A 57671-nucleotide genomic window follows, 5' to 3' on the forward strand; every position below is an offset into this window, starting at 1 on the left:
GGGGAAAGAGTGAATTGGTCAATTGGAAGACTCCGAAAGGAAATTCGTCGACAGGCGTTCTCTATAAACCTGAAAATTTCGATCCGAACAAAAAATATCCGATGATTGTTTATTTCTACGAAAAACTATCGGATAATCTGAATCGTTACGTAGCACCGTCTCCGACTCCTTCAAGATTAAATATCTCTTATTTTGTAAGCAACGGATATCTCGTTTTCACACCCGATATTTCTTATATAGATGGTTTTCCGGGAGAATCCGCAATGGAATATATCAATTCCGGTGTTGAAAAACTGAAAGAAAATTCATGGGTGAATGGCTCAAAAATAGGAATTCAGGAACAAAGCTGGGGCGGTTATCAGGTTGCGTATCTCATTGCGCACACAGATATGTACGCCGCAGCATGGAGTGGTGCTCCTGTCGTAAACATGACTTCTGCGTATGGCGGAATAAGATGGTCTTCAGGAATGAACCGACAGTTTCAGTACGAAAAATCGCAAAGCAGGTTAGGGAAAAATCTTTGGGAAGCTCCTGAACTGTATATTAAAAATTCACCGCTTTTTACCATCGATCAAGTGAAAACTCCGGTGGTGATTATGAGTAACGATAGAGACGGAGCTGTTCCGTGGTATCAGGGAATTGAAATGTTTACTGCATTGCGCCGTTTAGGAAAACCGGCTTGGCTGTTGAATTATAATGGTGACGACCATAATCTTATAAAACGCCAGAACCGAAAAGATATTCAGATCCGCGAACAGCAGTTTTTCGATTATTATCTTAAAGATGCGAAAGCACCAGTCTGGATGACGAAAGGAATTCCTGCAACCCAAAAAGGAAAAGACTGGGGATTTGAATTAACCGATGAAAAACCTTAGTGTATAAACAACGAATCGGCGGAGCTGAAAGCTCCGCCGATTCGTTTTATCGCGTTATCAAAAAACTTATTTATTCTTAAGTTCCTCTTTAATTTTGTTTTCCAGTTCTTCTGCAAGTTCAGGATTGTCTTTTAAGACATCTTTTACTGCATCACGACCTTGTCCAAGCTTTGTTTCTTCGTAGCTGAACCAAGAACCGCTTTTCTTTACAATTCCCTGTTCTACAGCCTGATCCAGAATTTCTCCTGTTTTGGAAACCCCTTCACCGTACATTATGTCGAATTCTGCCTGTTTGAAAGGCGGAGCAACTTTGTTCTTAACAATTTTCACTTTCACACGGCTTCCGATCGCTTCATCACCCTGTTTTATTGGCGCACTTGCTTTTCTGATGTCAACTCTTACCGAAGCATAGAATTTCAAAGCGTTACCACCTGTTGTAGTTTCAGGATTTCCGAACATTACTCCGATTTTCTCTCTCAACTGGTTGATGAAAATAACCGTACATTTTGTTCTTGAAATGGTTGCTGTTAATTTTCTTAAAGCCTGAGACATTAATCTCGCATGAAGACCCATTTTAGAATCTCCCATTTCCCCTTCGATCTCTGCTTTTGGCGTAAGCGCAGCAACCGAGTCAATTACCACGATATCAATCGCTCCCGAACGGATCAGATTATCAGCAATTTCCAGTGCCTGTTCTCCGTTGTCCGGCTGAGAAATAATAAGGTTTTCAAGATCGATTCCCAATTTCGCCGCATAAGTTCTGTCGAAAGCGTGCTCTGCATCAATAAACGCTGCAATACCTCCTGCTTTCTGAGCTTCTGCAATGGCGTGAAGCGTTAAAGTTGTTTTACCTGAAGATTCAGGACCGTAGATCTCAATGATTCTTCCTCTCGGATAACCACCCACTCCAAGAGCGATGTCCAATCCCAAAGATCCTGAAGGAATCACCTCAATTGTACTGTCTACGGAATTTTCTCCCAAGGTCATTACCGTTCCCTTTCCGTATGTTTTATCTAGTTTGTCCAGCACCAAAGCCAGTGCTTTTTTCTTATCGTCTATGTTACTCATCTGATGTTTAAATAATTTATCAAAAATACAAAAATTTACGCTCAAAAACTAATCTTTCCTACCACTAAAAGTTGTTTTTATAGTTAAAAAAACATAAAATTCAGATGCATATCAAAAACTAAAACAGAATCTTTAAAACTTTTGTTTTATGCTTTATCAGGAGCTTTTTCGCGCTTTCCGCTGCAATCTTTTTTTTCAAAAAAGGATTTTCGCTGCAATCGCGGCTAGGGTAGAAATCATCAAATAAATTGCAGTCTTTGCAGTAGATTTTTAATGGAAATTAGAATTTTGGGTGATGCTGAGATAATCGCTCAAGACTTTCATCTGATCTTTATTCCCTTTTTTTATTCTGGCTTCACGGTTTACGAGTCGGTCAACGATTTTGGTAATCATTCTTTTCGTCACCGGAAAAGCCTTTCTGTTCGAAACTTCCGGAATTTTCAGTCTTTTGCACACTTCATCATCCAACAAAAACCATGTACAGCAGATGTGAAGGTAACGGAGATTTTTTCTCTGGAAATTGTATTTCAGGATCGTGTTTTCCAGCGATTCATTCAGAAGAGAATGAGCCAGCAAAACAGAATCTTCATCCGCAGAAGGCTGAACCGAAGTCCACAGATAAAAATATTGTGTTGCCTGTACTTTATCATTCGGTAAAAGATCTTCCGGAATTCCCAGAAGATAACCTACATATTTCCAAAGGTGGAAAAGCCCTTTTTCTTCCTCTTCAGAAAACGTGTTTCCCAGTTTGTGCAGACTGTGCATAAAAACAAGACTGAAACCAATATACGTTGCCATCATATCCCATGAATTAATGGGTTCTCCCCAATTTTCCGTGTTCCAGTCTTTATAAAATTTTTTAATGAAAACTCTTGCGTAAGAATGGATCAGGCGGGTTTTTATGGCAAACTCATATCCTTTTTTATGAACTTCCAAAGCATCATATCGGGTAACATTTACCCAAAAATCAAGCGTTTCAGAAAGTCTTTTTACAGCACCTTTCTTTAAGGCTTCCGTTGCAATAAGGGGTTTGTTGAGGTAAGCATAATCATAACCTCCGATCAGGCAGTAATCGCGAAGAGAGATCAGAGAATCCACATTGCTTCTCATGCAGAGTTCTGCACCGCTTTTAATCAGATCATAATCCAGCCAGTCAGGAATTTTCTGAGTCTGCAGTAAAAGCTGTTTTACACTTTCCGGAACATCATCATTTTCAGAAACGCCATTTCGGATGTAACCTTCAATTTCTCTTGAAGCTTCATGAAATTTTTGAGTGAGATAAACATCTTTTACAACCTGATCGCCGACTTCATCCACATCATAAAAATAAGATGAAAATCTTTCAAAATCTTTAAAACTGACCTCTGCTCCTGAAAAATCAAGAAGCTGTTTTCCGTTGCCTTTTGTCCAGAAATCTTTAAAATGCTGCGAATCTTTAAAGCGTGGCTGTAAAATTGTTTTCTCCATCGAAGGCTAAAGGTACAAGTTTTGCTCCGCAATTGCAGAGTGAGATTTATCAGGAAAATTCAATTCACAGTTTACAATTCTTCATTCACTATTCACTTTTGACATTATATCAATCCCCATTCGAACGCTTTTGTTAACAGTTCTTTGCTGTTTCTGGAGTTTGTTTTGGCTAAGATATTCTTTCTGTGAGTACGAACCGTATGTTCTGATAAAATCAGCATTTTTGAAATTTCCGGTCCGGAATATCCTTTGGCAATAAGGGAAAGAATTTCAGTTTCTCTTTTGGTTAAATTAATTTCCTGATCTTTTTTTGAAGAAGAATTTTCAATTTTAATCTGAATGAAATCGCTGCGGTGACCAATTCCTGTAATCAGTACAGTATGCGGATTCTGTTTTGTAATATGATGGATATTGGTATGGATATTAACAGACTGAACCAGATTTTTATCCTCATCTTCCCACGTAAGTACCGCCTGATGATGAAAAAGCTCGTAATTTCCTGAAGCGGTTTTCATTCTGAAACAATAGCTGGGTTTAAGAAAAAGCTGATGTTCTTTCCCTGTTTTCATCAATATTTCCACCACTTTCTGTTCGGCTTTCATAATGAATTCTATATCATCGGGGTGAACCAGATCAATCACGTCTTTTAAATTCTGTGGATATTCCTTCAAACCATGTATCTTGAGGATATCAGGATGATGATTGGAAATTGTACTGTTGGTGAGATTTAGCACATAATAATAAAATTCTCCAATGGCGAACATTTCTCCGATGATGCGTTCAACAGGAGGAATATTAGAAATGTGTTTTTCTTTTCTTTCTACATCAGAATAAGAGTTCCAAACTTCTACCAAAGGATGTTTTTTCTCCAGATTATCCATAAAAAAGATTTATAACTAAAAATAGTTAAAGTTTTCTTAAAAATACCGCAAAAGGGGGATTTTTTTACATCAGTAAAATTTTAAAATTTGTATAAGCCAATAATCATGAAAACTCATTCTAAATATTTTTCCGTTTTTTCGGATTATGTTTTCATATTTTCTATAAAAAAACAAAATTTACATAATATCATTAATATGTCAGAAATAGTTTAGAATTTTCTGTTAGCTGTTTGAAAATGATAAACTGGAATCCTCTGCAATTTTGCAGGGGATTCATTATTTTAATCGATTTATGTAAAACTACACAAACGGGTTATTTTTTCGTAATTCAGGATTTTGAAAATTTGTAATAAAATTATTACTTATGAAAAAAATTCAAATTACAGTACCAAAGCTACATTGTGTAAAGAAAAATGACTTTCTTAACAAAGATAGAATTTATCTTGTTATGATTATTACCACTACTAAAGCAGATGGATCCGGAAATCCAAAAGTTGTATTTTCAGGTCTTAGTGGTATTTCTGAATTCAGAAAAAATGATATAAAAGTATTTGATCTTGGAACGAGATGGGCATTTAATGTAAATGACGATGAAATTTTTAATATTTCATTTGGTGTATATGAACAGGATAGAGGAGATGTCTACAACCAATATTTAAGAGATATTACTGCAATTGTAGAGACAAACGGGATGAATTATAATGATATGATTACAGAATTATGGAATGCTGTAAAAGACAAAGTTGTAAATTTAAACTTGGTAAGTCTTCTGTTATTATTACCTGAAGTTGGATTGAAAATTCTGAAAGATTTTAGAAAAGATGATCTAATTGGTAAAAGGACAATAAGCTTTCAGGCAAATGATCCTAATATGTATTTTACTCCTGAATTTGATCTAAAGGACGCCGAATCATTTTATAAAATTCAAATCAAATTAAATGAAATTTAAACAAAAAAACCTTCCAAATCGGAAGGTTTTTATATTTCAAACTGATACTTTATTAGTTAGATAAAGAAGCAGCGTGGATCAGCATATCTACTAACTTGTTAGAATATCCCATTTCGTTGTCATACCAAGAAACAAGTTTTACGAAGTTTGGAGAAAGCATAATTCCTGCATCTTTATCGAAGATTGAAGTTCTCTTATCTCCTACGAAATCCTGAGAAACTACAGCATCTTCAGTGTATCCAAGAATACCTTTCAATTCACCTTCAGAAGCAGCTTTAATAGCAGCACAGATCTCATCGTAAGAAGTAGCTTTTTCTAATCTTACTGTAAGGTCAACTACAGAAACGTCAACAGTGGGTACTCTGAAAGACATCCCTGTTAATTTTCCGTTCAAAGAAGGGATTACTTTTCCTACCGCTTTTGCAGCACCTGTAGAAGAAGGGATGATGTTGTTTAAAGCAGCTCTACCACCTCTCCAGTCTTTCATTGAAGGACCGTCAACCGTTTTCTGAGTAGCCGTTGTAGCGTGTACCGTAGTCATTAAACCTTCTACGATTCCGAAGTTATCGTGGATCACTTTTGCTAACGGAGCCAGACAGTTGGTTGTACAAGAAGCGTTTGATAAGATTTTGATATCGTCTGTAAGTTCTGTGTGGTTTACACCCATTACAAACATTGGCGTATCATCTTTAGAAGGAGCAGAAAGAATTACTTTCTTTGCACCTGCAGCAATGTGTTTTGCAGCACTGTCTTTATCTAAAAATAAACCTGTAGATTCTACAACGTAATCTGCACCTACTTCGTTCCATTTCAAATTGCTTGGATCTTTCTCAGCAGTTACTCTGATTCTTTTTCCGTTTACTACAAGGTCATTACCTTCTACAGAAACCTCACCCGGAAAAATTCCGTGTACAGAATCATATTTAAGCATATAAGCCATGTATGTAGCATCGATAAGGTCGTTGATTCCTACTACTTCGATGTTATCTCTTTCAGTCATTGCTCTGAAAACAAGACGTCCAATTCTACCAAACCCGTTGATACCTACTTTAATTGTTGACATAATAGTTTGTTTTAAATTATATTAAATATTAGATTGCTAAAATTTCTGAAATCAGTAAAAGATCTTTATTGATTTCGTTGTGTTTTTTAATGGCTTCTTCAATAGGAGTGTATACCAAATCATTGGAACGCATTCCTGCCATTACGTTGGTTTGCCCTTCCATTAATCCTGTTACGGCTCCAAAGCCCAGTCTGCTTGCTAACACTCTGTCTGCACAGCTTGGAGAACCTCCTCTTTGCATGTGTCCCAATATTGCGACACGAATATCATAGTCCGGGAATTCCTTCTTTGTTTTTTCTGCAAGTTCATAAACATTGGCCAATTTCTCACCCTCTGCAACGACAACTATGCTTGAAGCTTTTCCTGTTTTTTCTGCACTTCTGAAATTGGCAAAAAGTTCATCGATGCTATCTTTTTTCTCGGGAATCAAAATATCCAGAGCACCGGTTGCCAATCCGCTGTTCAAAGCGATAAAACCTGCATCACGACCCATTACTTCCACAAAGAAAACCCTGTTGTGAGAAGTTGCCGTATCACGGATTTTATCAATCGCTTCCATTGCAGTATTCAAAGCCGTGTCATAACCAATGGTGTTATCCGTCCCGAAAATATCATTATCAATCGTTCCCGGAACACCAATTACACGGATGCCGAATTCTTCGTTGAAGATTTTTGCTCCTGTGAAAGTTCCGTCTCCCCCAATACAAACCAAACCGTCAATGCCATATTTTACACAATTGTCATAGGCTTTTTGACGACCTTCTTTGGTTCTAAATTCCTGGGATCTGGCAGATTTCAGAATAGTTCCGCCCTGGTTGATTATATTTTTTACGGAACGAGGTCCCATCTTAAGGAAATCATCGTGGATTAAGCCATTATAACCTTCTCTTACTCCGTAACATTCTATTTTATAATAATTTGCGGTTCTTACTACCGCCCTTAATGCTGCATTCATACCCGGAGAATCTCCTCCTGAAGTAAGAACTGCAATTTTTTTTACAGCACTCTCTTTCATCTAGTAAAAAATTTCGAACACAAATTTACAAAAACAAGTTCAGATAATCGTAGTAACTTAAGAAGAGTTTTGCATATAAATGATTAAACCTGAATAAAATTTATCGGTTTACAAAAAAATATCAATGTTTTTGAATGAAAATTATCGAGATGAAAATTAATTTAATGCTTTTCGGTAAGATATTTCCAATATCTCCTCGGAACGTGCTGAATATGAAGCCTCATATTTTTTCTCTCCACGATATTGGTTTTCGTGAAATACCTTTGCCAAAGCGTCTGGTAATTTTTTTCTTCATCGTGAAACTTTTGCTGATATCTGTTCAAGTCTATTTTTTCATCGGGATAGAAAAAATCGCAGGTTTCCAAGTCGTACAGAATTCCGTAATTTCTTCTCAAATCATAAATCATCCATTTCTGATCCTGATAACGGTCTTTGAAATGTTTCCGGATTAAAGGCAGAACATTGAAATCCGGATCTATTTTGGCAAAAAAAACACCATCCTGCATCTTTTCAAAACGGACAAAAGCCGTCATTCTGTGTCTTTCCCGACTGACGGATTTACAGATTTTTGAAATCTTCAGAATGTCATTATCGGCATAGTTTTTCAGAATATTTTCATCGGGATGTTTTACGGATTGCTTTACGGCAGACAAAATAAGCTGTTCCAATTCCGGATCTTCAGATAAATAAACTTTCAGAAGTTCGTGAATTCCGGCTTTTCCAATGTTTTTTTCTAATTTGTTTAAAACCCTTTCAGATTTATCATTTTGAGTAATAACCTCATGAATTTCCGCAAAGATATTTTCCTGATGAAACCTTTCTTTACTTACAATTTCCACGTCCTTATATTTATATTCAAAAACTTCGAATACAGCCGTTAAAAGTCCGTCAAAACTGCCATCGTAGAGTAGGGTAGTCATCTGAGTTGGAGGGGAGTGTTTTAGAGTTTTAGAGTTTGTAATCTTGTGTTATTATGTTGCTGTTATTTCAGTATTTATAATATTTTGCTACAGGAAAAATTTCGGAATATCTCTGCTTCCGTGCAAAACTCTCACAATTCTGATATGATGATCTAAAATCCTGTAAAAAATAACGTGATTGTCTTTTGGAAAGCTATATAAACCTTTTTTTATTTCATCTCGCTTTTTGCCTAAATGTGGATTTAAAAATAAATTTTGAAAAATTTCTTCAATTTCCAAAAGATATGTTTCTGCTTGATTAAATCCAAATTCATTCAAAGTATAATCAAAAATATCTTCCAGATCTTTATCTGTAATTTCCGATAAAATATAGGTTTTCTCAGACATTGCTGATTCTGTTCTTTTTAGCCTGAATAATATCCTTTACAGAACGAGAGCTTTCAACATCATTCCAGCCTTTTTCTATTTCAGCCTTTAAATCCTGAATCACACGGTGCCTATAAACTTCATGAAGCCGCAATGCATCACGCACAACTTCACTGGCATTCTGAAAATCACCGGATTCTATTTGCTTTGAAATATATTCTTCCTGCTTTTTTGTGAAACTGACATTCATAATAAATTTTTTCTTCGAAGTTATAAATTATATCCAAATTTAGCAAATATGGATATTGGAAATTGTTTTTCTCCGTTTTAAGATAAGATCAAAGGATTGAATTTAAAACAATGTCAACTGCTGCGAAAACTGATTATGAAATTTCGAAGAACTTCCGCCAATCAGCAATTTCTTAAGATTTTGATTCGTCAGATATTTTAAAAAAGCGTTTCCGGCGTTAAAATCAATGAAATATTTTGCGCGGTTTACTGCCGCTCCCAACTTTTTCAGATGATCCATATTCAAAACCTGAAAACGTCTTGCGCTCACAATTTTCTGTGCTGTTTTTACTCCAATTCCTGGAATTCTTAAAATCATCTGATAATCAGCAGTTTGAAGATTAACAGGAAACTGATCTAAATGTCGCAAAGCCCAGCTTAATTTGGGATCGACTTCAAGATCTAAAAATGGCATATTCGGATCCAGTATTTCTTCAGCTTTAAAACCATAAAAACGCATCAGCCAATCCGACTGATACAAACGGTTTTCACGAAGCATCGGAACTTCAGTCGTAAGAGCTGGTAATCTTTTATCTTCCAAAACCGGAACATAACCTGAATAATACACTCTTTTCAGGCTGAAATTTTTATAAAAATGATCGGCAACTTTAATGATCTGTAAATCATTTTCATTCGTAGCACCTACAATCATTTGCGTAGATTGTCCTGCAGGAGCAAATTTTGGTGTTTTCCGGAAAAGTTTTTTCTCATCTTTGTATTGCGCAATCCCGTTCTGGATATACTTCATCGGATTAAGCATATCCTGCCTGTTTTTTTCAGGAGCCAGCAATTTCAGTCCGCTTTCAGTTGGGATTTCGAGGTTTACAGATAAACGGTCGGCGTACAAAGCGGCTTCCTGCATGAGTTCATCACTTGCTCCCGGAATCGATTTTAAATGAATATAACCATTAAAGTTTTCTTCAAGACGCAGTTTTTTCGCGACACGAACCAGACGTTCCATGGTCGTATCCGCATTTTTAAAAATTCCTGAGCTTAAGAACAACCCTTCAATATAATTTCTGCGGTAAAAATTGATCGTTAAATCGACTACTTCCTCAACGGTAAAAGCAGCTCTTTTAATATCATTTGAACTTCTGGAAACACAATAAGCGCAATCGTAAATGCAATGATTGGTCAATAGAATTTTGAGAAGAGAAACACATCGTCCGTCTTCCGTATAGGTATGGCAGATTCCACTTGCGGAACTGTCTCCCAAAGCCCCTTTTTTATTCTTTCTCGAACCACCGCTTGATGAGCAGGAAACATCATATTTTGCTGCATCGGCAAGGATTTCAAGTTTTTCTTTCAGGCGGTCAAAATTCATTTTATTCTTCTTTTACCAATTTTTTATTAATACATAAGTTACAACAGCTTCTAACAAAATACTTTGAAAATATTTAGATCTCATAAGAAAGAAAATCAAAGATTTTAAAAACTAAAGTGTTCTTATTTTTTGAATTATTTAATTCTAATGGCACTTAAGTGTTTAAAAAAATAAACTTAATTAGATTTAAAATTTTATATTTTCCGTTCAAATTTAATTCCAAAATTGATAAATGTCAATCTTTTTTGATAGAAGTTATCAACAGTTTAAAGTGACAAATTTAGTATATTTACGCTCATTAAATTTATGTTATGAATCATAAACCCGTTGAAGGTTTTTCCAAATTAACAAAACAGGGGAAAATCGACTGGCTCGTAAACGAGTATCTTGAAGGAAACGAAGAATATCAAAATATATTAAACCAATACTGGAACGAAAATGCTGATTTGCAGAAGCTTCACGACGAATTTTCTGAAAACACCATTTCTAATTTCTATATGCCTTACGGAATTGCTCCGAATTTCCTCATCGACGGAAAACTGTTTGCGCTTCCGATGGCAGTGGAAGAAAGTTCTGTAGTGGCAGCAGCTTCAAAGGCAGCAAAATTCTGGATTGATAAAGGTGGTTTTAAAACAACGATCATCAACAACGAAAAACTGGGGCATACCCACTTTATTTTTAATGTTGAATCTCATAAGCTGCTTCATTTTTTTAATTTTAAACTGAAGAAGAAATTACTGGAAGCTACGGAAGACATCACGGCGAATATGAGAAAACGCGGTGGTGGAATTTTAGACATCAAATTGGTTGATAAAACGTCTGAAATGGCGAATTATTATCAGTTGAAAGCAAGTTTCGACACCGTAGATTCGATGGGAGCCAACTTTATCAATTCCTGTTTGGAACAGTTCGGAAAAACATTGAAGCAGGAAGTGGCTACAAGTGAAGATTTTTCTCAGGAAGAAAAGAATTCTTTACAGATCGTAATGAATATTCTGTCCAATTTTACTCCGGATTGTATCGTAAGAGCTGAAGTTTCCTGTAAAATCGAAGATCTGAAAGACGACAGTGGAATTTCCAACGAAGAATTTGCATGGAAATTCAAACAGGCGGTAACGATTGCTGAAATTGAGCCTTTCCGTGCGACCACTCATAATAAAGGAATTATGAATGGAGTAGATGCGGTTGTAATTGCAACAGGAAACGATTTCCGTGCAACAGAAGCCTGTGCTCACGCATATGCAGCGAGAAACGGAAGATATTCTTCTCTCACACATTGTACAACAGATAACGGAATTTTCAGATTCTGGATCGATCTTCCGATTTCGGTAGGGGTTGTTGGCGGTTTAACGAATCTTCATCCTTTGGTAAAATTCTCTTTAGCGCTTCTTGGAAAACCTTCTGCTCAGGAACTGATGAGTATTTTGGCGGTTTCCGGACTGGCTCAGAATTTTGGAGCGTTACGATCTTTGGTGACGACTGGAATTCAGAAAGGGCATATGAAAATGCATTTGCTGAATATTTTGAACCAATTGGGCGCAACAGAAGAAGAAAAACAACATTTTGTGACGTATTTCAAAGATAAAACGGTGAGTCATCACGAAGTGATCAATGAGTTTAACCGAATGAGAGGACAATAATGTTTGGAATTATTGTAGCTGCTTTTATGCTGGGTTTTGGAATTTTTCTGAAACTGACCAAAAATCCGGGGTTCGCTCAGAATAAAAAATTCGCATGGATTTTTATCGGAATCGGACTCATATCATTAATATTCAAGATTTTAAATTATAAATGAAAACAATAACATTAATTTTCGGTGCTGTTTACGGCATGCTTTCCGTTATTCTGGGAGCTTTCGGAGCACACGCTTTGAAGAAAATATTGTCTGTGGAAAGACTGGAAAGTTTTGAAACAGGTGTGAGATATCAAATGTATGCTGCTTTTTTTCTTTTAATTGCAGGCTATATTTTAAAATTTGAAACCAAAACAGAGAACTGGATTTCATGGTTTATGATTTTCGGAACGATGCTTTTCTCATTCAGTATTTATGGATTGAGTATGCAGGATTATTTCGGAATGAACCTGAAATTTCTCGGACCGATCACTCCGCTGGGAGGATTATTGATGATCCTGAGCTGGACACTGTTGATTTTCTATTTCGTGAAGATGAAAGGTTAAAAATAAAGAAACTTCAGTTTGAGATAAAATTTAATGAATCGCAGGGTTAGACAAGGGGTTTAATTCTTCATTTTTCAGATATTTAAGTTAAACGAAGGCGTAAAACTCATCAAAGAAATACCAAAAATTTGTATTTCATTACTAAACGAAGTGTCTTTGTTTTTCTTAAAATAATTCCCAAAAAATGAAATTTCTTTGTATTTCTTTGCGGCAAATTAATAAACACAATCAATCAAAAACATAGAAATCATTTTATCTTAAAATAAATTAAAAAAGGAATTCTGACCGCAGAATTCCTTTTTTATTACCTCAAAAAATTTTCATTCAGCCATTTCAGCTTATTGTAGCTTTTCAGGAATTTGGCTTTCAGTTCAATATTTTTTTCCCTCGCATCTAGTAATTTACTTTCTCTGGAATTGATCAGGAATAATGAACTTTCCCCATTGCTGAACCTCGTTTCTTCAGCATTCAGAAGCCTTTGGTAATTATTCAGATTCTTGGTGGAAATATCAATCTGGGTGAAATAATTATTCACTTCATTTTTATAAGTTTCAATTTTCGTACTCAGTTCACGGGTTTTAAGCTGAGAATCCTGCTGGTTTTGTGAAATCTTCAGTTTGGCAATTTCATAATCTGCTCTTGCCTGTCTCTGAAATATGGGAATCTCCAGTTTCAGTCCGTACTGAAAATTATTATCAAACAAAGGAAGAAAATCGGATTTGTAATTTTCTTTATTGAAAAAATTATACGTAAAATCCAGTTTCGGAAGGAAGCTTTGCCATTTCAGCCTTTTTTCACTTTCGAGGATATTCTGCTTCTGAAAATAATACTCCAGTGAAGCGTGATTCTGAAGCGGTTTCGATTCTAAATTTTGCACCAGAAATTCATAATCGGTGTATCCGGAATGCTCGTCAAGATTCGAAGATGGGAAAATAAGCTTTGAAATTTCATAAAACTCCTGATTTTCTTTCCAGAGATACATCTGAAGTTCCTGCGTACTTTTCACAAAACTTAAATAAGCGTCTCTTTCCTGAAGCTCAAAACTCTGCAATTGCGAAGAGGCTTCCACTGTATCTATTGCCGGTCTCTCCCCGAATTCATAAGTTTTTTTGGTAAGATTAAGTCTTTTTCGGTTAATTTCTACCGCAGATTTCTGCAATTTGTAGATTTCATAGTTTTTCACCCATTCCCAATACGTATTTTCAGCATCCAGAAGAAGTTCATTGGTAAGAACGGTCTGTTCGGCTTCTGTCATTTTTAATCCGAATTTTGCCTGTTCCAGCATGGCTCTTCTTTTATCATACAGAAGATTTTTTGCCAAAGGAATTGTAACTCCGAATTGGTATAAACCTCCTTTTGTTTCGCTGCTGTTCAGTTTTTCGCCATCCAGATAATTGTAACTTCCGGTAATGTCGATTCCGTACCACGTCGGAATGCCGAGTTCTACATTTCGCTGTTCGTAATATTTTGTACCATCAATATTTTTCTCACCCAGTTTTCCTGCAAGTACCGGATCAAAATTTCCTCTCGCCTTGGTAATTTCAGCATTGGCAATTTTATTCTGAAGCTGATATTTAAAAGCTAACGGATGATAATTTTTTACAATATTCAGAAATTCCTGATGCGAAAGTTTCAGAGAATCCTGTGCAAAAGAAAACTGAACACACAACAGAATGAGAAGCGCTGAAAATTTATTTTTTAATTTACTGTGACCAATAAAGGCTTCGATGAGCTCAGCCTGACAGCTTTTCAATAAATCAGTTAGTATCAGAAATGTCATCCTGAGCTTGTCGAAGGATCGGTTGACTAAACTTCCTTTACTATTATTGATTTCTGAATATTGCCTGTAACGATAAGTCAGATTATTTTTTAGACTTTTCATCTTTTGCAGATTTTTCGGTTTTTACTTCATAATAATCCGGCGGGAATCCGTTGATGTTTCGCCATAATTCGTACCAGATCGGAACGTCATTAAGAATCGCAATTCCCTGAACTCCGGTTCCCATTTTAATTTTCGGAGGCCATTGTTTTTCATTTTTATCCTGAATTACCAAGGCTTTGAACATTCCGTTGGCGCTGATGTTGTTTTCTACCGCAATTACTTTTCCTGCAAAAGTTCCGTAGCTGGAATTCGGCCAACCGGAAAAGACAATCGCCGGAAAACCATCAAAAATACACATCACGCGCTGTCCTTCTTTTACCAGAGGCAAATCGACAGGTTTAATATAAATTTCTACGGCATAATCTACTTTTTCCGGAACAATGATTCCGATGCTTTCACCATCTTTGAGAATTTCCCCGATTCCGGCTTTATTGATCTGTACAACCTGTCCGTCCTGAGAAGCGATCACGAAATACAAACCCTGTCTTGCTTTGTAATTGGCAACCTGATTTTCGAGTTTGGCAATATCACCATCGCTTCCCTCGATCTGTCCCATACTTTGGAAACGTTCTCCTTCCGTTTTGCTCAGTTTCTCATTATAATCCTGAATGGTAGCATTCTGTTCGATGTTTACATTCACAATTTCCTGTCGTGTTTGCGCCAGCTTATTTTCGGTTGCCGTTTTTTTGGCTAACGCATTTTGATAAGAAACACTTCTCTGCTGAAATTGGGTGAGCGAAACCAAACCTTCATCATACATTTTCTTCTGTCTTTCGTACTGGTCGGAACTCATTCTCAGCTCGTTTTTTGCTGCTTCCAGTTCGGCTTCTTCTCCGGCTAATTTATTATTGAGCTGACTGATTTTCACTTTAAGCTGACTCAATTTTAAATCTCTTGCGGAATTTAAAGCCTGCAACTGGCTATTGGTGGTTCCAACTTTGGCTTCGTAATAGTCTCTTACTCCTTTTTTGGCTTCTACCTGCATTTCGGTTCTTTTCACCAAAAGCGGATCCAGATAATCTTCTTTTACTTCGGAAAGCTGAAGAAGCGTATCGCCTTTTTTTACATAATCCCCGTTTTTTACATACCATTTGATAATTCTTCCGGGAATCGGCGAATTTAGTTGTTGTGGACGCTGTTCCTGATAAAGCGTACTCACATTTCCCATTACCTTGATATTCTGTGTCCACGGTAAAAACAGAGTGATAATTCCGCCAATCAGGATGAAAAGAAACCATCTTTTAACCCTTGATTTTCTGTGGATGTGGTATATTTTATTGACTGATTGCAGTTCCATCTCTTTTAGTTTTTGTTAAATAATTTTTTCACATTTCCGTCTTCCACCTGAAGATGCTGATCGGCTTCCAATATTAGATTTTTGTTTTCCGAAACGATGATAATGGTTGTTTTTTCTTTCAGTTTTAAAAGATACTCCATCATTTTTGTTTTGAATTCATCGTTCATTCCGTCTAAAGGATCTTCAAGGATTAAAAGTCTTCTTTCGCCTACCAAAGCTCTCAGAAGAAGAATTTTCTTTTTAGAGCTGAATGAAATTTCCGTATCGGTTTCGCTGATGTTGGTAAAGAATCCGTTGCTGAACTGGCTGGAGAAATCTTCGATGCCTATTTCTTCGGCAATTTCCAGAATCTGTTCTGCGGAGGTTTCATGCTGCCCGAGAATAATATTTTCGTAAACCGTTCCTTTGATGATCGTCATGTCTTCCAGGTACATCCCGATCTGGCTTCTTAGCGATACTTTATCAATATTTTTTAAAGGGATTTTATCAAATAAAATACTTCCGGAAGTCGGATCATAAAATCCGGTCATCATATTCAACAGTAAAGATTTTCCTGCGCCGAGCTGCCCTGAAATGACGGTTAAACTATTTTCCGGAATTTTAAAATTGATGTTTTCCAGAATCTTGTGATGATCGTTGAACGCAAAATTTACGTCTTTAAATTCAACTTCAAAACCGTCATTGTTCTGATCGAAAGTAATTTCGCCGAATTTCTCTTCCTGAAGAGTAGTTACTTTATTCAGTTTTGCCAAAGCTGCAATCACGTCATAGTAACTTTCCAGACTGATGATGAGCTTTTCCACAGCCGCCATAATGCTCAGAACAACGATTTCCGTTGCGATAAACGCTCCGATGTTAAGCTGCTGATTCACCAAAAGATAGGTTCCTATCACAAGCATCACCAAAGTAATGATGACTTTAAAGGCAATAATGGTTTTATACTGGAAAACCAGAACGCGGAAGTGTGAGGTTCGGTCGTCGAGATATTTTACCACTCTTTCATCGGTTCCTGAAAGATGTGCTCCTGTTTTTGAATTCAGCTTAAATGTTTTGATAGATGCGGCAATATCTTCAATCCAGGAAGCTACTTCGTATTTTTTGTCGCTTTCTTCGATGCTGGATTTAATTCCGCTTTCCATCGTGAATCTGAAAATAATGACCACACAGATCACCACCAAAGCTCCGAACACCAAAAACCACGGATGGTAAAAGGAAAGAAGCAGGATTCCGAATAAAATCTGGATGAGCGCGGTTGGAATTTCCAGTAAGATTTTAGAAATACCTTTCTGAAGATTCTGGGTATCGAAAAAACGATTAACCAGTTCGGGAAGATAATATTTTCGTGTCGCTGAAAGATTCACTTTCGGAAGTTTTTCGGCAAAAGCAAGGGAAAATTCAACAAAAATTTTCTGCTGAATCTTTTCTATGATCTGCATTACTTTCAGCCTGAAATAGCCGACAAGCCAGGTTCCCAGAACTACAAAAGCGATCAGAATATAAATAGAAGTTGCCATGGTTGCCCCCATTACAAAACTGACGATAGACTGTATTCCCAGCGGAACGCTTAACTGAACAAGACCATTCAGGATGGCGTAAAAATAAATGTTGGTAACATCTTTCTTTTCCTTGGTGACGTATTTGAAAAGGTTGTAACCGTGCTGTTTAGGAGAAGTTTCCATTTGTGTTTTATTATTTTATTAGGTTAAAGGTGATAAAACGCAGATAATCCAAAACATATTTTTTATGATCTATTCTGTCAATATGATTGTCGGTAAGTTTCGGAAGATGTTCGCTGAAAAACTGCTGATCGTGAGCGGTTTCCAGTAAGGTACTCGCAAGTGATTTCGGATAAGGAAAATCTGTTTTTGCTTCTGCAATGATTTCTCCGATAAATGCACAGAGACTTTTTAACGGGCTGAAAACCATTTCTTTATTGATTTCGTCCACTTCTTTTACCAGATAAGCTTTGCTGCTTTCTGCAATAACGATGTTGTGAAGTTTTGTAAGATCGTAATCTTCTATTTTATCATCGGTTTCATCGTTATGCGTTATGATTTCGAGGATCTTTTCCATTTTTTGCTGAGGTTCTTTAATTTCCTGAAGCCTCAGTTTGGAAATGAATTCAATATAAGACCAGTACCAGTTGAGAATATAGGTAAGAAGTTTATGTTTTGAAGAAAAATACCGGTAAACTGTTGCCTCTGTTGAGTTGATCTTTTGGGCTAATTTTTTGAAGGTAAAACTTTCAAAACCGGTCTCGTAGATCAGTTCTATTGAATTTTTGACAATGGCACGTCCGATCTCGCTGTTTTCGGGATCTTTAAGATATAAGTATTCGTTGACTTTAAATTTTACCTGAAATTCCATTTTTCATTTTTAGTATTACAAATTTACAACTATTGTTTTTTGAAGCAAAACCCATACCATAAATATTTACATTATTATTATTGATAGTAATACTATTATTTGGTATAGTTTTTGTTGTATTTATGAAAACATGAAAGACGGAAAAGCCGAACACCGTATTAAAAAGTAGGCAATTAAATAATTGAAAAAATGAAACGAATTTTTTTATTACTCTTTGCTTTTTTTGCACTCCCAACCTTTTCATTCGCACAGGTAACAAAACCGCAGAAAAATAAAAAAACAACGGCAAAAGTTGTGGATTCTGTGAAGTGGCGTGCAGAACATTATATTGTTAATCGTGATTCTGCTTATGCAGATCCAAGACTGGGTCTTAAAAAACTGCAAGGCGGAAACAAGAGATTTATTGAAGGAAAAAGTATAAAACCCCGACAAAACTATGAGACTATTAAAAAGCTGGAAAATGGTCAGGCTCCCTTTGCTATAATTGTAGGCTGTTCAGATAGCAGAGTACCCAATGAGATGATCTTCGATCAAGGTTTAGGGGATTTATTTATCATCAGAACGGCAGGTCAGGTTTCGGCTGCGGCATCTTACGGAAGTATGGAGTTTGCGGTATTGAAGCTAAAAACCAAATTAATCGTTGTATTGGGACACACAGAATGCGGTGCTGTTGCAGCCGCGGTGGAAAGACCGGAAAATGTTCCGGGACATATTGTTACTTTGATAAATGACATAAAACCTGCAGCCGTTAAAAGTTCTCATATGCATGGTGATCCGGTGAATAATGCAGTCCGCCAGAATGTAATAGATCAGGTAAATTCTTTACGGGATTTAGATCCTACTCTGCACAAAAAATATGTAGACGGAGAAATACTAATTGTGGGAGCTGTATATGATATCCATACAGGAAAAGTAGAGTTTTTACCGGAAACACTTGTGAATCTTCCCAAAGCTAAAAAATAAATAACTGAAAACATTGTATGCGGGCTGAATTTTTCTTTCATATTTAATTTTGATTCATATACTTTTACTTTTATCTACAGCCCGCATTTGTTTAACTAAAACTTATTAAAATGAAGATTTTAAAAAAACTGTCATTTGTTTTCCTGCTCATAGGAATAATGATTAATTCTCAGGAGAGGTATGAGTTTAAAAATATTAAAGAAGCCAATGAAAATCCTGAGAAAGTATTAAGGCTTAATCTTAATCTGGCAACAGAAAATATAGAAAATGTCGACTGGAAAAAATTTAAGAACCTGGAATATCTGAGTCTGAAAGATCTCCACCTTAAAAAAATTCCGGATGAGATCGGCTTTTTATCCAAGTTAAAAGTTTTGGATGTGAGTGGTAATGATTTCAGGGTGCTGCCTTCCAATTTTATTCAGCTCAAAAATCTTGAAGAATTGTTTCTGAATGACGAAAAAAATATTGATCTCTCTAAAAATATTGATCTGATCAGCAATATGAAAAATCTGAAAGTATTGCATATAGAAAACGACGGATTAAAGAAACTTCCTGCTAATTTTTGGAAACTGAACTATTTAGAATCAGTTTATCTGAACGATAATCAACTTAAGGATTTTAATCTTCCCAAAAGTAAAATGAAGAACCTTAAAAATATCTATCTCAATGATAACTTGTTTGTGCCAAGTGATATTGACAGGCTTAATTCTCAGTATGGAACACTTTTAAGATTTTAAAAACAAAAACGCCTTATATCAGAATGAAGATAAAAAATAATCATCTCGTACAATAATTATCTTTGTGATAAATTATAAACGATGTACAGATTTTTGCTAGTTGTTGTGGTTGCTCTATTCTCCGTAGTTGAGGCGCAGATTCCGAAAGTGAGCAGCGGAAAGATTGAAAGAATATCAGATTTTAAATCTCAGTTTGTAACACCGAGAAACATTGATGTATGGCTTCCTGAAGATTATTCAAAAACTAAAAAATATGCAGTTCTGTATATGCAGGACGGACAAATGCTTTACGATCCTGATCTCACTTGGAACAAACAATCCTGGAATGTGGAGGAAACTGTTGCGGAACTGATTAAATCTAAAAAAATACAGAATACCATTGTCGTAGGAATCTGGAACGACTCCAAGATGAGGCATTTTGATTATTTTCCGCAAAAACCTTTTGAAAGTTTATCCGCGGTGGAAAAAGATACCGTTAATCATCAATTGAAAAAAGCAGGAAGAGCCAATGAAAAGTTTTCTCCCAATTCAGACAATTATTTAAAGTTTTTGGTGAAGGAACTGAAGCCTTTGATTGACAAAAAATATTCAACCTTTAAAGACAGATCTCATACTTTTATTGCAGGAAGCAGCATGGGCGGATTGATCTCCATGTATGCCATTTGCGAATATCCTCAGGTTTTTGGCGGAGCAGCATGTCTTTCTACGCACTGGACCGGAACTTTTACCAATGAAAACAATCCTTTTCCGGAGTCTGTCTTACGCTATTTAGATAAAAATTTACCAGATTCTAAAACTCACAAAATCTATTTCGACTGCGGAGATCAGACTCTGGATGCGCTGTATCCTGAAATTCAGAAAAAAGCAGATGCAATTATCAGCAAACACGGATATTCTGAAAAGAACTGGAAAACGTTATACTTTCCCGGTGAAAATCACAGCGAGGAAGCATGGGCAAAAAGACTTTCGAAGCCTTTGGAGTTTCTTCTTGGAAGAGAATTTTAGATAAGCAGTATTTTCAATAATCAGTATTCTTGAATTTTGATTGTTAATAAAATCAATGCATCTTTGAGATTTAAATGAAATTAATAACACATGAGTTACAGAACATACAATATTATTATCAAAATTAACGAGGAAACTGAGAAAGAAGATCTGAAAAATAGGTTGACAGAACATTTTAAGTTTTACAATATCAGGGAATTTTTTACACCTTTTAGAGGAATTGTCTGTCAGGCGAATAACAAATTTAAGGAATATTCTTTTGAACAGTTTCCGGATCAGTTTTTCAGGAATCAGGATGAGGTTGAAGACTATTATTCTGAATCTGAAAATCATGCGGTGGAATTTTCTAAGAAGAATGGAGATCTGGAAGTTGTTTATATTGAAGTCGACTGTTTCGGAGGAAGATGTGCTTCAAATGGTTTTGTGATACAGAACGGTGTGAAAACCAAAAATGAAGATGTTTTTCATTCCGCACACATGAAACTGCTCCATGCGATTGATCCTCAATATGATTCTTGGCATTTTTATCCTTTCACAAGAACTTTTTTTACTGATAAAGGCGGCATCAACGGTGAAATCCTCAATTTTACTTTTCTGGCGCTTCTGATGGCTTTTAATATGGAAGTAGAACACAACCCGGACTTTGAATTTAACGCGGCAGAAAATGAAATGCAGATTCTTCTTAAGGATAAGTTTGAACTTTACCTGATGAATCTGGGAAGAGAAAGAATTAAAGTATTGGGAAGATTATTTGATAACAGGGCAGAAACGATTAATGAAGTAAAAAACCTTTTAAACGAAGCATTGCAGGGATTGGAGTATTATATAGAAATAGATAATTTTGAAAACGGAGAGAAAGATTCGGTTTCCAGTATTTCCAGAGAAAAGTTTCAAAGTGTTGCCAGAGTGAGTTACAGATCGCAGATTTTTAATGAAATAAAAATTGATTTTTCGCCTGATGTAAAAGAACCTGTTAAGAATGTCACAACAAAGAAAGAAGGTTTCTTCGGTAAATTTTTTAAAAATATTTTCGGAAAATAAGTACAGTTGCCTTTGGTTACAACATTTTAGGAAGGGCAAATTTACAATATAATTTTGGGGTAATTTAGATTTTATTAAACTGATAAAAAGCATCCTTACAGACATTGCTTTCTTTAAAATAAAAGTTGATAATTCATCTGTTTTTATTAAATTTGTCAACCTTTAACTATTAAAATAAAATAATAAAAATAATATGAATCTTCACGAGTATCAATCAAAAGAGATTTTATCAAAGTATGGAGTAGCTATCCAACGTGGTTTCGTTGCAAACAACGTAGATGAAGCTGTAGCTGCTGCTGAAAAACTAACTGCTGAAACAGGCGCACAGGGATGGGTTGTAAAAGCTCAGATCCACGCAGGTGGCCGTGGTAAAGGGGGTGGTGTAAAGTTCTCTCCAAACATGGATAAACTTAAAGAAAACGCTCAGAACATCATCGGAATGCAGTTGGTAACTCCACAAACTTCTGCTGAAGGTAAAAAAGTAAATTCTGTTTTGGTTGCAGAGGATGTATATTATCCGGGAGAAACGGAAACTAAAGAATTTTATGTTTCTATTCTTTTAGACAGAGCTGAAGGTAAAAATACGATCGTATATTCTACTGAAGGTGGGATGGATATTGAGCACGTTGCTGAAGTAACACCTCATTTGATCCACAAAGAAATCATTGATCCTGCTTTAGGTCTTCAGGGATTCCAGGCTAGAAAAATAGCTTTCAACTTAGGTCTTGAAGGGAATGCTTTCAAAGAATTCGTAAAATTCATTGGTTCTCTATACAATGCGTATACAGGAATTGATGCATCTCTTTTCGAAATCAACCCTGTGTTGAAAACTTCTGATAACAAAATTATCGCAGTAGATGCTAAAGTAACTTTGGATGACAACTCATTGTTCCGTCACAAAGATTTAGCTGAGCTTAGAGATACAAGAGAAGAAGATCCGATGGATGTAGAAGCTGGTGAAGCGGGTCTTAACTTCGTAAAACTAGACGGTAACGTTGCCTGTATGGTAAACGGAGCAGGTCTTGCAATGGCAACAATGGATATCATCAAATTATCAGGTGGTAACCCTGCAAACTTCCTTGACGTAGGTGGTACTGCAGATGCACAAAGAGTACAGACGGCTTTCGGAATCATCTTAAGAGATCCAAACGTAAAAGCTATCTTAATTAACATCTTCGGAGGTATCGTAAGATGCGACAGAGTTGCTCAGGGAGTTGTAGACGCTTACAAAGCAATGGGCAGCCTTCCTGTTCCATTGATCGTAAGATTACAGGGAACTAACGCGGTTGAAGCTAAAAAATTAATTGATGAGTCTGGTCTTCCGGTTCACTCTGCAATTACTTTGGAAGAAGCTGCAAACAAAGTAAAAGAAGTTTTAGCATAAGACTGAAATTTTTAAAATACATTAAAACCGTTTCATTTTTTGGAACGGTTTTTCTTTTTTCATCAAATTAAATATCTTTTGTAATTTGTAGCTGAAAAGATTTAAACAATAGCCATGAAAAATGTACACATTCCGAACCCATGTTCAGAAAACTGGGAAATGATGTCTCCGCAGGAAAAAGGACGATTCTGTTCTGTCTGCAATAAATGTGTAATTGATTTTACGCAGAAACAACCCAACGAAATTCTACAAATCATTGATGAAAAGCAAGATGTAGAAATCTGCGGAAGATTTTACGATCATCAGTTAAATACCGATAATAAATCTGAAAAGGTAAGAACTCGATTCTTTAAATATATTCCTGTTCACTTTCAAAATAGCAGAATTGTATTAACCGTTCTTTCCGTTATTTTATTTTTAACCGGTTGCTCAAAACCGAAGGAAGAATCTTTTGCAACCACAGGTCTTGTGATGATTGAAGAAGATTCTATCCCTGAAAATAAAAATTACGTCATAGGCAAGGCTAAAATAAATGAAAGCGATTCCTGTGTAAAAATCTCTGAAAAAGACAGTGTTATTACCAAAGATGCAGGTTCAAAAAAATAAACAATTTAATGTAAAGAAAGTGTGATAATTAAATAAGTTATTCATTATAAAATCATTATCTTTACAAGAAAGGTTTAAAATGAGATTGTATTTATTCTTTTTTCTCTTTTTATTTCTTACTTGTCAATCTCAAATTGCCAGCAATAAAGTAATGTCTCCAAGAAAAGAAATTCAGTTTGAAGACAAAAATCATTATCCATTTACTTTAATCCGTAAAGATTTTCTCCTTATCAATTCTCAGCAAAAGATGGATGAAATTTTTAAAATCATTCATCAAAAAAATAAAGGAAACAGATTTTCTCCAATTCCTGCTCTTACAGAAACCGAAACATATATTGTCGTAAAACCCCGGCTTAAAAACTCTAATGATGTTTCAATTGATACGATTACTTTCTCTAAAAATACACTCTATATAAAAGTCAAAGAATTCAACAATCCGGATTTTAATGAGAAAAGCAGAATTCCGCCCGATATTTTATTAAAACTCAATGAAAATTTGCTTATTAGAAAAGTAACCATTCAATACTAATATATAAAATTACTGTTATGAAAGCTAAAACCTTTATCGTCTCGTGCCTGTTGATTGTATCGGCACAGGTTTTTGGTCAGCAGAACTACTGGTCAAAACTAAAAGAAATAAAAATAGAACGGGAAAATCTCAATCCGAGATGGACAACTCCCAATAATTTTGCACTTTATCAGGCTGATCTTGAAAAAATTAAAGCTGATCTTAAAAAAGCACCCCAGCGTTTTTCGGGAGATGAAAGCCTTGTGATTAAATTTCCGGATTCTGATGGGAAAATAAGAGATTACATCGTTCAGGAAGCATCCGTAATGGAACCTGAACTGCAGGCAAAATTCCCGGAAATCCGTTCCTATACAGGTTGGCAAAAAAATCATCCCGAAAACTCGATCCGTTTCAGTGTGACACCTTCTACCGGAATCAGTGTCATGTATTTTGATAACTGGGAAGTAAGTTATCTCGACAGCTACACTAAGGACAATTCAGCATTTATTTTATACAAAAGAAAAGATCTTCCAAAAAATGACAGACTTTTTGAATGTCATATTGAAAACGAACTGGGTAACTTAAAAAATAACGGTACGGCGAATAAAGCGCCTCTGGTTTCGGACGGACAGTTCCGAACCTACAGACTGGCTCTTTCTGCGACAGGAGAATATACCACTTTTCATGGCGGAACACTTGCTCTGGCAATGGCTGCAATGGCAACGACAATGACCAGAGTAAACGGAATTTATGAAAAAACAATTTCCACAACCATGGTGATGATCGCAAACAATAATCTGTTGGTTTATACCAATGCCTCAACAGATCCATTTACCAATGGCACCCCAAACAGCATGATTAACGAAAACCAGACCAATACAACGGCGGTTATCGGATCTGCAAACTACGATATTGGTCACGTTTTTGGAACAAACAGTGGTGGTTTGGCAGGATTAGGAGTGGTGTGTGTTTCAGGCAGTAAAGCAAGAGGCGTTACAGGTTCCGGAGCTCCGGTGGGAGATCCTTTTGACATTGATTATGTTGCGCACGAAATAGGACATCAGTTTGGAGCAAATCATACCTTCAGAGCGGCAACCTCTTCATGTGCCGGTAACTTCAATAACGCAACAGCTTACGAACCGGGAAGCGGATCTACGATTATGGCTTATGCGGGAATTTGCGGAGCAACCAATAATGTGCAGAATAACAGTGATCCCTACTTTCATGCAGCAAGTGTAATTGAAATGTATGCTGTTTTGCAGAGAGGGACAGATTGTGCTGCCAAAATTAACAACAATAACGGAGTTCCTACCGCAGATGCAGGAGCCGATTACAATATTCCAAAAAGTACTGCTTTTGTTTTAACAGGAACGGGAACAGATCCGAATGGAGATGCTTTAACATATCTTTGGGAACAATATGATAATACAAGCAATACACAGCCTCCGGTTTCTACCGGAACAGTGGGACCGGTTTACCGTTCTTTAACTCCAACGGTTTCTCCGTCCAGATATTTTCCGGTGCTGAGTTCCGTTGTGGCGAATAATCTTATTCCGAAATGGGAAGTTACCCCAAGTGTTGCCCGAACTTTGAATTTTTCTCTTTTGGTAAATGATAATAAAGCAACCGGAAATCAGGCGGCAAGAGATGCAATGGTGGTAACGGTTACCAACGACGGACCTTTCACGGTAACTTCACAGGCAACAACAGGAACAAACTATAACGGAAATACCTCCGTTCCGGTTACATGGAATGTTGCAGGAACCAATACAGGAACCATCAACACTCAGAATGTATCTATTTTGCTGTCTAAAGACGGAGGATTAACGTTCCCTACTGTTTTGGCGGCAAGTGTTCCGAACAATGGTTCAGCTAATGTTACGCTGCCTAATGAAAATGTTTCTTCTGCAAGAATTATGGTGAAAGCGGTAGGAAATATTTACTATGCACTTAATACAACAAGTTTCTCAATTACTCAGGTTGTTCTCGCAACGGCAGAAGCCAATGTGAAAAACTTCTCGATTTATCCGAATCCTTCTCATGATGTAGTTAATATCAGACTTAAAAATTCTTCTCAGAAAGCAGAGTATACTCTTTACGATGCATCAGGAAGATTAATTAAAGAAGGCAGTTTCAAAGGTGAAACTCAGGTAAAAGTTAATGATCTGATGAATGGAAATTACCTGATCTCTCTGGTTTTGGAAAATGGAGAAAAAATCACAGAAAAACTGATTATAAAAAAATAATCTAAATTATTAATGATAAACTTTTTTAAACTAATTTCAGAATTAACCGCAAAAGATAATGATAAAGAGAATTTCCAGATTAATCAAAGTGCTCAAGAGAATAAAAATCAAAGATTTTTAAAAACTATTGTGATCTTTTCATTATAATCACCAACTCTAAATAAACACTTAGTTCATCTTTTGCGACTTTTGCGGTTAAATAAAAAGTTTAAACAGGCTTCATAATAGAAAAGCAACCGAATATAGGTTGCTTTTTTTATTTAGTCATGATTTTCGTTGATCAACTGATCTCCATTGGTAATACTGATGCTTGTAGGTGTTACCAACTGAATACCGTCTTTATCCAGGCGTTGTTTTATTTTTAAATATGCCTCGCTTTTAAGCTGAACCATATTTGCGCCCACTTTCATCCAGAATTTAGCCTGAATATTGAAAACACCCTGTTTCAGATCTGTAAAAATAACTTCTGCGGTATCGAGTTTATCTACATTTTCGAGATTTTTGATGATGTCGAGCATACCTTTCTGTGCTTTTGAAATATCTTCATCGGCAGGAATTTCGAAATTCAAAATAATTCTTCGCTGAGGGGATGCGGTAATATTGTAAAACGGAGCATTAAAAACCACCTGATTCGGGATGTAAGCTTTCTTACCGTCGTCCGTTATAATTTTCGTTGTTAAAAAACCAATTTCCTGTACCGTTCCGGAGTGTGTTCCTATCGTAATATAATCTCCTACTTTAAAGGCTTTATCAATTCCGATCAGCATTCCAGAGAATATACTGGAAACCAGATCCTTCAGGGCAACCCCTGCAATAACCCCTGCAACACCCAAACTACCGATGAATTTCCAAAGGAAACCGCTGAAACCCATAATTTCCAGCGCAATAAATGTTCCCATTACCATAATCAGGAATCTGAAAACGCTGATTAGCGTAACCAGTGAGCTTTCTTTTTTGCTTTTGGGGAAAAATTTATGGAAAAGTTTTACAGCACCCTGACTGAGATATTTACTGGTGAATAAGAAGAAAGAAAATACAAGAATCCCTACAATAAGTTTTGGAGTAATTTCTGCAAATTTTACATACCAGTTCTGTATTACATTATATACAACATCAATATAGCCTAAACCACTTTTCTCCATGAATTAAAATTTTTTTTGATTAAAGATATAATTTTTAAACAAAAATTTTGCCAGTTCCAAAAACTCTACTAAATTTGTAGACTAATAAGAGCAAAATATTATGTCAATTAAACTAGGAGACACCGCACCTGATTTTCAGGCAGAAACTTCTGCAGGGGATATTAATTTTTACGAATATTTAGGAAATTCCTGGGGAATTCTGTTTTCGCATCCCGCAGATTATACTCCGGTTTGCACCACAGAACTTGGGTATACTTCAAAACTGAAAGAAGAATTTGATAAAAGAGGAACCAAAGTAATTGCCCTGAGTGTGGATGGAGTAGAAGATCACCAAAACTGGATTAAAGATATTAATGAAACACAGAATACTGAAGTTCAGTTCCCGATTATTGCAGACAAGGACAGAAAGATTTCTGAATTGTATGATTTTATTCATCCAAATGCTTCTGCAACGGCTACCGTTCGTTCTTTATTAATTATCGATCCGGAAAAGAAAGTAAGGCTTATTATTACTTATCCTGCTTCCACAGGAAGAAATTTTAATGAAATTCTGAGGGTTCTGGATTCTCTTCAGTTGGTAGATTCTCATAAAATTGCTACTCCTGTTAACTGGAAAGACGGAGATGACGTAATTGTTCCGCCTTCAATTTCTACGGAAGATGCCAGAAAAATTTTCCCGAAAGGAGTGAAAGAAATAAAGCCGTATCTGAGATATACGCCACAACCGAATACATGATTTATTTGATTTTTTATAGTTTAGTTTTAATTTGTACGAAAATCGCCTCGAAAAACTTCGAGGCGATTTCAATTGTAGTGTATATGTGAATGTGAAGTGATTGGATCGTAATCTTATTTTACATCATTTGCGATTTGTTTTGCTTTAGATGTAGGAAGGTAGATGCTGAAACCTAAATTGAATGTAATATTCGAATTTAAACCTTCGCTACCAAATCCTGCTCTTCCTCTGTATTTTACTAAACCTTCAAGACCAATGTTTGGGGTAATGAAGTAAGAATAACCAGGACCTACTCCGAAATCGAAACCTGTTGTAGAGTCTGCATTTTCTACAGATCTTCCTCCGATCCCTGCATTTCCTTCTAAGAACCAACGTCCGTGGTTTAATAAGTTATCTACTCCTTTTTCTCCCGGAGAAAGAAAATAACGTCCTAAAGCACCCACTCCATACGTAAATTCTGTAGGAGAACCATTAGTTACTTTATTGAATCCTAAATCTACATAACCACCGACAGCTACGTTGTCTTCAATGAAGTATGCTCCTTTAGGCTGAATAGCAATGTTATAACCACCACCAGTATTTAAACCGAAATTACTGGATATTAAGCTACTACCTACCAACCAGTTTCCTTTCTGGATCTGTGCATTCATTGTTCCCGCCAAGCCGGCTACTGCCATTATTCCTGTAAAAATTAACTTTTTCATAATTTATTATTTTAATATTTTAATGTTTATATCATTTGTGATTTCAGAAAATCAATAAATGTGCCATTCTAATCAATAGGTAGTGAAATCATGATAATAACAAATAAGGTATAACTCTTATGAAATGCCGATGGAAAGGAGCTTTTTTTAGCTTTAAAATTATACTAAAAGCAAAATAATCGATACTACAAGACCTGCAACGGTGAAAATAATACCTCTTTTGAAAGCTTTGCTTTTAGGATTAAACATCCAGAAACTTGAGATCACAAAAAAGAATAAAGAAAATCCAAAGAAAGCATTTAAAGGAGAAAGCCTGTCTTTAGACTGCGATTTATGAAGTTTCGTCATTTTATCCAGTACAAATGGCAGATCTTTCTTCGTGTATTTTGCCTGTCCTGTAGCAGCATCATAAGTTCCCTGTTTAAATTTTAAAACTGTTCCTTCTGTTTTTTCAACCTCAAGACCTTTAATTCTCAATTCTTTTCCTAATGCTTTTTCATCAAGATTTTTTTCTACAACTTTATCGTACTTTTTTTCTTTTTTCAGAAAATCGGTGTCTCTGTAAATTAACAAAACACCACTTACTGCGTAAACAGCCATTATTCCGGCAAGGAAATAGCCCAGATAACGGTGCGTGATTCTCATAAAACTTCTTGTGTCTTTAATCTTATCCATATATATTGTTTTTGTTTTTAAAATTTCAAAAGTGGAAACTGCAAAATTGCAATTCCCACTTTACATGAAGAAATTATTGTGATTCTTTTTTACAGCCTATACGTTAATGTAACATAGTAGTTTCTCGGCGTAATCGGGTTCACGGAATAATTTTCGTGAACAGTGTAATTCTCTACATCAAACAGGTTTCCGACTTTCCCCTGAATAGAGAATTTCTTCCAGTCGTAGCCTGCTGATAAAGAAACCGTAGTATAATCTTTTAATTCGAAAATTCTGCTTACCCCGTTTCTCTGCTGCAGACTGTTAGCTCCTGTTTTGGTATCGTTCCATCCGGCAAGTCTGTCTCCGATGTAGTATACTCCGGCTCCCACTTTCAAGCCCGGAACCAATTTTGTGAATTTATAAAATACCGAAGCATTCGCAGTAGTTGCAGGAGTTCTTACCAGTCTTTGGTTTTCTACATATCCGAAAGCTTCCGGAGTATCCAGATATACAGAATTGTTATAAGAGAAACCTCCGATAATGGATAAATTTTCTGTTGGATTTCCTGTAATATCAAGCTCAACTCCGCGGCTTCTCATTTTTCCTGCAAAATCTTTGGTAAGTCCTGTCGGATCTACCGGATTTCCTTTATCATCCAGAGCATTCTGATAATAATTTCTGTACAGAATCTGGTAAACCGTTAGATTAACCGCTAAAGCATTGTTCCAGAAATTCTTTTTTGCACCCACTTCATACTGATCGATGTTGGTTGGCGTTAAAGCTTCTCCGTCTCTTAATTTTCCTACATTGGCAACAAAAGAGTTTGTATAGGTTGCAAATGCGGAAAAATTATCGTTTGGCATATATACAAAGCCTAATTTCGGAGATATTGCCTGATCGGATGACGAAGAGTTGTTAACCAGCGATTTTCCTGTGGTAGAATTCAGATTTACTAAACCGCTTGTAACGGTTTTAAATTTAGTATTGATCGTTGGCATATTTTCAATGTAAGACCATCGTAAACCTGCAATAACTTTAAATTCTTTTGTCAGACTGATAAAATCCTGAGCATACACTCCGATTCTTCTTGTATTAATTCTGTTTTTCTCTAACCTTTCAGCAGCAGGAGCACTTCCGTTTGCCCAGGAATCAGGATTGTCCAGATAAAGAATACCATTGCTGTTTCCGTTGGTTCCATACAAATAGCTGTTTCCGTAAGCCAGTCTGTTGGTTGGATTATAGTAAGTATAAGAATCTCCAACTCCGTAATCTGCATCTGCCCCGAATAACACCTTATGGTTTATTTTTCCCGTATTAAATTCACCATTTAAATTTACCTGTGCCGAAGTATAATTCTGTTCGTTATACGTTCTGTTCAAAGGTCTTTTCCAGAAAAGTCTGTCGGTTGATTTTTCGTATCCCCACTGAACTCTTTCCGTAGAAAAATAATCTTTCGTATAATTCTGGTAAGATGCCGTAGCGTTTAAAGACCATCTTTCATTGAACTGATGATTGAAGGTAACATTGGTAGTAACCTGCTCTATATTCTGATATTGCCAGTCTGTTCCTAAAAAAGCATTTCTCGGAAGAAGATTATTCATCTGGTAAGTATATCCGTCACGCTGCGTGATAGAGCCGATTCCGAAATCCGGAGTAAAATCATTTTTAAGATAATCTGCCTCAACGATGATCTGTGATCTGTCGCTTAAATTAAATAAAAACGAAGGATTGAAATAATACTTTTCAGATTGTACCACATCTCTGAAACTTTCTGCATATTCATACGCTCCGTTCACACGGAAAGCAATATTTTTTGAAAGCGGACCATAAAGATCTACTGTCGGTTTATAAGAATTCCAACTTCCCGCATTCATCCCCACGCTTCCGCCAAAGTTGAATTTAGGCTTTTTAGTAATCATATTAATAACACCACCTGCAGCCGTATTTCCGTACAGCATTGCATTCGCACCTTTAAGAACTTCCACTCTTTCCAGTCCGCTGACTTCCGGGAAAACACCGCTGTTAACTCTGGAACCGTTCTTGAAAATATTATCATTTCCTAAAATAAAACCACGTCCTCCGAAACTGTCCTGAGAATTTCCTCTGGAAGAAGTTACATAGATTCCGTTAACGTTCTGCAGAACATCACTCAGTTGTTTTGCCTGTTGCTGCTCTATAATTTCGTGAGTAACGATGGCAATCGGCTGAGGAGTTTCCATCATCGTAAGATTAGACTTGGTAGATAATGGTCTTGCCTTGTTGGGATTTCCGGTTTTATGAAGATTAACGTCTTCAATAGTCTGGATTCTAATGGTATCAGCTTCAACGTATTTCATCTGCGCGTCCAAAGAAAGGGCTGCGAATACTAATCCTATTGTGGCTAGCTGCTTTTTCATGATAGTCTATTGTTATTTAGAGTGGTTTTAAATAAAGTGCAAATGTATATTATTATTTAGAATTAATAAAAATTATAAACTGATTTTTATCATTAATCTTTAATTTAGAAATTGTGTTTTCCCTTATTTTAGTAGGGATGAGAACTTTAGATTAAATATCTTTGTTAAAAAATAAATCTATGCAGTTAGTAAAAGTCGGACTTTGTGCGTTCGGAATGAGCGGAAAAGTTTTTCATGCCCCGTTTTTGAAAGAACATCCGGGATTTTTTATTTCCGCGATCGTGGAAAGAAATAAGGAAGAATCTAAAGAAAAATATCCTGAAGCAAAAATTTACCGTTCCGTAGAAGAAATGCTGGAAAATGCCGATATCGAACTCGTGGTTGTGAATACTCCGGTACAGACACATTTTGAATATGCAAAAATGGCACTGGAAGCAGGGAAAAATGTAGTAGTTGAAAAACCTTTCACCGTAAATGTTGCTGAAGCAGAAGAACTGGCAAAACTTGCGGAAGCGAAAAAATTATTTGTAAGCGTTTATCAGAACAGGAGATTTGACCGCGATTATCTTCAGGTGCAGAAAATCATCAACGAAGGAAAACTTGGAAACATCAAAGAGGCGGAAATCCGTTTCGATAGGTTCAGAACTGAGCCGAGTGGAAAAGCACATAAAGAAAATCCTGAAGCGGTAGGTTCGGGTTCGCTGCATGATTTAGGATCGCATCTGGTGGATCAGGCAGTTCAGTATTTTGGGTTTCCCGAAAAACTGTTTGCCGATGTTTTTTCTATGAAAGGAAAAGAATTTGCCAACGATTATTTTGAAATTATTTTGTTTTATCCAAATGATTTAAGAGTAAGGCTGAAATCTTCAGTATTCACCAAAGAAGCGCATTTTGCTTATGCCGTTCACGGAGAAAAAGGAAGCTTTTTGCAGGAAAGAACCGATCATCAGGAAAATGAACTCGTGGCAGGAGCTGTTCCGGAATATGGCGAAGAATGGACAAAACCTTTAACGGAAACCGACGGGATTCTGAATTATCTAAATGAAAATAAAGAAACTGAAAGAATCCTCACTTCAAGCGAACCGGGAAATTACATGAATTATTACCAGCAGATTTATGAGTTTATCGTTTTCGGATACGCATTGCCTTCACCTGCGGAAGAAATCATCAAAAATATGAAAATCATCGATGCGGCAGCGGAAAGTTCCAAACAGGAGAAAGTGATTTACTTGTAGAGTCTTTAAGGTGAGAGAGTTTTAGAGTCTTAGAGTTTGGGAGTTTTAGAGTTGTAGGGTTTTAGGGCTTTAGGGCTTGGGAGTTTTATTGCAGTTTAGAGTTATGAATCTTAAAGCAAGATTTTTTAGAGTAAGAAAATTTAATATCAATTAAAATATAATGCTCCACACTCTAAAACACTCTCACCCTCAAACACTCTCACCCTCAAACTTTCAAACCCTCTCACCCTCAAACTCAACTACGCTTCACCCAGAATCTCCTGAAGTTCAAGCCATCTCATTTCATGGTTTTCCAAAGTTTCAGAGATAGATTCCAGATCGGCAGAAAGTTTGGATATTTTCTCGTAATCCGCTTCATTATTAAGCTGGTCTAATATTTTCGCTCTTTCTTCCTCTAATTCCGGCATTTCTTTCTCAATGGTTTCCAGTTCACGCTGTTCTTTAAAGGAAAGTCTTTTCTTCTTAATGTTTGTATTGTTCGCAGCCGGAACGGTTTCTTTTACAGGCTCAGATTTTACGGAAACAGACTTTTCTAAAGCATCCTCCTTGCTTTTCGCTTCGCGGTATTCGGAGAAATTACCTGTAAAATCACGGATTTTCCCTTCGCCTTCAAAAGCAAGAATATGATCTACGATTCTGTCCATAAAATACCTGTCGTGCGACACAATGATTAATGAACCCTGAAACTGCTGTAAAAAGTTTTCAAGAACCGTTAAAGTCGGAAGATCAAGATCATTAGTAGGCTCATCAAAAATTAAAAAGTTCGGATTCTGGTATAAAATATACATCAGATGAAGTCTTCTTTTTTCACCACCCGAAAGTTTGGAAATAGGGGAGTATTGCGTCTGATCGTCAAATAAAAACAATCTTAAAAACTGGGAGGCAGAAAGACTTTTTCCGTTGGCTAAAGGGTAAAATTCAGCAACTTCTTTAATGAAGTCAATTACTCTTTCATCTTCTTTATAAGTAAGACCCTTTTGCGAGAAATATCCGAAATGGATGGTTTCTCCGGTTTCAATCTCTCCTTTATCAGCTTTTTCAAACCCCTGAATAATATTTAATAAAGTAGATTTTCCCGCTCCGTTTTTCCCTACAATTCCTACTTTTTCACCTCTCTGGAAAGAATAGCTGAAATCTTTCAGCAACAATTTACTTCCAAAACTTTTGTCAATATTTTTAAGCTCAAGAATTTTATTTCCAAGCCTTTTCATTTCAAAATCAAGCTCTAATCCCTGTTTTCTCGTGTCTGTTTTGGCTACTTTTTCCGTTTCGTAGAAAGCATCAATTCTGGATTTGGATTTTGTAGTTCTTGCTTTCGGCTGCCTTCTCATCCATTCCAGTTCCTTTCGGTAAAGGTTGTTGGCTTTATCAATTGTAGCATTCGTGTTGTCCTCGCGAATCATCTTATTTTCAAGATATGTGGCGTAAGAACCGTTATGAACGTAAAGATTTCTGTCTTCCATTTCCCAGATCGTATCGCAAACGCTGTCCAGGAAATATCGGTCGTGCGTTACCAATAGTAAAGTTATTTTTGCCTTACTCAGATAACTTTCCAGCCATTCCACCATTTCAACGTCGAGGTGGTTGGTCGGCTCATCCATAATTAATAAAGTATGGCGGTGTTCAGCTCTTGTTTCTGTTAAAAGCTTTGCTAAAGCAACACGTTTGATCTGTCCACCGGAAAGTGTTCCCATTTTAGCTTCCAGATCGGTGATTTTTAGCTGCGAAAGAATCTGCTTCATTTCATTTTCCAGATCCCATGCTTTATGTGCTTCCATTTCAAGAAGAGCTTTTTCAATAAAATCATTGTCTGTGGAATGCAGAGACTGATGATAATTTTTCAGAGCCATAATCGGAGCCGAATCCAGAGTCATCATAAACTCATCAATCGTAATTGTCGGGTCAAAATCTATTTCCTGATCAAACAGAACCACCTGAATGTCTTTATTGATGATGACCGTTCCGCTGTCTGCAATTTCTTTTCCCATCAGGATTTTCAGGAGGGTGGATTTTCCGCTTCCGTTTTTGGCAACAATGGCAATTTTATCTCCTTCGTTTACATGAAAAGTAATATTTTCAAATAAAACTTTTATTCCGTAGGATTTGGTAAGATTTTCGGCAGAAACGTAGTTCATTATAGTTTGATGGTTAGATTTTGAAACTTAAACTGAGCCGCAAAAGTACGAAAATGTATCAGAAAAAGCAGAAATACAATCCCGAAGCCTTACACGCGTTTTTTTTAAATATTAAAACAATAATGAATTGTCTTATGTATTGAATTGTATTTGCTTTTGGTTTTATTTAATTATAAAATTTTAGTTAAAATTAAATATTTATTAAATTTAATGTATTGTTTAATAGATTTTTGATGTAGATTTATATTCCTAACATTATTAAAATTAAAACTATGATGCAAATCAACTACTGGGCTGTTTTTGCAGCCGCACTTGTCCCTTTAATAATGGGATTTATCTGGTATCATCCTAAAGTTTTCGGAAAAGCATGGATGAAAGAAGTCGGTTTAACCGAAGATAAAATGAAGGGTTCCATGATCGGAGTTTTTATTTTTTCCATCATGTTATCAGCTTTAATGGCTTTGTTCTTACAATTTGTAACCATTCATCAGTTTGGCGCGCTCGGAATGGTCGGCGGAGATGAAATGAATGCCAATCCGTCTTATCATGCCTTCATGAAAGACTACGGAATGGCTTACAGATCCTTTGGTCACGGCGCACTGCATTCTTCCATGACGGGATTTTTATTCGTGCTTCCCATGATTGCCATCAATGCGATGTTTGAAAGAAAATCGTGGAAATATACATTGATTAACGCTGCTTTTTGGACGGTCTGCATTACCATTATGGGCGGAATTATCTGCGGTTGGTATGCTCCGGACGGTTTTCACTGGGCAACACAAAAATAAATGTAATGTTTTAAAAAGTTAAGGCTACTTTTGCGTAGCCTTTTTTATGTCATATACTTTAAGAATTTTTCATTCAGTTGTCGATTTGCCGGAAAACTGGAATATGGTAATCGGAAATCATAATATCCTGCTTTCCGAAGAATATTTTCGTGCATTAGAAAATTCCAGACCGCAAAACATGGAATGCTACTTTGTCGGTTTTTTCAAAGAAAATGATCTGATTGGCGGAGCTTTGTTTCAGTATCTAAATTTTATTCAGCATAAAACTTTCCAGAAAAATGAGGTGTTTTGCAGCATCAGGAATTTTATGGCAAGACAATTCGGTAAAGATGTGATGATTCTGGGAAATAATATGCTTACTGGACAGAACGGATTTTATTTTGATGCTTCAAAAATTACTTCCAAAGAAGTGATTCCGCTTCTGGAAGAATCCGTTTATACAATGCAGAAGGAAATAAGAACAACATCCTTAATTATATATAAAGATTACCAGTCGAATTTTGTGAAATACTTTGAAGGAGAAAAGCATCGGAAATATTTCAGATTTTCCGTTCAGCCGAACATGATTCTTCGGATAAGAGAAAACTGGAATAATTTTGATGATTATATCAATGATTTTTCGAAGAAATACAGAGCAAGAGCCAAAACTGCCAAAAAGAAACTGGAAGGAATAGTTAAAAAAGAACTCCAATTACACATGATAAGAAAATATCAGTTTGAAATGAATGTTCTTTATCAGAATGTGGCAGAAAATGCCCCTTTCAACACCTTTTTTCTCAGAGAAAATCATTTTGAAAGCATGAAAGAAAATCTTGGAGGCAATTTCAGGCTTTTCGGATATTTTTCGAATGAAAAACTGATCGGTTTTTATACCATGATCCTCAATAATAAAGATATCGATACCTATTTTTTAGGCTACGAAAAAGACTGTCAGAAACAAAAGCAGATCTATCTCAATATGCTTCTTGATATGGTGGAATTTGGAATTCATCATCGTTTTGAAAGAATTATTTTCGGAAGAACAGCTTTAGAGATCAAATCAACGATCGGAGCAGAGCCAATTGAAATATTTGGCTTAATTAAGCATAATAATTTCATGATTAATCCTTTCCTGAAAACTATTTTCCCTTCTATTTCTCCAAAAACCGAATGGATTCAAAGAAAGCCGTTTAAATAGTTTTATACAGAATTCACACAGGTTTTAGTTTGATATTTTCATCAATAGAAACGGGCTTCAGCCCGTTAACAATATAAGGTTTTTTGATTGGCTTTAGCCAAAATTTAAAATATGCAAAATCACCGGAAAAAAATCAATCCAAAGTCAGCCTTTTCAAAGACCACGAACTTCCATTGTAAATATCCAGATCTACTTTGGTGTTAATTCCGTGCACGATTCCGTTTTCTGTAAACTGCCAGAAATCCCAGTCTGCATCGGGTGACGGAGCCGGAACATCATTGTAATTAGCCAGCCAGAGCGGATAATCATCAAATTCGCCCTTCAGAAAATCTTTGTAATAATGATAATAAGTATAAATAATGGGTTTTTCGCCGTAAGTTTCCTCTACAATTTTGCACCACACTTTAAGGTCTTCAACCAGTTTTTTATTTGTTTTGCGCTTCGGAATTTTCTCAATATCCAAAATCGGCGGAAGATCACCGCTTTCGAGCTTTACATTTTCCAGGAAATTATTCGCCTGAATCACAGGGTCTTCATCTGCTCTGTAAAAATGATAGGCTCCGCGGATTAAATTCTGTTTTTTTGCCTGTTCCCAGAAATCAGAAAAATGTTTATCGGCATTTCGGTTTCCCATCGTTGCACGCATCACCACAAACTCCAGCGGAATGGTTTTGTTTCCGATCGTAAGGCTGTCCCATTTGATATCTTCTTTATTCTGATAATGCGACACATCAAATCCGTATGTTTTATCTAAATTATTAGAAAGGATTTTCTGAATTCTCAGCGTTTCCGTTTCACTGTTGTGGAGTTTTCTGTGAGTAAATTTATTGAAATATAAAGCGTAATAATAACTTATGGATTGTCTTAAATACAACCCTGTTCCGATAAGAGCAACAATTAAAATAACCAGTACGATTTTTCTTCGTAAAAGATATTTTTTCCGGCGGTTTTTATGAATCTTTTTGGCGGTTTTTTTGCTGTACATCGTTTGTGAATAAAGATTTACAAAACTAGCTTTTTTCACTTCTAAATGCTAAATAAAATCAGTAAATTTGTGTACTATGGAAACACGCGAAAAGATCATCATCATAGGAGGAGGTTTTGCGGGGCTGCAGCTTGCGAAAACGTTGAATAACAGGAACAAAAAGGTTATTGTTCTGGATCGGGTAAACCATCATATGTTTCAGCCGCTTTTCTATCAGGTCGCATGCGGAAGGATTGAGCCTTCCAATATTTCTTTTCCTTTCAGAAAAATTTTTCAGCGTTCCAGAAATACCCAGTTTCGCCTCACGGAAGTTAAGGAAATCGATACTGCAAATAATAAAGTCATTACCGATGAAGCAGAATTTACCTACGATAAATTAATTATCGCTACAGGATGCAAAACCAATTTTTTTGGAAATAAAGATCTTGAAGGTAAAGCTTTCGGGATGAAAAATACTCAGGAAGCGATCAGCATCCGAAATCATGTTTTAATGACTTTCGAAAAGCTGATTCTAGAAAAGAGCCGAAGCGACGACGGAAACTGGAACATCGTAATCGTAGGAAGCGGACCGACCGGAGTAGAATTAGCCGGAGCGTTTTCGGAGATGAAAAAAGAAATTCTTCCGCGCGATTATCCATACATGAATTTTGATCATCTAAAGATTATTCTGGTAAGTTCTACAGAAAAGCCTTTGGCGGTAATGAGTCCGGAAGCTCAGCAAAAATCTGAAGAATATTTAAAAGATTTAGGCGTTACATTTTTAAGCCAGGAATATGTTACAGATTATGACGGCGATAAAGTGTATATGAAAAGCGGAAAAACCATTCCGTCCAATAATGTAATCTGGGCAGCCGGCGTTACAGGAAATGTTGTAGATGGTTTTCCTGCCGAAAAATTAATAAAAAACAGATACATTACAGACCGATACAATAAAATAAAAGGTTACGATAATGTCTTTGCAATCGGAGATATTGCGTATATGGAAACTCCGAAATATCCGCAGGGTCATCCGCAGGTGGCAAACGTAGCAATTAATCAGGCAAAAAATTTAGGAAGGAATCTCTTAAAAAAGAATGCAAATGAATGGGTGGAATATGAGTATGACGATAAAGGTTCTTTGGCTACCATCGGAAAACACAGAGCAGTCGTAGATTTACCATTTGTTAAATTTCAGGGATTTCTGGCGTGGTATTTCTGGATGTTTTTACATTTAATGCTTATTTTAAGTGTAAGAAACAAGCTTGCCGTGTTCTTCAACTGGATGTGGAGTTATTTTAATAAAGATTCTTCTTTAAGATTGATAATTTTGCCAAATAAGAAAAACGAAACAGTACAATGAGAATTGATATAATAAGCGTGCTTCCGGAACTGATGGAAAGTCCGTTTAAAACTTCTATTTTAAGAAGAGCGATTGATAAAGGTTTGGCAGAAGTTCATTTCCATCATTTGAGAGAGTGGGGAATCAACAAAAAAAAACAGATTGATGATGAACCTTACGGCGGCGGCGCAGGAATGGTGATGATGGTAGAGCCTTTAGACAATTGTATTTCAGAATTAAAATCTCAGAGAGAATACGATGAGGTGATTTATCTTACACCGGATGGAGTTACGCTGAACCAAAAAATTGCCAACACACTTTCTATTAAAAATAACCTGATCTTCTTATGCGGTCATTATAAAGGAATCGACCAGCGTGTGAGAGATCTGCACATCACAAAGGAAATTTCAATCGGAGATTATGTTCTTACCGGCGGAGAATTGGCAGCCTGCGTTCTTGCAGACTCTGTAATCCGTCTGCTTCCGGGTGTTCTGAACGACGAGCAAAGTGCTTTAACGGATAGTTTTCAGGACGATCTTTTATCTCCTCCGATCTATACAAGGCCGGAAGTTTACAAAGGTTTAGAAGTTCCTAAAGTCTTACTGAGCGGAAATTTTGCCAAAATTGAAGAATGGAGACATGATGAAGCGGTAAGAATTACCACGGAAAAACGTCCCGATCTGCTTTAAAATAGACAAAAACAATCGTTTTTTAGAAACCGCCAAATTTTTTAAATTTTACAACGATAATTAATTGCCGTTGCGAAGAAATGGTTGAAAATTTTTCATTTACCTAACTGTTCATAGAATTTTTTCTACCAAAAAATTTAATTTTAAAAACAGTTTTTATTTAGACTTAAAAGTGAATTTTGTGTTATGGATAATATTTTTAATTAAAATTGTTTATCTGGTTTAAAACATTCTGTTAATTGTCTATATTTGAATGATAAAATTAATTGTTGAAATTTGTTAAAATTATTAACGATATATTAAATAAAATAATAAATTTACATAATCAATTTTATAAAAGGAATTGTTTGAAATCTGAAAAGTGTGGTAATGGAGCTGTTTAGTTTTTACAACGTTGAAAATCTGTTTTTACCGGATCCGAAGCCGATGCATAAATTAGATCCTACAATATCAGGACTTAGAAATTGGGATGAAAGCAGATACAGGAATAAACTTTCCAAGATTGCACATGTTTTCAGGCTGATGAAGGAGGAAAACGGTGTTTTGCCTTTTATGATTGGTCTTTCTGAGGTTTCCGGAAGGAAAGTTCTGGAAGATCTTGTGGAGATGGAACCTTTCAATTCGCAATACGGAATTGTGCACTACAATTCTATGGACGAGAGAAGGGTAGATGTAGCCTTATTATATGATAAAAATAAAGTGGAAGTAATAGACTCAGAAACCATTACTTTCTTTTTTGAAATTATAAACAGAAACACAGGAAATTACGATACAACAAGAGACATTCTTTACTCGAAAGTAAGATATAAAGACGAAATTATTAATGTTTTTATCGCGCATCTTCCCTCTAAACGCGAAAAAGACGTTAATAAACCAAAAAGAGACTTTATCCTTTCCGAGATTCGGGAGAGAATTCTTAAGATTGTACAGAATGATAAAGAAAACGTATTGCTGTGTGGTGATTTTAATGAAAACCCAGATGATGAAAATTTAGTAAAAATTCTTTTTGATGATGCAGGAAAAAAAGTATTGGAAAATCCTTTCCAGCGTCTGTTTTCCACAAGAAATTATTCTACTTTTCATTATAAATCGGGATTGCTGTATGACCAGATCATTTTATCGAAGTCTTTCTTTGATGATGACCGTGGTCTGAAATTTCAGGAGGCGAAAATATTCAATTCTGAAAAACTCAGCAGCCGCGACAGAAAATTTGCAGGCAGACCCTACAGGACCTACGCAGGAACGAGGTATTTGGGTGGTTATAGCGATCATTTTCCGGTTTTTATAAAATTCAGGAATTTGTAACAGACGTAAAAAACATAAATAAAGTAGAAAGAATGAAAAATTCAAACAACACGAGTTATCAGTTAGATTCAATCGATAAAGAAATTATCTATATGTTAATGGATAATGCAAAATCTTCGCTAGCTCATATTTCAAAAAATGTAGGAATATCTACAACAGCAGTTCATCAAAGGATTAAAAAACTTGAACAGGCAGGGGTTATTGAAAATTCAATTTCCTTTTTAAATCCTAAGAAAATCGGCTATAAAGTTATTTCTTACATCGGCGTATTTCTGGATCAGCCAAGTCATTATCCCGACATGGTAAAATCTCTTAAAGACATTAATGAAGTGGTGGAAGCCCATTACACAACAGGAAATTATACCATTTTCCTGAAAGTTCTTTGTAAAGATAATGATCATCTTATGCAGATTCTGAGTAAGCTTCAGCAACTGAAAGGGGTGATAAGAACAGAAACTTTCATATCTTTGGAACAGGGTATTTACAGACAACTGAAAGTATAATAAATTATGAATATTGCACAATATCTGGATTCAACATATTTGAAAACACCTGCACAGTCGGGTCTGTCACAGAAAGAAACTTTACAGAAAGATATAGAACTTACGCAGGAAGCGATAGATCATGGTATTTTTGCCGTGATGATCCGTCCCGATTATATTTCTGAAATTAAAAAGTATATTCAGGAAAAGAATTCGGATGTTGTGGTTGGAACGGTCATCGGGTTTCATGAAGGAACCTATTCTGTAGAGGAAAAACTTGCAGAAGCCGAAAAAGCAATTGCAGACGGAGCAGATGAACTGGATTTTGTAATCAATTACAGTGCTTATACTAAAGGTGATCTTGAGCTTGTAAAGAATGAATTTGTACAATGTACAAAGCTTTGTCTGGAACACCATAAAATTGCAAAATGGATCATCGAAATCGCAGCTTTAACTGATGAGCAGATTGCTGATCTTACCAAAAATATTTCCGTTTGGGCAGAAGAAAACTTTTCTGAAAACGATTTGTCTAAAATTTTCGTAAAATCTTCCACTGGTTTCTATGAGACAGAAGGAGGAAAACCTAACGGAGCAACCTTTGAAGGAATTAAAATCATGCTGGAAAATGCCGGAAAGCTTCCTGTAAAAGCCGCAGGGGGAGTAAGAACTCCGGAAGATGCCGAAAAAATGATCAGTCTTGGAGTACAAAGAATAGGAACTTCATCTGCATTGGCGTTAATTAAAAACCAATCGGCTTCGGAAGGATATTAAATAAAACTAAACAGTGAAAATAAAAAACCATCAACTTACTATTGATGGTTTCATTTTTTATGCCTGTTGCGCCAAATATTCTGTATAAAACTCCTGTGTTTCTTTAATAAGTGCATCCATTTCTTCCAAAGTAAACACTTCTAAAAATTTCTTTCTGAAATCTTTAAAATGAGGAACTCCACGGAAATAATTGCTGTAATGCTGTCTCATTTCCACCAGTCCTAATCTTTCGCCTTTCCATTCTGCGCTCCATTCTGCATGCTGACGAACAGCCAGTAATCGGTCTTCGATTGTAGGAGCCGGCAAATGTTCTCCGGTTTTAAAGAAATGCTTGATTTCGTTAAAAATCCAGGGATAGCCAATCGCAGCACGACCGATCATAATACCGTCGCACGCATATTTCTGTTTGTATTCTAACGCTTTATCAGGAGAGTCGATATCTCCGTTCCCGAAAATCGGAATTTCTATATTAGGATTTTGTTTAATTCTTGAAATATGTTCCCAGTCAGCTTCCCCTTTGTACATCTGCGCGCGGGTTCTCGCGTGAATGGTTAATGCTTTGATGCCTGTTTCCTGAAGACGTTCTGCCACTTCATCAATATTAATGGAAGTACTGTCCCAACCCAAACGCGTTTTTACAGTTACAGGAAGACTTGTAGAACGCACTACGGCTTTGGTAAGACGAACCATCAGATCAATATCCTTCAAAACTCCTGCTCCTGCTCCTTTACAGACCACTTTTTTTACAGGGCATCCGAAATTGATATCAACAAGATCCGGATTTACCGTTTCCACAATTCTTGCAGACATTGCCATTGCTTCTTCGTCACCTCCAAAAATCTGAATTCCGACAGGTCTTTCGTAATCGAAAATATCAAGCTTTTTTCTGCTCTTGATAGCATCACGAATTAACCCTTCCGAAGAGATAAACTCCGAATACATTAAATCTGCTCCGTGCATTTTGCAAAGTCTTCTGAACGGCGGATCACTCACATCTTCCATCGGTGCAAGCAAAAGCGGAAATTCCGGCAGTTCTATATTGCCAATTTTTATCATGGTGCAAATTTACGAATTTCTGAGCATTTCAGAATTTGATAATTTCTATTAATGTAATTGCTGTCAATAAGCAGTGTAAAAAACGAAAATCTCAGGTAAATTATAATACTAAGCATGAAATTTAAAACACTCAAACCCTCCAACTCTCCGATTCAAAAACTCTCCAGCCCTAAAACTCTCCAACTCAAACCCCCTCCGACTCTAAAAACTCGCCTTCACCTGCATACTTCCAATATGAATCGTTCGATCTCCGGAATTTCTGCCTTCGTAGTTTAAATTTAGCTGAAGGAAAGAATTAATCGCCTGCTGAATGAAAACACTCCAAACCTGATTTTTCCCCGGTTTTAAACCATCCAACATCTGGTTTCCGACAATACTGAAATTATTGCCGTTAAAATTATTATTGATGAATGAGAAATTTCCTCTGATAGAAGTTTTTCTGCGTTCCCACTGAATCGTTCCGGTAACATCGAAAGCTTTCAGTAATTCTTCTCCATCCACTCTCTGTTTCTGGCGGAATGCCGAAGAAAGTTCAGCCTGAATGGCATCGGTAAACTTATAGGTTGCTTTTGGTTTTGTTTCAAAATTATTCAGACGGTAATCTCTTGTAGAAAATAACTGTGAAGAATTTTGAATATCATGAACCGAATTTTCCCAGTCGATACGGAATTCTTTATTAAACCAATAGCCGATATTCAGGAAATGCGAAACCTGTTCGCGCTCCTCATTACTGAAATTCGCATTGATGAGGTTATCATTGGAGATGAAACGGTAATTTCCGTTCCAGCCGGATTTGTCGGTCGGACTGAATTGTGCGGAAGCCAGAATATTCTGATTTTTAAGAATCATGTCATCACTCTTCTCAAAAGGATTCAAAACCAAAACTTTGTCTTTTTTGAAGAATGAATTTTGTGAGTTTAATGAAATATTGAAATTCCAGCGTTTTAAAAATTTATTTTCAGAATTAAAAACAATCGACGGATTCACAAATAACGCGAGCTGAATTTTATTTTTGTTGGACGGAATATACCGTACAGAGTTGGTGTAAATTCTGATGTACTGTGCTAAATCGGAATATTCGGCAATTTCAAATTCATCAAGCTGCTGAACACCGTCTCCGTTGTAATCCGTCCATTTGTAAATTCCCTGTCCGTCCGTCACTTTAATATACTGAAACTCTCTTTGGGCTTCCTGTCCGTTCCCAAGTTCATAAAAAGCCTGCAAACGCATTCCGTTCTTGAAAAGCTGCTGATTATAAAGAATATTCCCGACAACGAAGTCATTGTTTCTCGAAAGATCAACATCCTGATTCTGATAAAAGAACTTTCTGTAGTGGAGTAGGGCATTCAGCGTTGTTTTTTCTGTTTTGATGATCTGGCTTTCTGCCATAATTCCCAAAATATTATTCATATTCTGAAGTCGGTTGTCCCGCACAGAATCATTATCTCGCATATAAACCTTTGCCAAAAGTTTGGTTCTTGTACTGTCTCCGATTTTTTTCTGAACAAAAATTTCTTTCCAGCTGAAACTGGTAACGTCCATCAGTTGCGTATCATTGTATTTCTTTTCGTTGTGTTCCATGCTTCCGCCAATCGCCCAGCTTCCTTTTTTACCGGTAAACTCTGTGGAAACCCCGCCTCTGATGAACTTGGTGTCCTGAAGTACAGCATTCGTATTCAGATAGGATAAATTTCCTTTTGTGAAAAATTTACCGCTGATCCACCCAAAATCCAGATCATTCTTTATTCCTTTATATGTTTCCTGCTCATCAAGATAGTTGATTCGGTAATTTAATGTTGATTTATTATTCCATTTGTTCAAAAAGCTGAAAATAAATCTGTTCTGCGTTCTTCCGCTGAATTCCTGCGCAAGGTTGAAATCTCTGGAGAATTCCACATCATTAATTCGGTCTAAAATATGAAACTGCTTGTCTATGTATTGATATTCGAAATTCGGAGTTCCTTTCCAGTTATTTTTGGTGAAGGTTTTGTTTCCGAAAATTCTCCATGCATATCCTATATTTTGCTGAGAATCTTTTGATGAAAATAAATTGACATCATAATTGCTCAAAGAAATATCCGCTCCTATTTTTCCGTCTTTCAATAAATATTCTGAATTTACAGAATACACCTGAGATTTTTCCGGAGAAGGAAGTTTTCTCACGGCACGATAATCTCCCATATTGGGACCAACGTAAGCGAAAACACGCCCGTTGTTGGTGGTCTGCGTAATTTTATAGTCTCCTAAATTAGCCCCGAAATACGTGTAAGAAACACTGTATAACGTTTGTGTGGTATCGGTTGAAAACTCATAATAATTTCCTCCCGAACTTTGAACCAGTTTATATAAGATTTTATTGACATCATATTCTGTCACCACACCTGATGGAGCATACATTAAATTCGGATTGTTTCCGGCTTCTGCAAGAATCTGCTGATCTTCCTGTGAAAGATTTAAAGAAAGCGGTGCATTTTTATTGTCGTTTTCCATAAACCAGTTCAGTCCGAGCTTCAGTTTTTCCCTTTTATGCTCAACTTTTCCGGTAAATAAATATCTTGAGTAATTTCTGTTGGTATAATTATAAGATATCGTAATGAAATTCTGCTGGAAGATCGGTCGGAAACTGGTAAAAGTAACTTCTCCGGTATTGTAATTGATGATATAATCCTGATTTTCACCGCGCTTCATCAAGATTCCGTCGATGAAAACCTGTTCAGAACCTGAAATTAAAGTGATAAACTGCTCTCCATTTTTTCCTGTCAATCGATAAGGTCCCTGATTTCCTTCCACTCCCTGAAAACGGATTCTGTGAAATTCACTTCGGGCAACCCCCATCGAAACATCCACAAAGGTTTTATTCTCTTTCCCGAATTCCGTCTGAAATTCGAGTCCCATACTTCTCCGCTGATATTTAGCAAAATAATTTTTAGCTTCCACCAAATCCAGATGTCCCGCTCTCAATATCGATTTATCCTTGATATTAAGCTGCATATAAATTTTGTCGAATTCCTCAAGCGTTTGTGTATATCCATCTGCCTGAATCGGAAGATTGTGATCCGAAATACTCGCAAGAATAGTTACATCTTTCGAAAGTCTTCCGGAAATCTGCAAATCCATAGAACTTTGTACAGATTGCCCCTGATTGTTACCAAACGTAATCCCGCGAATGATGGATCCTTTAGAATTTAATTCCCCTAAAAATCTTTTTTTATCATTTTTAGCAAGAACTCCTTCATCTACAATGATGCGGTTATTGGTTTTTACAAAATCCAGCGTGTCTTTTGCGAAAATATCCTGCTCAAATCTGGCAGCGAGAATGCTGTCCTGCTTAAGACTGTCATTTTTAGGAGTATCTTGCGGAAGATTGGGATTTTTCCATGTAAATACCTGAGCATTTCCTGAAAATATGCCCACGAGCAACAATACGAATATCAGAATAAAATTTCGCAAATCTCTAAAAATAAAGCGTAAAAATACTTAAAAATACTTTATGGAAAGGGTTTTAGTATTATTAACAGAAAATTAACCCAATTATTGCATTACTAAAAAAAAATGGCGTAATTTTGGATTGTAAATTATTAATAATTAAATTTTTAAAATCATGAAAAAGATTTACTCTTTATTAGTTGCGGCTGCAATATCTGTGAGTGTTAATGTTTTTGGACAGGCAAGTTTGCCATATTATGATGGTTTTGCTTATAGTGGGACTGCACTACAAACTCAGACAGGATGGACTTCTCTTAATTCGGGAGACGATATATCTATAGTTTCGGGAAACTTATCTTATATTGGACTTCAAGCTTCTACAGGTAATAAAATTAGTTTTGCAGGAGCTGGTATTGATACTGCTTTACCAATTACAACACAAACTACAGGAACAGTTTATTATTCTATGCTGATTAATCCCGTATCTATGACAGGTGTTACAGATGCTAATGGTGGTTATCTTGCAGGCTTTATTCAAGGAGCAACCTCTAGTAGTGTTTTTGGAGGGACTTTATGGACAAAAAGAGTAACTGATAGCAGTTTGCAATTTGGTATAGAAGTTAGATCAAATACGGGTACTTCAACTACTTGGACAACATCAACTTATTCAACAGGTCAAACATATCTTATAGTTGTTGGCTATACATTTAATACAGGAAGCACAAATGATGATGTCGTTAGCCTTTGGGTAAATCCTACGCCGGGGACTACAATTATTCCTACCCCTACCATTACTGATACCAATTCGACAACTGATTTAACAGGAATAGGAAATTTCTTTTTTAGACAAGATAGTGCGACTGAAACTCCAAGTTTAGAAATTGATGAGCTTAGAATAGGAACAACTTGGGAGAGTGTAACCCCTGCAAGTACATCTTTAGCTGTTACAGATTTATCTACTGTAAAAGGAGGTAACTTCGTTAAAAATACTTTTGTTAAAAATGATGAGATTACTTTCGGAGCTGATGCTAAAGATATAAAAGTGTACAACATGCTAGGACAGATCGTTAAAACAGCTTCTGTAAAAGAAAATGAATCTGTAAGCGTTGCTGAATTACAAAAAGGAAATTACATTGTAACAGGTACTGTAAATAATAAGCCGGTTTCTCAAAAAATCCTTAAAGACTAATTTGGTTCTGTAATAAAGAATTAATACAAAATATCAAAGCCTCAGATGTGAAATCTGAGGCTTTTTTTTATAGTCATTTTTTTTGTCAGTTTTAATACCAACCTCTCCTTGCCGCATTAATAATAGAACTCAGATTAAGAATTAAAGTATATCGTATTCTTTTTCCGTAATCTTTAAAGCCTGGTTCAAAACCTAAAGAAGACTGCACCGGAAGATAGATTTCAAGAAAATCGGGGATGATTCTCACTTTTACGCCACTGTCCCAGATAAATTTCGTCGATTGGTTTTTGTTGTCATAAACTCCTGCATCTGCATAGACGTGGAAAATTTTCCATACACTTGTATCTACGTTTACTGAAGTAATCCATTTATTTACACTTCCCGGAATGAAGGATTTAAATCCGCCGTCTGCCAAAACATACTGCTGGGAAAGAATTCCGCCTGTTGCACTCTGTCCCAATAAATTATAGGAAAAGGAGTAGTCTGAAACTCTGGAAATTCCGTAATTGAAGGTATTGTTTCTTGTATTGTTTTTAATAAAATATCCTGCAAATAAACGTATACTCAATTTTTGTCTTGGCGCAAATTCCCATCGGTAAAAGCCTTCTGCGGTTACTTTATGAAAATCTTCCATCCACTGTGTGCTTACACCCAGGCTTTTTTCATGAATACTCTGGCTGTCGTTGTAGCCATATCCAACGCTCCAGAGATTATACCGGTCATAGTCGTTATTGGCAATCATTAACGCATTAAGGTCTCTTTCAAAATAGTTATAAGAAACACCTAAGCTTCTGCTTACCGTACTTCTCGGGTTTTTTCGGAAATTTAAATTCGAATAAATGGAAGCTTTACGGTAGGCGAGATCATAATCATAGTGAAAATAAGAGCCTGAAACTCCGAAAGTAAGACTTCGGATGATGCTTTCAGCCGGAAGAAAAGAATAGGCAATGGCTCCCGAACCTGTCAGTTTTCCTGTTCCGGTACTGTAAGTTGGAGTAATGGAATACAGAAACTTCTGATCGAAAAACGACTGATTTTTAAAGTTAAATCCGATCAGAAATTTATCGTAAGTATTGCTGAAACGTACCCTCGGATTGATGTATATTTCATTGAACTCAGGATTCGGAATATCTTTAATCAGTTTAAGCTTTATTTTCCGCATATTGGAAAAGAAACCTTTTGCATACAAAAAGTTATCTCTGTAATTGTCTTCCGGGAAAATGTAATCGTCATTCAGCGTTATTTTATAGGTATCTAAAGCCGGAATTGAGAATTTTTTTTCCTTTTGGTTTTCATCCGTTTCAACCCAATACTCCGTGGTTTCACCGTTTTTTGACGTTGTCTGCAATTTCACCGGAATGTTTGCAGCAGTATTTTTCTGGATGGTTACATTCAGAGAATCGCCTTCTCTTTTAAATTTTCTCAGTCTGAAATTTACCCTGTTTTTATGTTCAAGAAATTCAGGAAGGTAAGATGTTCTTTTATCTTTTTCTGCTAATTCTTTTAAAAAATCAGCAGGATCAATCTCTTTGTCGGTATTTTTAGTAATAAAATCTTTTACAAGAGCTTCAAAATTTTCGTAGCCCATTTTGTCGGCAGAATAATTGAAAAGCGTTCCGGTTTCAAAATTACTGATCGCCATGTCATTAAAATTACTCAGGTCAGAATAATTTTCATCAATTTTCTGATCCAGATTCTGAGACATGATGTATTGATACGCCAAACCGTATCTTTCAGTCAGTTTTACATCCGAAGCATGAAATAATTTTAAAGGTTTTACCCCGAAAATTTTCGTTTCAGGTAAATTTCCCAGCAATTTAGTATCTGCGTAGAATTTTTTGAGGTACTGAATTTCCAGATAAGATTTCAGCCCGTTTCGGAACCAGTGATGATCCTGATTATCGGTAATGGTTATTTCATCTAAAACTTTTTTGGCAACAATTCCGAAATAGTCAAGATCTGTTTTTTCGGCATCGGTAAAAAGCTGGAATCTGAATTTCCAGAAAGCAATATCATTATTTCCGAAAAAATCTTCTTTATTTCTGAATTTATCTGAAATAAAAATTCTTTCAGGAACAGAACCGATTCTTTCTTTGATGAATTTTAAATGTAAAGGAAGATAAAATTCCAGACTTTCTTTTTCTTCAGGCTTTAAATTGTAACCGAACTTAATTTCCGTATGAATATCGTTGGTATTGATATTAATGGAAGGATATTCATTTTGTGAAATCAGGAACTCAGGATCAGAATCCAAATAACCGTTGAAGGAATTGATCTGGGTCTGTAAAAGATTACTTTCTGCAAAATAATTAACCGGAAGATCTAAGTTTACCGTCCAGAATGTATTATAACTCACGGTTTCTTCAATGTCGGCATACTTTCTTTTGAAAATATTGTCCGGATCAAAGCGATCCGGAACAATAAAGAAATATTTTAATGCTACACCGGTATCAGAAGTTCCGTATCCTGTAAATTTCTTATCAGGAAGCTGAATCTGATATTGCAGCTGCAGTTTTACTTTTTCTCCGGGTTTCAGGGTTTCTTTCAAAGGAAGAAAAATATTTTCCTCAGAAGTTTCTGCTACAGGAATTTCTTCGCCAGAATTTTTAACCTGTAAATTAAGCAGTTTACCCAGTTCATTTTTTTTGGCAAAATGAAGATCGGTATTTCTGTCTTCCAGCTTTCGGTAGACCAGAGAAGTTCCGCGCCTGTTGTAAGCGGCGACCCAATTCAAAAGCTTAATGGTGTTGAGATCTTTGTCCGAATTATTGAAATACACAATTTCTTCGGTTACATCGAGCATCTTTTTATCCTGAGATAATTTAGCCCCGATGTAAATACTATCTTTCTGTGCAGAAACTTCTGCAACACCCAAAAACAAAATAAGACAAATACTGATTCTTTTCAAAATTCCTGATAAAGTATCAAATATAACTTATTTTGCAGAGATTCCGCAAAGATTTTACGGCTGAACTGCTTTTTTTTCTAAAGAATTTAAATATGCTTTCCAGCCTTCGTTTTTATAAGTCTGGGCTGCCTGTTCTGCATTTTCAGCTTTGTAAATTCCTCTTCCTACAATAATGAAATCTGTATGAAGTGTTTTGAAAACGTGTTCCGGAGTATTGTACTGCTGGCCTTTTCCGTCTCCCGAATCGGCTAAATTGACTCCCGGCGTGAATAATAACATTTCTTCAGGAAGCGCATTTTGAGAAACTCCTCCGATAACATTCGGGTGAGATGAAGCTATTTTCAACGCTTCTTCACGATACGCACTTGTTGTTAATGCACCTTTCGAAGACATTCCGATGATGGCTACAACGCCTACATTTTTGAAGCAGTCTAAAGATTCAAAACCTCCGATCACCTGTGACGTTACAAAATCTGCCCAGTCTGTAATTTTAAAAACACCGCTTGTAAACTGAAGTTCCTGCGTGTTTCCGATGTCTGCAAATTTTCTGTCTTCCATTAACAGGAAATTGTGTTTTGCAGCAAGAGCTTTCAGCGGAGTAATGGTTTTTTCGTATTCGAAATCCGAAATAATATCGATGTGAGTTTTTAAAGCAATAACGTGTGGTCCTACTTTTTCAGCTAAATCTAATAATTCCTGAGTTGTAGTAACATCTGCTGAAGCGATTAAATTAGATTGTTTTGCTAAAGCGGTTTCCAGTAATTTTTTGGAAACGGAATGTTGTGCGGCTTCTAATTTCTGTTCGTAAGAAGGTCTTATTTTTTCTTCAAACTGAATATGGTTTCCCTGTAAAAAATCCTGAATTCTTTTTACTTCATCATCCGTAAGTTCGCCGTTTTCACGAAGAATGGTGCAGACTTCAGAAATATTGAACAGTGTATGAACTCTGTAACCACGGCTTTCCAGAAGCTCTTTTCCGCCCTGTTCTCTGTCTAAAACCACCACGATGTCTGCAACTTTGATGTCTTCCTGCTCAACTTCTGCAATGGTTTCAATTAAAGATTTTCCAGAGGTAATCACGTCTTCCACCAAAAGACAGTTTTGTCCTTTCTGGTAAATTCCTTCGATCAGTTTTTTAGTCCCGTAGTTTTTAGCTTCCTTTCTTTTAATAATTAACGGAATGTAGCTTTCCAGAGACATCGCTGTAGCCATCGGAAGTGCTGCATAAGGAACTCCGCAGATCAGATCAAAATTATCCAGAGGAAGCATATCCAGTAAATAATTGGCTAAATTTTTTAAAATTTTCGGATCTGAAGCCAAAGGTCTTAAATCTACATAAAAAGGGCTTTCGATTCCGCTTTTCAGGGTAAATCTTCCGAATTTAATGATGCCCAGTTTGTAGCACTCCAAAAAGAATTCTTTTTTACTTTCCATTATTTTTTATTAGATGTTGCAAATTTAAGGAAATGATGTTAAATGTCAATTGTGAATTTTGCTCCGTTTTTTTTTAACACGAATGACACGAATGTTTTCACGTATGACACAAAATTAATCTGCGAAATCAACAAAATCTGCGAGATTAAAAATTAGGATTCGCCTTTAGCATTTCTCCATAAAAAAACCACTCGTACAACGAATGGTCTTTAATTATTATCTTCAAATTATTTTACAATTTCGGCATCAATTACTTTCGTGGTGCCTGAATTATATTTTTGCTCGGTTTCCCAGAGAAGAAATTTATCTACCTCTTTAATCAGCTTTGGAATTGCAAGTGATAAAACAGCAAGATCATCCAAAACGCCGATCACAGGGACGGCAACTTCCGGCAGAAGATCTATTGGTGAGATCACGTATAACAATCCTAACAACGGCAGAATAATATCGATGGATCTCATAGGATATTCTCCTTTTCTCCACATTTTTATCATTCTGAAAATATCAGGGATTTTTTTTACGAAACCTTTGTGGTTAATCGCTTCTTTTGCCAGATTCAGTTTAGAATACTTCATTTTGTGTTTAGGTTTAAATAATTTTTTTTTTAACTCTGTAAATTTCGCAAATTCTGTACCAATAATTTACAAAATTTAGTTAAAATTATTTAATAATATTATCTATAAACTGATGGGTAGATTCTGTGTTCCAGTCTCTTGAGGCATCTTCCTTGATTAAAATTCGTCCGTCTTTATCCAGCAAATAGGTTGTAGGAAACACTTTCGGGAGGATTTTCTCCGAGATCGGACTTTGCGCAATGTATACAGGAACGTTGTAATTATTTTCTTTCAGAAATTTTCTTACCGCATCCTCTTTGTCTTCCATGGCGATTAAAACAAAATTTACATGATCTTTTCTGGTTTCATACAGTTTCTGGATCGAAGGCCATTCTTTTCGGCACGGAGGACACCATGTTCCCCAGAAATTAAGGAAAACCGCTTTTCCTTTAAAGGCTTTAAGATTGGTACTCGGAACATTAATTCCCTTCAGATCGATATCATAATCTTCTTCGCTGATGTGTACCGCGTTTTCAATCGTTGCTACCGGAAAAAATGCTTCCTGCAGTTTGTCTTTCACTCCCGGAATAAATGCGATAACGGCAATAACTGCGATCAGTACAATGTAAATTATATTTTTTTTCATTAAATCTCTATTATTTATTTTGTCCCAATATATTGAAAGTAATTATTATTAAGCTGGTAAACCAGAAATTTTTTTGAAACAACACCCTCTTTATCAACAATCGGAATATACAATTTGTCTTTATCAAATGTAATCAGTTTCAGCGGACGTTCCTGTCTGTCAACAACGCTGAAAAAGTCAAAATCAACCTGAATTTTATTGAGAGTTGTTGTTTTTGTTTTAAAAATCTTATCAGAATCAATTAACTGATCCTTTCGGATCGTAAATGCCTGAATTGCCTGAGCCATATCTTTCGTAGAGAAAATTCCGTTAGAAATAACAAGATAATACATCTGATTATTAAGAGGAACTTTTATAATTTCCGAAATAAAATAAGGAGTATCAGACTGTTCTTTATTATAAATGGTTTTTACTTTTCCATTTGAGGAATATTGAATGATCTGATCAAAACTTTTCATTGTTCCTCCCAGTTCTGTATCCCAAACATAAAATCTGAGTTTTTTATCTTCGGAGGTAATAATGCTTACTTTATTATTTAATTTTTTAAAGTTATACAACAGTGTTTCAGGATTTTCGGAAATGAATTTCTTGAATTCTGCAGAAAAATGTAAAGACTGAGATTCTTTACCCTCATAGTCGTCATTCTGAGAAAATTTTTCATATTCTTTTGAGAAAAATAATTCTTTATTTTCAAGCTTTGAATTTTGAGCATTCAGAAAATTCGAAATGCATAGAATTACAACAAAAAATCTGAAAAATTTCGACATATTACAACAATTCTAAGATTTCCTGAACAGTATCTTTTCCTCTGTTCTTAGCATAATATACCTGAAGATCGTTATAGAAATGATCTTTTGTATATACTTCAGGATCAGCTTTGTATTTCATCAGAAGTTCTGTTCCGAATTTGGGACGCGGTCCCCATGAATTTTTAACGTTAAAATCTTTATCCAGAATAATCACTTTCGGAATCGATTCGGTTCCGTTTGTTAAAAACTGACTGATTAAACTTTTGTCGCTGTCTCTCAGGAAAATACGAACCTCATTTTTACCTTCGAAAAATTTAACCAAAGCAGGAACGGTTGCACTTGCATCACCACACCAAACCTCAGAAATAATTAAAATTTTACCGTCGAAATTTTTAGATTCTAACTGTTTTAGCTGTTCTTCATCTGCCACATATTTCTTTAACGTTCTGTCGATTCTCTGAAGTCCAAGTTCGTAATAAGGTTTATAATCTGCTTCCTGCTGATTGGAAGGGTTTTCTAATCTCTGTTTTCCGATTTCCACATACTCTTCGAAAGAGATGCCTTTTTCCCAGTAATTTTTCACTATTAAAAGTTATTATTTTTAAAAATTATTGATGTTTCTTGTTTTGTTGATAAGGAATAAATCTGCCAGAACAAACGCCGCCAGACTTTCCACCACAGGAACTGCTCTTGGAAGAACGCAAGGATCGTGACGTCCTTTTCCTTCTACAATTGCCGGGTTTCCGTATTTATCCACACTTTCCTGAGGTCTTAAAATCGTTGCCACAGGTTTGAAAGCCACACGGAAATAAATATCCATTCCGTTGGAAATTCCACCCTGAATTCCTCCTGAAAGATTAGATTTTGTGGTAAAATCCTCATTGAAAAGATCGTTGTGTTCTTTCCCCGTCATTTTGGCACCGCAGAAACCGCTTCCGTATTCAAAACCTTTTGCTGCATTAATGTTGAGCATGGCTTTTCCTAATTCCGCCTGAAGTTTTGAGAAAACAGGTTCGCCGATTCCGACAGGAACATTTTTAATCACACAGGTAATTGTTCCGCCAATCGTGTTTCCTTCTTTTTTGATTTCTTTGATTCTTTCGATCATTTTTTCTGCCGTTTCCGCATCCGGACAACGCACTTCATTGCTTTCGGTTTTCGAAAAATCCAAAGCCTGATAAGGTTTTTCACAGAAAATTTCGCCTACGGAAGAAACGTATGCGTTGATCTCGATATCTGATAAAAACTGTTTTGCTAAAGCTCCGGCAACCACCCAGTTGATGGTTTCTCTTGCAGAAGATTTTCCGCCGCCGCGATAATCCCTCAATCCGTATTTCTGATCATAAGTAAAATCTGCGTGGCTCGGACGATAAGATTCTGCAATATGATCATAATCTTTTGATTTCTGATTTTCGTTTTCGATGATGAAGCCAATCGGAGTTCCGGTTGTTTTTCCTTCAAAAATTCCTGAAAGAAATTTCACTGTATCACTTTCTTTTCTTTGGGTTACGATGGCAGACTGTCCCGGTTTTCTGCGATCCAATTCGTACTGAATTTTATCGAAATCTACCGTTAAACCTGCCGGAAAATTATTAATGATTCCACCGTAAGCCAGACCGTGACTTTCTCCAAATGTTGTAAGACTGAGAAGATTACCTAAAGTATTTAACATACTACAAATTTAAGGCTTTTTCTTCAGATAAAAAGGCTCCCGAAATATGATCTATTTACCGAGAGGATTGATAGTATAAATAACAGATTTTGCCTGTTTTTTTTCTTTATCATTTAGCTTTTTCCAGATAAATCCTTTTTTCAGGTTTTTATCATCAATTAATTGAGGAAATATCCCGAGTTTTTCATCCTGTGAAACGTAGCCTGCGGAAATAGCGGGTAGTTTAGAATCGTAATTAAAAGGATAATTTTCCGAAACATTAAATTTTAAATTACCAACCCTGAAAGAATCAAACTTTGTGCTTTCATAGACCGAAGGTTTGTACAATTGTTCTTTTTCAAATTTTCCCATAAAGTTTCCGGGATTAAAACTTGGAAAATACGTCTGCAAAATATTCGGGAAAGTTAAAAAGCTAATAAAGAGGATACTTAAAACAGAAAATACCGCAACCGATTTCTTCTGGTTAAAATAATCTCTGAAAAGGATAAAGAAGATCACGAAAAAGACATCCATAAAAAATCTGTACTGCGCTGAAAAAAGAAGAACCAAAACACTTTTAACGATCAACGAGATACAGATGAAAGTAATAATTCTGTTTTTTTTGATGAAGGTAAAAACAACGAAAATGATCAGACTTACAATAAAAAGAAGATTTATTTTTGCTTTGATTCCATTAACAAAAAGCCAGTTTCTGATGTAATCAATGGCAGAAAATTTCTGAATTTCTTCATACGAATACTGCATATCGTATGTTTTCTGAATGGCAAACTGAGAAGATATTTTTAAAACTTCAGGATTGGGTTTCCAGCTTACTCCTAAATCTATTATTGAAACAGGGAAAATCGGATATCCGAATGTGTAAATATTTTTAATGAAAAACAGGAAACCGATTAAAATTCCGAAGATTAACTTTTTTAAGTCGGATTTCAAAATAAAAACATAGTAGAGAAAACTCAAAACCGGCAGCCAGATCGTAGTAGGTTTGATGATAAAAACAAAAACTGAAAAAGCGAACAGGAGAGAGGTTTGTTTATTTTGTTTTAAAATTTCATTTAAAATGATGAGTGAGAAAACAATAACAGGCAAA

51 protein-coding genes (2 of these 51 only partly in view) are annotated in these 57671 nt (G+C 36.0%); 22 read left to right on the forward strand and 29 right to left on the reverse strand.

Annotated features, from left to right (window positions below):
• On the forward strand, positions 1–875 hold the 3' end of the coding sequence (locus H6W53_RS16045) for a prolyl oligopeptidase family serine peptidase (RefSeq protein ID WP_185208265.1). It extends 2023 nt beyond the left edge of the window; the window shows 875 of its 2898 coding nt (coding positions 2024–2898); the start codon falls outside the window, past its left edge; its stop codon occupies positions 873–875.
• Between the two features lie 66 nt (positions 876–941).
• Here the strand turns inward: H6W53_RS16045 and recA are convergent, their stop codons facing one another.
• The 3 genes from recA to H6W53_RS16060 all read right to left on the reverse strand — a co-directional run bounded on the left by recA (position 942) and on the right by H6W53_RS16060 (position 4291).
• On the reverse strand, positions 942–1943 hold the full coding sequence (recA, locus tag H6W53_RS16050) for a recombinase RecA (protein WP_087712199.1): 1002 nt from the start codon (positions 1941–1943) through the stop codon (positions 942–944).
• A gap of 270 nt (positions 1944–2213) precedes the next feature.
• Positions 2214–3410, reverse strand: a complete 1197-nt coding sequence (locus tag H6W53_RS16055; RefSeq protein ID WP_185208267.1) for an oxygenase MpaB family protein — start codon at positions 3408–3410, stop codon at positions 2214–2216.
• 104 nt (positions 3411–3514) lie between these two features.
• A complete protein-coding gene (locus tag H6W53_RS16060; protein WP_185208269.1) occupies positions 3515–4291 on the reverse strand; it encodes a response regulator transcription factor in 777 nt (258 codons plus the stop codon).
• Between the two features lie 364 nt (positions 4292–4655).
• Here H6W53_RS16060 and H6W53_RS16065 point away from each other — a divergent pair, with 364 nt between their 5' ends.
• Positions 4656–5240, forward strand: coding sequence for a hypothetical protein (locus H6W53_RS16065; protein WP_185208271.1), 585 nt, complete (start codon positions 4656–4658; stop codon positions 5238–5240).
• A gap of 52 nt (positions 5241–5292) precedes the next feature.
• Here the strand turns inward: H6W53_RS16065 and gap are convergent, their stop codons facing one another.
• The 6 genes from gap to H6W53_RS16095 all read right to left on the reverse strand — a co-directional run bounded on the left by gap (position 5293) and on the right by H6W53_RS16095 (position 10216).
• Positions 5293–6303, reverse strand: coding sequence for a type I glyceraldehyde-3-phosphate dehydrogenase (gap, locus tag H6W53_RS16070; RefSeq protein ID WP_108411166.1), 1011 nt, complete (start codon positions 6301–6303; stop codon positions 5293–5295).
• 28 nt (positions 6304–6331) lie between these two features.
• Entirely contained in the window at positions 6332–7318 is a 987-nt protein-coding gene (gene pfkA, locus H6W53_RS16075; protein ID WP_087712206.1) for a 6-phosphofructokinase, read from the reverse strand.
• Positions 7319–7479: 161 nt separating this feature from the next.
• Positions 7480–8238, reverse strand: coding sequence for a TIGR03915 family putative DNA repair protein (locus H6W53_RS16080; protein WP_185208274.1), 759 nt, complete (start codon positions 8236–8238; stop codon positions 7480–7482).
• A gap of 87 nt (positions 8239–8325) precedes the next feature.
• Positions 8326–8625 (reverse strand): type II toxin-antitoxin system RelE/ParE family toxin, encoded by a 300-nt coding sequence (locus H6W53_RS16085; RefSeq protein ID WP_185208276.1) that lies wholly within the window; start codon positions 8623–8625, stop codon positions 8326–8328.
• Positions 8618–8854 (reverse strand): type II toxin-antitoxin system ParD family antitoxin, encoded by a 237-nt coding sequence (locus H6W53_RS16090; protein ID WP_116097145.1) that lies wholly within the window; start codon positions 8852–8854, stop codon positions 8618–8620. Before H6W53_RS16090 ends, H6W53_RS16085 begins: the two co-directional genes overlap by 8 nt.
• 102 nt (positions 8855–8956) lie before the next feature.
• A complete protein-coding gene (locus H6W53_RS16095; RefSeq protein WP_108408965.1) occupies positions 8957–10216 on the reverse strand; it encodes a putative DNA modification/repair radical SAM protein in 1260 nt (419 codons plus the stop codon).
• Between the two features lie 311 nt (positions 10217–10527).
• Between H6W53_RS16095 and H6W53_RS16100 the strand changes: the two genes are divergently transcribed.
• Both H6W53_RS16100 and H6W53_RS16105 read left to right on the forward strand, forming a co-directional pair.
• A complete protein-coding gene (locus H6W53_RS16100; RefSeq protein ID WP_108408964.1) occupies positions 10528–11856 on the forward strand; it encodes a hydroxymethylglutaryl-CoA reductase, degradative in 1329 nt (442 codons plus the stop codon).
• A 151-nt stretch (positions 11857–12007) separates the two neighbouring features.
• On the forward strand, positions 12008–12394 hold the full coding sequence (locus H6W53_RS16105; RefSeq protein WP_116097149.1) for a DUF423 domain-containing protein: 387 nt from the start codon (positions 12008–12010) through the stop codon (positions 12392–12394).
• A 304-nt stretch (positions 12395–12698) separates the two neighbouring features.
• On the opposite strand, the gene H6W53_RS16110 is transcribed toward H6W53_RS16105, so the two are convergent.
• From H6W53_RS16110 to H6W53_RS16125, 4 genes are read right to left on the reverse strand one after another with little or no spacing between them, the layout of a single operon-like run.
• Complete coding sequence (locus tag H6W53_RS16110) at positions 12699–14276, reverse strand: TolC family protein (protein WP_185208279.1); 1578 nt, start codon at positions 14274–14276, stop codon at positions 12699–12701.
• Positions 14257–15573 carry an HlyD family secretion protein gene (locus tag H6W53_RS16115; protein WP_185208281.1) on the reverse strand — a complete coding sequence of 439 codons (1317 nt, stop codon included), beginning with the start codon at positions 15571–15573 and terminating at the stop codon, positions 14257–14259. The genes H6W53_RS16110 and H6W53_RS16115 overlap by 20 nt, the downstream gene beginning before the upstream one ends.
• A 5-nt stretch (positions 15574–15578) precedes the next feature.
• Positions 15579–17252 (reverse strand): peptidase domain-containing ABC transporter, encoded by a 1674-nt coding sequence (locus H6W53_RS16120; protein ID WP_116097155.1) that lies wholly within the window; start codon positions 17250–17252, stop codon positions 15579–15581.
• 10 nt (positions 17253–17262) lie between these two features.
• Complete coding sequence (locus tag H6W53_RS16125; protein ID WP_087712222.1) at positions 17263–17940, reverse strand: TetR/AcrR family transcriptional regulator; 678 nt, start codon at positions 17938–17940, stop codon at positions 17263–17265.
• A 189-nt stretch (positions 17941–18129) separates the two neighbouring features.
• Between H6W53_RS16125 and H6W53_RS16130 the strand changes: the two genes are divergently transcribed.
• The 8 genes from H6W53_RS16130 (at position 18130) to H6W53_RS16165 (ending at position 26430) form a co-directional block, all read left to right on the forward strand.
• Complete coding sequence (locus tag H6W53_RS16130; RefSeq protein ID WP_185208283.1) at positions 18130–18903, forward strand: carbonic anhydrase; 774 nt, start codon at positions 18130–18132, stop codon at positions 18901–18903.
• Between the two features lie 110 nt (positions 18904–19013).
• On the forward strand, positions 19014–19640 hold the full coding sequence (locus H6W53_RS16135; RefSeq protein ID WP_116547975.1) for a leucine-rich repeat domain-containing protein: 627 nt from the start codon (positions 19014–19016) through the stop codon (positions 19638–19640).
• 81 nt (positions 19641–19721) lie between these two features.
• The gene (locus H6W53_RS16140; protein ID WP_185208285.1) at positions 19722–20645 is read left to right on the forward strand and encodes an alpha/beta hydrolase; all 924 of its coding nucleotides are present in this window, start codon (positions 19722–19724) and stop codon (positions 20643–20645) included.
• 90 nt (positions 20646–20735) lie between these two features.
• Entirely contained in the window at positions 20736–21686 is a 951-nt protein-coding gene (locus H6W53_RS16145; protein ID WP_185208287.1) for a hypothetical protein, read from the forward strand.
• A gap of 193 nt (positions 21687–21879) precedes the next feature.
• Positions 21880–23070 carry an ADP-forming succinate--CoA ligase subunit beta gene (gene sucC / locus H6W53_RS16150; protein WP_076390839.1) on the forward strand — a complete coding sequence of 397 codons (1191 nt, stop codon included), beginning with the start codon at positions 21880–21882 and terminating at the stop codon, positions 23068–23070.
• Between the two features lie 114 nt (positions 23071–23184).
• Positions 23185–23676, forward strand: a complete 492-nt coding sequence (locus H6W53_RS16155; protein ID WP_185208290.1) for a hypothetical protein — start codon at positions 23185–23187, stop codon at positions 23674–23676.
• A gap of 151 nt (positions 23677–23827) precedes the next feature.
• Positions 23828–24205: a hypothetical protein gene (locus H6W53_RS16160; protein ID WP_185208292.1), complete on the forward strand. Its 378-nt coding sequence runs from the start codon at positions 23828–23830 to the stop codon at positions 24203–24205.
• Positions 24206–24222: 17 nt separating this feature from the next.
• On the forward strand, positions 24223–26430 hold the full coding sequence (locus H6W53_RS16165) for a reprolysin-like metallopeptidase (RefSeq protein WP_185208295.1): 2208 nt from the start codon (positions 24223–24225) through the stop codon (positions 26428–26430).
• A 260-nt stretch (positions 26431–26690) separates the two neighbouring features.
• Here H6W53_RS16165 and H6W53_RS16170 read toward each other — a convergent pair whose 3' ends face one another.
• The gene (locus H6W53_RS16170) at positions 26691–27572 is read right to left on the reverse strand and encodes a mechanosensitive ion channel family protein (RefSeq protein ID WP_087712240.1); all 882 of its coding nucleotides are present in this window, start codon (positions 27570–27572) and stop codon (positions 26691–26693) included.
• A 100-nt stretch (positions 27573–27672) separates the two neighbouring features.
• Here H6W53_RS16170 and H6W53_RS16175 point away from each other — a divergent pair, with 100 nt between their 5' ends.
• The gene (locus H6W53_RS16175) at positions 27673–28308 is read left to right on the forward strand and encodes a peroxiredoxin (protein ID WP_087712242.1); all 636 of its coding nucleotides are present in this window, start codon (positions 27673–27675) and stop codon (positions 28306–28308) included.
• A gap of 113 nt (positions 28309–28421) precedes the next feature.
• Here H6W53_RS16175 and H6W53_RS16180 read toward each other — a convergent pair whose 3' ends face one another.
• The 3 genes from H6W53_RS16180 to H6W53_RS16190 all read right to left on the reverse strand — a co-directional run bounded on the left by H6W53_RS16180 (position 28422) and on the right by H6W53_RS16190 (position 32065).
• Positions 28422–29012 (reverse strand): hypothetical protein, encoded by a 591-nt coding sequence (locus H6W53_RS16180; protein ID WP_087712244.1) that lies wholly within the window; start codon positions 29010–29012, stop codon positions 28422–28424.
• 159 nt (positions 29013–29171) lie between these two features.
• On the reverse strand, positions 29172–29687 hold the full coding sequence (locus tag H6W53_RS16185) for a hypothetical protein (protein WP_185208297.1): 516 nt from the start codon (positions 29685–29687) through the stop codon (positions 29172–29174).
• Between the two features lie 89 nt (positions 29688–29776).
• Positions 29777–32065: a TonB-dependent siderophore receptor gene (locus H6W53_RS16190; RefSeq protein ID WP_185208299.1), complete on the reverse strand. Its 2289-nt coding sequence runs from the start codon at positions 32063–32065 to the stop codon at positions 29777–29779.
• Positions 32066–32244: 179 nt separating this feature from the next.
• Between H6W53_RS16190 and H6W53_RS16195 the strand changes: the two genes are divergently transcribed.
• On the forward strand, positions 32245–33300 hold the full coding sequence (locus H6W53_RS16195; RefSeq protein ID WP_185208301.1) for a Gfo/Idh/MocA family oxidoreductase: 1056 nt from the start codon (positions 32245–32247) through the stop codon (positions 33298–33300).
• A 239-nt stretch (positions 33301–33539) separates the two neighbouring features.
• Here the strand turns inward: H6W53_RS16195 and H6W53_RS16200 are convergent, their stop codons facing one another.
• Positions 33540–35435 (reverse strand): ABC-F family ATP-binding cassette domain-containing protein, encoded by a 1896-nt coding sequence (locus H6W53_RS16200; protein ID WP_185208303.1) that lies wholly within the window; start codon positions 35433–35435, stop codon positions 33540–33542.
• A 272-nt stretch (positions 35436–35707) separates the two neighbouring features.
• Here H6W53_RS16200 and H6W53_RS16205 point away from each other — a divergent pair, with 272 nt between their 5' ends.
• Both H6W53_RS16205 and H6W53_RS16210 read left to right on the forward strand, forming a co-directional pair.
• Positions 35708–36223: a DUF1761 domain-containing protein gene (locus H6W53_RS16205; RefSeq protein ID WP_308196689.1), complete on the forward strand. Its 516-nt coding sequence runs from the start codon at positions 35708–35710 to the stop codon at positions 36221–36223.
• Between the two features lie 46 nt (positions 36224–36269).
• Complete coding sequence (locus H6W53_RS16210) at positions 36270–37400, forward strand: 8-amino-7-oxononanoate synthase (RefSeq protein ID WP_185208306.1); 1131 nt, start codon at positions 36270–36272, stop codon at positions 37398–37400.
• A 133-nt stretch (positions 37401–37533) separates the two neighbouring features.
• Here the strand turns inward: H6W53_RS16210 and H6W53_RS16215 are convergent, their stop codons facing one another.
• Entirely contained in the window at positions 37534–38385 is an 852-nt protein-coding gene (locus H6W53_RS16215; protein ID WP_185208308.1) for a glycoside hydrolase family 25 protein, read from the reverse strand.
• 76 nt (positions 38386–38461) lie between these two features.
• On the opposite strand from H6W53_RS16215, the gene H6W53_RS16220 reads away from it, so the two are divergent.
• From H6W53_RS16220 to deoC, 5 genes are all read left to right on the forward strand, one after another.
• Positions 38462–39724, forward strand: coding sequence for an NAD(P)/FAD-dependent oxidoreductase (locus H6W53_RS16220; protein ID WP_185208310.1), 1263 nt, complete (start codon positions 38462–38464; stop codon positions 39722–39724).
• A complete protein-coding gene (trmD, locus tag H6W53_RS16225) occupies positions 39721–40392 on the forward strand; it encodes a tRNA (guanosine(37)-N1)-methyltransferase TrmD (RefSeq protein ID WP_087712260.1) in 672 nt (223 codons plus the stop codon). Before H6W53_RS16220 ends, trmD begins: the two co-directional genes overlap by 4 nt.
• Positions 40393–40761: 369 nt before the next feature.
• Positions 40762–41697: an endonuclease gene (locus H6W53_RS16230; RefSeq protein ID WP_185208312.1), complete on the forward strand. Its 936-nt coding sequence runs from the start codon at positions 40762–40764 to the stop codon at positions 41695–41697.
• 32 nt (positions 41698–41729) lie between these two features.
• The gene (locus H6W53_RS16235) at positions 41730–42200 is read left to right on the forward strand and encodes an Lrp/AsnC ligand binding domain-containing protein (RefSeq protein WP_076390855.1); all 471 of its coding nucleotides are present in this window, start codon (positions 41730–41732) and stop codon (positions 42198–42200) included.
• Between the two features lie 3 nt (positions 42201–42203).
• Positions 42204–42950 (forward strand): deoxyribose-phosphate aldolase, encoded by a 747-nt coding sequence (gene deoC, locus H6W53_RS16240; protein WP_185208518.1) that lies wholly within the window; start codon positions 42204–42206, stop codon positions 42948–42950.
• Between the two features lie 57 nt (positions 42951–43007).
• Here the strand turns inward: deoC and dusB are convergent, their stop codons facing one another.
• Together dusB and H6W53_RS16250 are read right to left on the reverse strand one after the other, a co-directional pair.
• Entirely contained in the window at positions 43008–44006 is a 999-nt protein-coding gene (gene dusB, locus H6W53_RS16245; protein WP_185208314.1) for a tRNA dihydrouridine synthase DusB, read from the reverse strand.
• 201 nt (positions 44007–44207) lie between these two features.
• Positions 44208–47420: a hypothetical protein gene (locus tag H6W53_RS16250; protein ID WP_317169755.1), complete on the reverse strand. Its 3213-nt coding sequence runs from the start codon at positions 47418–47420 to the stop codon at positions 44208–44210.
• Between the two features lie 187 nt (positions 47421–47607).
• Between H6W53_RS16250 and H6W53_RS16255 the strand changes: the two genes are divergently transcribed.
• Positions 47608–48621, forward strand: a complete 1014-nt coding sequence (locus tag H6W53_RS16255; RefSeq protein WP_228457816.1) for a T9SS type A sorting domain-containing protein — start codon at positions 47608–47610, stop codon at positions 48619–48621.
• A gap of 91 nt (positions 48622–48712) precedes the next feature.
• On the opposite strand, the gene H6W53_RS16260 is transcribed toward H6W53_RS16255, so the two are convergent.
• From H6W53_RS16260 to H6W53_RS16295, 8 genes are all read right to left on the reverse strand, one after another.
• The gene (locus H6W53_RS16260; RefSeq protein WP_228457817.1) at positions 48713–51529 is read right to left on the reverse strand and encodes an aminopeptidase; all 2817 of its coding nucleotides are present in this window, start codon (positions 51527–51529) and stop codon (positions 48713–48715) included.
• A gap of 54 nt (positions 51530–51583) precedes the next feature.
• Complete coding sequence (gene pyrF / locus H6W53_RS16265) at positions 51584–52963, reverse strand: orotidine-5'-phosphate decarboxylase (protein ID WP_185208318.1); 1380 nt, start codon at positions 52961–52963, stop codon at positions 51584–51586.
• A gap of 227 nt (positions 52964–53190) precedes the next feature.
• Positions 53191–53538, reverse strand: a complete 348-nt coding sequence (locus H6W53_RS16270; RefSeq protein WP_076390861.1) for a YkvA family protein — start codon at positions 53536–53538, stop codon at positions 53191–53193.
• An 85-nt stretch (positions 53539–53623) separates the two neighbouring features.
• Entirely contained in the window at positions 53624–54163 is a 540-nt protein-coding gene (locus H6W53_RS16275) for a TlpA family protein disulfide reductase (protein WP_185208321.1), read from the reverse strand.
• A 14-nt stretch (positions 54164–54177) separates the two neighbouring features.
• The gene (locus H6W53_RS16280; RefSeq protein ID WP_185208323.1) at positions 54178–54930 is read right to left on the reverse strand and encodes a hypothetical protein; all 753 of its coding nucleotides are present in this window, start codon (positions 54928–54930) and stop codon (positions 54178–54180) included.
• A gap of 1 nt (position 54931) precedes the next feature.
• Positions 54932–55495 (reverse strand): thioredoxin family protein, encoded by a 564-nt coding sequence (locus H6W53_RS16285; RefSeq protein WP_185208325.1) that lies wholly within the window; start codon positions 55493–55495, stop codon positions 54932–54934.
• Between the two features lie 18 nt (positions 55496–55513).
• Positions 55514–56584, reverse strand: coding sequence for a chorismate synthase (aroC, locus tag H6W53_RS16290; RefSeq protein WP_076390865.1), 1071 nt, complete (start codon positions 56582–56584; stop codon positions 55514–55516).
• Between the two features lie 51 nt (positions 56585–56635).
• Positions 56636–57671, reverse strand: partial view of an LIC_10190 family membrane protein gene (locus H6W53_RS16295; protein WP_185208327.1) — the 3' portion only. It continues 599 nt past the right edge of the window; only the last 1036 of its 1635 coding nucleotides appear in the window; its start codon lies beyond the right edge, outside the window — the gene reads right to left on this strand; its stop codon occupies positions 56636–56638.

It is taken from the genome of Chryseobacterium sp. C3, assembly GCF_014218905.1.
In the GTDB taxonomy this organism is placed as follows: domain Bacteria; phylum Bacteroidota; class Bacteroidia; order Flavobacteriales; family Weeksellaceae; genus Chryseobacterium; species Chryseobacterium mucoviscidosis.

What these genes read in the sequence shown, in the direction of transcription:
- H6W53_RS16115 (WP_185208281.1), bottom strand. Translation starts at nt 15,573, where the DNA reads ATGGAACTGCAATCAGTCAATAAAATATACCACATCCACAGAAAATCA.
- H6W53_RS16180 (WP_087712244.1), bottom strand. Translation starts at nt 29,012, where the DNA reads ATGAAAAAGTTAATTTTTACAGGAATAATGGCAGTAGCCGGCTTGGCG.
- H6W53_RS16140 (WP_185208285.1), top strand. Translation starts at nt 19,722, where the DNA reads ATGTACAGATTTTTGCTAGTTGTTGTGGTTGCTCTATTCTCCGTAGTT.
- gap (WP_108411166.1), bottom strand. Translation starts at nt 6,303, where the DNA reads ATGTCAACAATTAAAGTAGGTATCAACGGGTTTGGTAGAATTGGACGT.
- pyrF (WP_185208318.1), bottom strand. Translation starts at nt 52,963, where the DNA reads ATGGAAAGTAAAAAAGAATTCTTTTTGGAGTGCTACAAACTGGGCATC.
- aroC (WP_076390865.1), bottom strand. Translation starts at nt 56,584, where the DNA reads ATGTTAAATACTTTAGGTAATCTTCTCAGTCTTACAACATTTGGAGAA.
- H6W53_RS16230 (WP_185208312.1), top strand. Translation starts at nt 40,762, where the DNA reads ATGGAGCTGTTTAGTTTTTACAACGTTGAAAATCTGTTTTTACCGGAT.
- H6W53_RS16165 (WP_185208295.1), top strand. Translation starts at nt 24,223, where the DNA reads ATGAAAGCTAAAACCTTTATCGTCTCGTGCCTGTTGATTGTATCGGCA.
- H6W53_RS16255 (WP_228457816.1), top strand. Translation starts at nt 47,608, where the DNA reads ATGAAAAAGATTTACTCTTTATTAGTTGCGGCTGCAATATCTGTGAGT.
- H6W53_RS16125 (WP_087712222.1), bottom strand. Translation starts at nt 17,940, where the DNA reads ATGGAATTTCAGGTAAAATTTAAAGTCAACGAATACTTATATCTTAAA.
- H6W53_RS16155 (WP_185208290.1), top strand. Translation starts at nt 23,185, where the DNA reads ATGAAAAATGTACACATTCCGAACCCATGTTCAGAAAACTGGGAAATG.
- H6W53_RS16090 (WP_116097145.1), bottom strand. Translation starts at nt 8,854, where the DNA reads ATGAATGTCAGTTTCACAAAAAAGCAGGAAGAATATATTTCAAAGCAA.
- H6W53_RS16130 (WP_185208283.1), top strand. Translation starts at nt 18,130, where the DNA reads ATGAAACGAATTTTTTTATTACTCTTTGCTTTTTTTGCACTCCCAACC.
- H6W53_RS16080 (WP_185208274.1), bottom strand. Translation starts at nt 8,238, where the DNA reads ATGACTACCCTACTCTACGATGGCAGTTTTGACGGACTTTTAACGGCT.
- H6W53_RS16215 (WP_185208308.1), bottom strand. Translation starts at nt 38,385, where the DNA reads ATGTACAGCAAAAAAACCGCCAAAAAGATTCATAAAAACCGCCGGAAA.
- H6W53_RS16275 (WP_185208321.1), bottom strand. Translation starts at nt 54,163, where the DNA reads ATGAAAAAAAATATAATTTACATTGTACTGATCGCAGTTATTGCCGTT.
- dusB (WP_185208314.1), bottom strand. Translation starts at nt 44,006, where the DNA reads ATGATAAAAATTGGCAATATAGAACTGCCGGAATTTCCGCTTTTGCTT.
- H6W53_RS16220 (WP_185208310.1), top strand. Translation starts at nt 38,462, where the DNA reads ATGGAAACACGCGAAAAGATCATCATCATAGGAGGAGGTTTTGCGGGG.
- H6W53_RS16270 (WP_076390861.1), bottom strand. Translation starts at nt 53,538, where the DNA reads ATGAAGTATTCTAAACTGAATCTGGCAAAAGAAGCGATTAACCACAAA.
- H6W53_RS16110 (WP_185208279.1), bottom strand. Translation starts at nt 14,276, where the DNA reads ATGAAAAGTCTAAAAAATAATCTGACTTATCGTTACAGGCAATATTCA.
- H6W53_RS16185 (WP_185208297.1), bottom strand. Translation starts at nt 29,687, where the DNA reads ATGGATAAGATTAAAGACACAAGAAGTTTTATGAGAATCACGCACCGT.
- H6W53_RS16065 (WP_185208271.1), top strand. Translation starts at nt 4,656, where the DNA reads ATGAAAAAAATTCAAATTACAGTACCAAAGCTACATTGTGTAAAGAAA.
- pfkA (WP_087712206.1), bottom strand. Translation starts at nt 7,318, where the DNA reads ATGAAAGAGAGTGCTGTAAAAAAAATTGCAGTTCTTACTTCAGGAGGA.
- H6W53_RS16055 (WP_185208267.1), bottom strand. Translation starts at nt 3,410, where the DNA reads ATGGAGAAAACAATTTTACAGCCACGCTTTAAAGATTCGCAGCATTTT.
- H6W53_RS16175 (WP_087712242.1), top strand. Translation starts at nt 27,673, where the DNA reads ATGTCAATTAAACTAGGAGACACCGCACCTGATTTTCAGGCAGAAACT.
- H6W53_RS16205 (WP_308196689.1), top strand. Translation starts at nt 35,708, where the DNA reads ATGATGCAAATCAACTACTGGGCTGTTTTTGCAGCCGCACTTGTCCCT.
- H6W53_RS16280 (WP_185208323.1), bottom strand. Translation starts at nt 54,930, where the DNA reads ATGTCGAAATTTTTCAGATTTTTTGTTGTAATTCTATGCATTTCGAAT.
- H6W53_RS16235 (WP_076390855.1), top strand. Translation starts at nt 41,730, where the DNA reads ATGAAAAATTCAAACAACACGAGTTATCAGTTAGATTCAATCGATAAA.
- H6W53_RS16095 (WP_108408965.1), bottom strand. Translation starts at nt 10,216, where the DNA reads ATGAATTTTGACCGCCTGAAAGAAAAACTTGAAATCCTTGCCGATGCA.
- H6W53_RS16135 (WP_116547975.1), top strand. Translation starts at nt 19,014, where the DNA reads ATGAAGATTTTAAAAAAACTGTCATTTGTTTTCCTGCTCATAGGAATA.
- H6W53_RS16160 (WP_185208292.1), top strand. Translation starts at nt 23,828, where the DNA reads ATGTCTCCAAGAAAAGAAATTCAGTTTGAAGACAAAAATCATTATCCA.
- H6W53_RS16210 (WP_185208306.1), top strand. Translation starts at nt 36,270, where the DNA reads ATGTCATATACTTTAAGAATTTTTCATTCAGTTGTCGATTTGCCGGAA.
- recA (WP_087712199.1), bottom strand. Translation starts at nt 1,943, where the DNA reads ATGAGTAACATAGACGATAAGAAAAAAGCACTGGCTTTGGTGCTGGAC.
- H6W53_RS16190 (WP_185208299.1), bottom strand. Translation starts at nt 32,065, where the DNA reads ATGAAAAAGCAGCTAGCCACAATAGGATTAGTATTCGCAGCCCTTTCT.
- H6W53_RS16085 (WP_185208276.1), bottom strand. Translation starts at nt 8,625, where the DNA reads ATGTCTGAGAAAACCTATATTTTATCGGAAATTACAGATAAAGATCTG.
- H6W53_RS16145 (WP_185208287.1), top strand. Translation starts at nt 20,736, where the DNA reads ATGAGTTACAGAACATACAATATTATTATCAAAATTAACGAGGAAACT.
- H6W53_RS16105 (WP_116097149.1), top strand. Translation starts at nt 12,008, where the DNA reads ATGAAAACAATAACATTAATTTTCGGTGCTGTTTACGGCATGCTTTCC.
- H6W53_RS16170 (WP_087712240.1), bottom strand. Translation starts at nt 27,572, where the DNA reads ATGGAGAAAAGTGGTTTAGGCTATATTGATGTTGTATATAATGTAATA.
- trmD (WP_087712260.1), top strand. Translation starts at nt 39,721, where the DNA reads ATGAGAATTGATATAATAAGCGTGCTTCCGGAACTGATGGAAAGTCCG.
- H6W53_RS16120 (WP_116097155.1), bottom strand. Translation starts at nt 17,252, where the DNA reads ATGGAAACTTCTCCTAAACAGCACGGTTACAACCTTTTCAAATACGTC.
- H6W53_RS16200 (WP_185208303.1), bottom strand. Translation starts at nt 35,435, where the DNA reads ATGAACTACGTTTCTGCCGAAAATCTTACCAAATCCTACGGAATAAAA.
- H6W53_RS16100 (WP_108408964.1), top strand. Translation starts at nt 10,528, where the DNA reads ATGAATCATAAACCCGTTGAAGGTTTTTCCAAATTAACAAAACAGGGG.
- sucC (WP_076390839.1), top strand. Translation starts at nt 21,880, where the DNA reads ATGAATCTTCACGAGTATCAATCAAAAGAGATTTTATCAAAGTATGGA.
- H6W53_RS16195 (WP_185208301.1), top strand. Translation starts at nt 32,245, where the DNA reads ATGCAGTTAGTAAAAGTCGGACTTTGTGCGTTCGGAATGAGCGGAAAA.
- H6W53_RS16060 (WP_185208269.1), bottom strand. Translation starts at nt 4,291, where the DNA reads ATGGATAATCTGGAGAAAAAACATCCTTTGGTAGAAGTTTGGAACTCT.